The sequence below is a fragment of the Yersinia aldovae ATCC 35236 genome, assembly GCF_000173735.1.
GTDB classification, from domain to species: domain Bacteria; phylum Pseudomonadota; class Gammaproteobacteria; order Enterobacterales; family Enterobacteriaceae; genus Yersinia; species Yersinia aldovae.
The window spans coordinates 1-57,671 of record NZ_ACCB01000018.1; the positions used below are offsets into that span (position 1 = coordinate 1).

Consider the following 57,671-nt stretch of genomic DNA (forward strand, 5'->3'; position numbering starts at 1 on the left):
TGAGTTGAGTACGAGAAAACTTCTTGCGTAATAATGGGTTGCCGTGTTTTTCCTGGCAATGAATATGGAATGAATTCTTACCAAGATCGATGCCGATGAGCGTAACGTTTTGCATGATGATCTCTCCAAAAGAAAACCCTGTCAGCTTACCGCTCACAGGGTGGGGGTGACCATCTCATTAACCCGGTTTGAGGGCCGGGCTTTAGTCACTATAGAGCCGTTATACTTCAAGTTGCATCTGCGTTGGCTGCCTTGGTTCGCCCCAGTCACTTGACTTTAGCCAGCGCGTGGGGATTCTCTTCGTTGCCACCTTTGTGTAACTCGAACTATTTAGGGTATAGATAATGACTCTCAGACAGGATTCGATGCGCGTTTAAAGCGACCGATAATCCATTTCTCAATTTCTACGATAATGAAAATCGCGATAGAAACTAACAGCGTGATGCCCCAGTAATAAGCCGGTAATGGCTCGGTACCGAATGCGGTATTCATAAACGGCAGATAGATGATGGCTAACTGGAGTACGACCAGTACACCAGAAACCAACCACAGTCCCTTGTTAACAAAGACTTCTTTGTTCAGTGGGAAGCGGTCCATCACACGGCAGTTAAACATGTAAATCCACTGCGCAGTAACCAATGTTTGCATCAGCACAGTACGGATAAACTCAGTGCTATATCCGCGTGGCTCCATGTAGGCTTCCAGGGCGAAAGCACTGCACGCAATCAGGGTGCCGACAAACGCGATGCGCCAGATGGCATGGCCGTCTAACACATGTTTTGATGGGTCACGCGGGTTGCGGCGCATAATGCCTCTTTCTGCCGGCTCAAATGCTAAACCGAATGAAAGCGTGGTAGAGGTTGCCATGTTTATCCACAGGATTTGCAGTGGCGTTAACGGAATAACCGCGCCAACCAGAATAGCGAAGATGATTAACAGCCCTTGCGCCAGGTTGGTCGGTAACACAAACAGAATGGTTTTTTCAGGTTATCGTAGACACGACGGCCTTCTTCAACCGCGCTGGCAATGGTCGCGAAGTTATCGTCTGACAGCACCATATCGGCGGCTTCTTTTGTCACCTCAGTGCCTTTGATCCCCATCGCGATACCGACATCGGCCTGTTTCAGCGCCGGAGCATCGTTCACGCCATCGCCGGTCATCCCGACAATTTCGCCTTTATCTTGCAATGCTTTCACCAGACGCAGTTTATGTTCCGGGCTGGTACGGGCGAAAATATCATAACGCACTGCCGCTTGTGCCAGTTCGTTATCGTCCATATGCTCTAGCTGGCCGCCGGTAATGGAGTCTTTACCATTACCAATTCCCAGCATGGCACCAATCGCCATCGCGGTTTCCTGATGGTCGCCGGTGATCATTTTCACGCGAATACCAGCCTGTTGGCAGGTCGCTATGGCGTCGATGGCCTCAGGACGTGGTGGGTCCATCATGCCAGCGATACCAACAAACACCATGCCCTGCTGGATATCACTGTGCTCCAACTCACTGACAGGTTGTTCTGTTGGGCGGAAGGCTGCTGCTACCATGCGCAAGCCCTGCCTGGCGTAGCGGGCCATTTCGGCTTCCCAGTAATCACGACGGAATGGCGCAACGCCGTTAGCTGTCAGTTCCTGTTGGCAGAAGGTGAACAACACATCCGGCGCGCCGGTCAGGAAGATGCTGTTATCCGATTGAACCTGATGGCTGGTGGCCATGTATTTATAGGCAGAATCAAAAGGAATTTTGCCGTGTTGAGTGACCTGACCCAAATCAATACCTGATTTCGCGGCCAGCACTTTCAACGCTCCTTCAGTCGGGCCACCCGTAATGGCCCAATGACCTTGCTCGTTCTTCTGAATTTGGCTGTCATTACACAAATTCACCGCAGTGATAAATGTCTTTAACGTGCCGTTGGTATCAAGTGAGGCTTGCTGGTCACTCCCTTCTGGATAGATGTTACCAACCGGTTCGTAGCTTTCGCCTTCTACGCGATAGCAATGGTCTGCCAGAATCACCGCTTTAACGGTCATTTCGTTCATCGTCAGTGTGCCGGTTTTATCGGAGCAGACAACCGTCATGGCACCTAAGGTTTCTACCGTTGGCAGTTTGCGGATAATCGCGCGGTTGCGCGCCATCGCTTGCACACCCAGGGAGAGGATGATCGAAATAATAGCCGGTAAGCCTTCTGGCACCGAGGCTACCGCCAGGCTTATCAAGGCCAGCAACAGCTCATTAACCGGCAGGTCGCGCAGGATAAACGCAAAGACAAACAAGAAGGCCATCATCACCAGAATCAGGATGAAAATCGCTTTACCCAAGCGGTCCATCTGTTGCAACAGCGGGGTACGCGTCGATTCAACCTCTGACATCATCTGGTTGATATGCCCCAGTTCGGTATCACCGCCACTGGCAATCACCAAGCCTTTTGCGGTACCGGCACTGATGGTCGTTCCTGAGAACAGCAAGTTTTTGCGATCGCCAATCACCGACTCGTTCTCAATCACGCCGATTTGCTTCTCAACCACCGTGGACTCGCCGGTCAGGATAGCCTCTTCAATCTGAAGATTGTGCGCTTCCAATAACCGCAGGTCTGCTGGGATCTTATCGCCGGGCTTTAATGTGACGATATCTCCTGGCACCAAATTCTGTGCTTCTATGGTTTGCGCACTGCCGTCACGGATGACCACTGCTTTACTGGACAGCATATTCTGGATGCTTTTCAGCGACTTTTCGGCTTTATTTTCCTGAACATACCCAATTAATGCATTAATAACCGCAACACACAGGATGATGATGGTATCAACCGCGTGGCCCATCAGCCCTTTAACCAAGGCTGCCGCCAGCAGGATATAAATCAGAACATCATTAAAATGGGCTAAGAATTGCAGCAGTGGATGCTTTACTTTTTTTGGCGGGTAGGGCGTTCGGCCCGTATTGTTTAAGGCGCTCTTTTGCCTCTTGTTGGCTTAATCCTTCTTCGCTGCTATTCAAATGCTGCAAAGATTCTTCCGCTGTAAGTTGATACCAGGCCTTACCCTCTGGGGGCGGGGAGGCAGATTTATGGTCTGATGAGTTTTGCATTGAAAGAGCCTTCTTAAAAATTAATAAATCTAAAATCTATCTATCCGTTTCATTGGTCGGTACGGCGCAGAGAAAATACATTTCTTCATTTTCTAGCGTGAAAAAACTCAGTGAAAAGTGTTTTCCTTAATTATTTGATTTTTATAAAAAAGCAAAGAAATATTTTGAAGGATATATTTACAACAACATAGTTATATTAAGCAAGGATAGTAGGTTTTTATCAAAAGAGTGCCTTGATCTGAGATAATAAAATAGAAACATTTGGCAACATATTATGGGTAACCTTGTGAATAGTAAGTAGTTACAGAGCGAACTATTCTATAGGTAATCTTATGGGAAAGGACGAGTCGGCCGGACCGTTTGCGTGATAACACCGAATGATTAGATCTCCGCTCCTATTACCCAATGTAATTGCTGGCTATCAGGTGAAACTCTTCGTTAGTATGTTCTGCTGCCGGAACTAATGGGGCGTATGCTAATCAGAGGTTGCGGTAAGCAACATACTGACGGTGCAATTAAGTAAAGTGCAGTAGCCAACAACCAGTGAGGAAACAGTAAGTATGGACAAGTGGCGATATCTGGCGATTGGCGTGTGTTTGGTGACGACTTCAGGGGGGGCATTCGCTGACTCCATTGATGCCCAACGGCAACGCTATCAGCAAGTTAAACAGGCGTGGGACAGTAATCAAATGGATACTGTGATGCAACTGATGCCGACGTTGCGTGATTATCCCCTGTACCCTTATCTGGAATATCGTCAGCTGACGCAAGACCTGAGTCAGGTAAGCGCGGCCCAAGTGAATGATTTTATGAGCCGCAACCCCACTTTGCCGCCAGCACGTTCACTGCCATCCCGTTTTGTTAATGAACTGGCCCGCCGTGAAGATTGGCGCGGATTGCTCACATTCAGCCCGCAGGCACCAAAACCGGTGGCCGCGCGGTGTAATTATTACTATGCCAAATGGGCTACTGGCGAACAGCAAGTGGCTTGGGATGGTGCCAGCGAGATCTGGCTGAACGGTCAGGCATTACCGGGCAGTTGCGATAAATTATTCAGTGTCTGGCAGCAAGCCGGGCATCAGACGCCACTGTTAACATTGGCACGCATGAAGCTCGCGCTGAAAGAGGGCAATGCCAGTCTGGTGAGTTATTTACTCAAACAACTGCCAGCGGATTACCAAACGATGGGAACGGCACTGGCGAAATTGCAAAGTGATCCAACCAGCGTTGAGAGCTTTGCCCGTACCGTTGGGCCGACTGACTTCACCCGTTCCGCAACCACCATTGCTTTTACCCGTTTAGCGCGGCAGGACGTAGAAAACGCGCGGGCAATGATCCCCACATTGGCGCGGCTGCAAAAAATGAGTGACAGCGAGAAGCTTGAGCTGGAAGAAACGGTCGCCTGGCGTTTGATGGGCAATGATGCGACTTATGACCAAGCTAAGTGGCGCGATCAAGTGACTTTACGTAGCCATTCTACTTCATTGCTGGAGCGCCGTATCCGCATGTCGCTGGGAACGGGTGACCGCCAAGGGTTAGCGGCGTGGTTGGCGCGTTTGCCCGCAGAGGCACAAAGTAAAGATGAGTGGCGCTACTGGCGTGCTTCTTTATTATTAGATCAAGGTAAGAAAGCCGAGGGCGAAGCCATTCTGCGCAGCCTGATGCAAGAGCGTGGCTTCTATCCGATGGTCGCCGCGCAAAAACTGGGTGTGCCGTACCCGATTAATGTTGAAGTCGCGACTAAACCGGATGCTTCGCTGGCGCAGCGCCCTGAAATTGCCCGAGTACGTGAGTTGATGTACTGGAATATGGATAATCTGGCGCGCAACGAGTGGAGTTATCTGGTGGCAAGCCGTAGCAAGCCTGAGCAGGAAGCACTGGCACGTTACGCCTTTAATCAGAAGTGGGCGGATCTCAGTGTTCAGGCAACCATTGTCGCTAAACTGTGGGATCATCTGGAAGAGCGCTTCCCGCTGGCCTGGCCGAAAGAGTTCCATCAGGCGACCGAAGGTAAGGGGATCACACCAAGCTATGCGATGGCGATTGCCCGTCAGGAAAGCGCCTGGAACCCCAAAGCACAGTCACCGGTTGGGGCGGCAGGGTTAATGCAAGTGATGCCACGCACCGCTGAACATACGGTAAAACTCAATAATATCGGTGGTTATGTCAATAGCAGCCAGTTACTTGATCCGGTAACCAACATACAGATTGGCACCAGTTATCTGGAAGAGGTTTATCAGCAGTTTGGCCGTAACCGCATCTTATCCAGTGCCGCCTACAATGCAGGCCCATCACGGGTTAATACTTGGTTGGGAAATAGCGGCGGGCAGGTGGATGCCGTAGCTTTTATCGAAAGTATCCCGTTCTCTGAAACCCGTGGCTATGTGAAAAACGTACTGGCTTACGATGCTTTTTATCGGCACTTTATGAATCGCCCAGCGAAGGTGCTGAGTGATGCTGAATGGCAAAGGCGCTACTGATTCCCTGCGGCCTTGACGCCGCGGCGTTGTTAGCGGCGCTCTCGCACCCGAATCACTTACTTGTGTAAGTTCATCGGGATTTGCTCGCTTGCTGCCTTGCCGCAACGCCAATGACTTTGGGTAAACCCTGCGGCCTTGACGCCGCGGCGGTGTTAGCGGCGCTCTCGCACCCGAATCACTTACTTGTGTAAGCTCATCGGGATTTGCTCGCTTGCTGCCTTGCCGCAACGCCAATGACTTTGAGGATATGCCTTCGTCCTTGACGTTGCCGGCTGTTGGCTGGTAGCTCGCAAACGCCAACTCTTTTGGGAATATCTGGCATTATGGTATGCTCTCGTACTAGTTAAATAGTACCTTGGGTATATATGATGACAAAACGACGACTGACCGATGATCTGCCGGCTGACGAAAAAAATATATCGGGTATCCCTAACCCGGTTGATCCTTCTCTTGCGCCAGATCCGGCGTTATCCGCTGAAGACAACCAGCATTGGTTGAGCTTCATTGCGCTACTGCAAAATGCCATTGCGCAAGATCTTCATTTACCGTTGCTGCAATTGATGTTGACGCCTGATGAACGCACTGCACTGGGGACACGGGTGCGAATTATTGAGGAGTTAATGCGCGGGGAGTTGAGCCAGCGTGAACTGAAAAACCAGTTAGGCGCAGGGATTGCAACTATCACTCGTGGCTCTAACAGTTTGAAGACGGCCCCACCGCAGCTGAAAAACTGGCTCGAGGCCCAACTATTGGCAGATAAAAAATAACCGGCTACCTTCCTGCACGTTGAAATCTATAGGGTATTGCTTGCGTGGCGGTGTTGGTAGATCTCATTGTGAAATGGCACTAGCGCCAACAGTAACGCTTGGTGGTAAACACGGGTGCGGGTTAATTTACCGTCGGTAAAGATGCCGATGGCACCGCCTTTCTGTTTTACATTTTCAATACCGGTTAAAACTGCCATTTCGTCGCCCAGCTCACGGCCTTGGTGAATCCCTTGCAATATAATGTCAGGCAGCATCAAGCTGGCAGAACGAGACTCACCTCGGTTCTGCAAGTGTTCAATTACTATCCATGCAAAGGTCATATTATCTTCAATGCCGGCTTCAATCCCAACCCAAAAATCTGCCTCAGGGCGAACCTGACGTGCATTGGCAACCCGCTGGCGGGCACCGGTGCGAGTTTCAGTACTGCCGAGGGGTTGCAGAGGAACGCCGCTGTCGACATTGACACCTTCAATGCGATATTGACCCACGCCATAAACGTCGTCAAACGCGAGGCCAATAGCCTGAATCTTTGCAGGGTTGGTAGTTGCGGCAACAACATGGTACATAATGAGTCTCGCTACTCTTAATAATCTATTGAAATAGGCTTTGGGTTTATTTCACGCAGTATAACGGAAAAATGACATGTTACAGGTATATCTCGTGCGCCACGGCGAAACCGTCTGGAACGCAGCACGCCGCATTCAGGGCCAATCAGACAGCCCTCTGACTGATATCGGTATACGTCAGGCTCAGTTGGTCGCGCAACGGGTTCGTAGCCAGGGTATCACCCATATTATTAGCAGCGACCTTGGGCGCACACAGCAGACGGCGAAAATCATTGCTGATGCCTGTGGGCTAACCATGCAGACAGACTCGCGCCTGCGTGAGCTGAATATGGGGGTGCTGGAAACGCGTCCGATTGAAAGCTTAACGTCAGAAGAAGAGCAATGGCGCAAGCAGATGGTCAATGGCACTGAAGGCGGGCGTATCCCGGAAGGTGAGTCGATGACCGAGCTGGGGGGGCGGATGCACGCGGCGCTGAATAGCTGCCTGGCGTTACCCGCCGGAAGTAAGCCATTGCTGGTGAGTCATGGTATGGCGTTGGGATGTCTGCTGAGTACCCTGCTTGGGTTACCCGCTCATGCTGAACGGCGTCTACGTTTGCGCAACTGCTCGCTGTCGCGGGTGGATTATCAGGAAAGCCCGTGGTTGGCCTCTGGCTGGGTGATTGAAAGTGCTGGCGATACCGCCCATTTGGATATGCCAGCACTTGATGAGTTACAGCGCTAACGCCGAACAGGAATAAGATACTCACATTTGAACAGGGTCGGAGGCCGTTCGACAGGCTTCCCCTGTGGGTAGAAACGTTCGATATCATAGCCACGTCGGCGAGTTAGCCCTAACTGCGGCAGGCAGGTGCCATACAGTGTCAGGATGAAGTTCTGTAGCCCTTCCAACGGTCCATCGTAGGTGAACTGCACATACTCGCCACCCTGTAAGATGACCGGTTGACCTTCCTGCACATTGCATGGAACATGCTGAGGCTCAATCGCTGTAGTGTAGAAAATCTCTTGCTCATCATCTTTCTCCTGATTGGGGCGTGAGTGATGTAAGCCGTAGAGTACGGGGGGCAAGTGATCGACATCACCGAGATATTGCTGCCAAAAATGTAGTCGAAATTCAGCACGATAGGTTGAAATTTGCTCAAGAGTACACGAATAGCTTTGAGTTATACCTATCAGATGCTGTTCAGGCAACGTCACAAATTCAGGTTGAGGTAAGGTATAAGCCCCCAACCGGATAGGTGGACAGATCCCCGCCGAATGCCAATCTTCAGCCCGACGATACAGTGCGGGCGTTTGCACAAACTGCTTTTTAAAAGCACGGGTAAAAGTTTGCTGTGAATCAAAACGATATTGCAGGGCAATATCGAGAATAGGGCGGCTGGTTAAACGTAACGCTACGGCGGCTTTTGATAACCTTCTGGCACGGATATAAGCACCGATAGCATTCCCGGTGACTTCCTTGAACATACGTTGCAAATGCCATTTCGAATAGCCTGCTTTCGCAGCAACATTGTCCAGTGCCAAAGGCTGGTCTAAGTGACTTTCTAGCCAGCTAAGCAAATCACGAATGATACTGGCTTGATCCATAGATCTTCCTCGTAAAACGACCTAAATTTAGGGTATTAGTCATATGAAAAGAATAGCTCCGGCGCATAGTAGCAACTTTTTTTGCTCCCGACTGCTTAAGAATTTAGTGGTGCAGTGCGTTAAAAATAAGCCTAAGATTTATAAAAAGGCTTTTTAACAAATATTTTATTATTAGTACAAATAGTTAATGTTGAATCAGATTATTCAATGGAATGGAGTAAGTGTATGAAAAAAAGTTGGATATTCCTTGGTTGCTTGCTTTCTTTTGGGGCAATAACTGCCCATGCAGAGGAAATTGGCTCGGTAGATACCGTTTTTAAACTGCTAGGGCCTGATCATAAAATCGTGGTTGAAGCCTTCGATGACCCTGATGTTAAAAATGTAACTTGTTATATCAGCCGGGCTAAAACCGGGGGTATCAAAGGTGGTCTGGGGTTGGCGGAAGATACATCTGATGCTGCAATCTCTTGCCAGCAGGTCGGGCCGATTGAGTTAAATGACAAAATTAAGAATAAAAAATCTGACGGTACGGTGGTTTTCCAGAAGCGCACATCGTTGGTCTTCAAAAAGCTACAAGTGGTGCGTTTCTACGATCAGAAACGTAATACGTTGATCTACCTTACCTATTCAGACCGTGTGGTTGACGGCTCGCCAAAAAATGCGATCAGTGCTGTACCCATTATGCCGTGGCAATAACATTATTTGGCTGAGAATGGGCAATAAAAAAGCCAGCATTTGCGTGCTGGCCTTTTATTGTCGATGTGTCAGTTCAGCGGCTTACTCTTCCAGGTCACCACAGAAACGATAACCTTCACCGTGGATAGTGGCAATGATTTCTGGTGTGTCAGGAGTAGATTCGAAATGCTTACGAATACGACGGATAGTCACGTCGACGGTGCGGTCATGAGGTTTTAGCTCACGGCCAGTCATTTTCTTCAGCAATTCGCCACGGGATTGAATTTTGCCCGGATTTTCACAGAAATGCAGCATGGCACGGAACTCACTACGTGGCAGTTTGTAATGTTCGCCAGTAGGGCTTATCAGTGAGCGGCTGTTGATATCCAGCTCCCAGCCATTGAATTTATAACTCTCAACCAGACGACGCTCTTCACCTACGCTGCCCAGGTTCATGGTGCGAGATAGCAGGTTGCGTGCGCGGATGGTCAATTCACGCGGATTGAAAGGTTTGGTGATGTAGTCATCGGCACCAATTTCCAAGCCAAGGATCTTATCTACTTCATTATCACGACCGGTCAGGAACATTAGGGCAACACTTGCTTGTTCACGAAGTTCTCGTGCCAGCAGCAGGCCATTTTTACCCGGCAGATTGATGTCCATGATAACTAAGTTGATATCATTCTCAGACAAAATGTGGTGCATTTCTGCGCCATCATTGGCCTCATGAACAACATAGCCTTCCGCCTCGAAAATGCTCTTCAGGGTGTTACGAGTAACTATCTCGTCTTCTACGATCAGAATGTGCGGGGTCTGCATGTTTGCTACCTAAAATTGCCAACAAAATAGAAATAGGAAGTACAGAAGTCTTTGTTATATTAGGATTTTTATTGACTAGTTACTCGTCATCCCGTTCATCACATGACTAAAGTACGTAAACGCGTTCTTGATGTACTTTCCATCAACGTCAACAACATCACTAGCTTGGTCGGGGTGTTACTCCCTACAGCCCCAAAGGTGACAAAAGCGGCGCATATCCTAACCCTATTAACAGCAATATAACAGTGTGAGCCGAATCTACCACCCAACAAAACTACGCTTTGTTGACATATATCAAATTCAATTGTAGCACGTTAACACTTTTGTGAAAAAGACTTACAAGAATACCAGCTTAAGCGATAGTTGGTTAAATTATGTGATCGATTCAGTGTTATTAATATTAAAAATTAAGCATTAGGCGTAACAAAAAAAAGATTTTTCTAATCCATTGATTTTTATTGTTTAAAATCAATATTCTTTCACCGCCGCCGCCGTCACCCTCTTTTCCTTCTCAGCCGTCTATTTCAGCTGAAAGCATAAGAAGAATTATTGTTGATGTTATGGAAATGTAAAGATATTTGCCAGATGTTTACTTATTGTTGTTTTTTTAACCACGAGAACATAAAAAGAGCGAACAGGTGGCAATTATCCGTTAACTCAGATTGCGCTATAGTTTGATATTTTCCGACTCTCAGGGGCATTTCTGTCAAAAAGTTAGAAAAAAAATCCATAAGTGCATTATCCTGAATAAGTGTTGTTTTTTAGGGTTATCCTCTGGTTTTTTGCGTTTATTTTGTAATGTGATTGCTGACAATTCCTCTTTTATTAGAGGATTTCCCGAAATGGGTTAGCTTGTTCTCATCGTTTTACCGGTGAAAAAATTTGACTTGAGGGAGCGATTGCTTTAACCAATAGAGAGACAGCTTTATTTATGAGACAGACAGAAGACATGCGATACATCAGCCTGAATACAACAATTATTACCACCACCGAAACCACAGGTTACGGGGCGGGCTGACGCGTACAGGAAACAACAGAAAAAAGCCCGCACCTAGACAGTGCGGGCTTTTTTTTTAAATCAAATATTTGCAACAAAGTTTGCGATAAAAATAGCGCGAAAGCGGGAGAAAATAAGAAATGCGAGTGCTGAAATTTGGCGGGACCTCAGTTGCAAATGCAGAACGCTTTATGCGTGTTGCCGATATCATTGAAAGTAATGCGCGTCAGGGACAAGTCGCTACGGTGCTATCCGCTCCCGCTAAAATTACCAATCACTTGGTGGCGATGATCGACAAAATGGTTGCCGGACAAGATATCTCGCCGAATATCAGTGATGCCGAGCGGATTTTCGCCGAGTTATTGCGTGGCTTGGCTGATGCGCAACCGGGCTTTGACTATGCGCGTTTGAAAGACTTGGTAGGGCATGAGGTTGCGCAGCTCAAGCAACTGTTGCACGGAATTTCACTGCTGGGGCAGTGTCCTGATAGCATCAATGCCGCTATCATCTGCCGTGGTGAGAAGCTCTCTATCGCCATTATGGAAGCGGTATTTCAGGCGAAAGGCTATCCGGTGACCGTGATTAATCCGGTAGAGAAACTGCTGGCCCAGGGGCACTATCTCGAATCCACCGTAGATATCACTGAATCGACCCGCCGTATCGGTTCCAGCGGCATTCCGGCTGACCATATTATCTTGATGGCGGGCTTCACTGCCGGTAATGATAAAGGTGAGCTGGTGGTGTTGGGGCGTAACGGGTCTGATTACTCCGCCGCGGTGTTGGCTGCCTGTTTGCGTGCTGACTGTTGTGAGATCTGGACTGATGTGGACGGGGTTTATACTTGTGATCCACGCGTGGTACCTGATGCCCGATTATTAAAATCGATGTCATATCAGGAAGCGATGGAGCTTTCCTATTTTGGCGCTTCGGTTCTCCACCCCCGCACTATCGCTCCTATCGCCCAATTCCACATCCCTTGCCTGATAAAAAACACCTCTAATCCACAAGCGCCCGGCACGCTGATTGGCGGCGAAAGCAGCGACGACGGTTTCCCGGTTAAAGGCATTACCAACCTGAATAATATGGCGATGATCAATGTTTCCGGGCCGGGCATGAAAGGCATGGTCGGGATGGCCGCCCGCGTCTTTGCCGTAATGTCGCGCAGCGGTATCTCGGTGGTGCTGATAACCCAGTCCTCTTCTGAATACAGCATTAGCTTCTGTGTGCCACAAGGGGAGTTGTTACATGCCCGCAAAGCCTTGGATGAAGAGTTTTATCTGGAACTCAAAGACGGCGTACTGGAGCCGTTGGATGTGATTGAACATTTGGCGATTATTTCGGTGGTCGGCGATGGTATGCGCACTTTACGCGGCATCTCGGCTCGCTTCTTCTCGGCGCTGGCTCGTGCCAATATCAATATTATTGCCATTGCCCAAGGCTCCTCTGAGCGCTCTATTTCGGTGGTGGTCAGTAACGATGCGGTCACTACCGGCGTGCGGGTCTGCCATCAGATGTTGTTTAACACCGATCAAGTGATTGAAGTGTTTGTTATCGGCGTCGGTGGCGTTGGTGGGGCATTGATCGAACAAATCTATCGTCAGCAGCCGTGGTTGAAACAGCGCCATATCGATTTGCGCGTTTGTGGTATCGCCAACTCTAAAGCGATGCTGACTAATGTCCACGGCATTGCCTTGGATAACTGGCGTCAGGAGCTGGCTGAAGTGCAGGAGCCGTTTAACTTAAGCCGCCTGATCCGTTTGGTAAAAGAGTATCACTTGCTCAATCCGGTGATTGTCGACTGTACTTCCAGTCAGGCGGTGGCGGATCAATATGCCGACTTCCTGGCCGATGGTTTCCACGTCGTGACACCAAACAAGAAAGCCAATACCTCATCAATGAATTACTACCGTCAGATGCGTGCGGCAGCAGCGAAGTCATGTCGCAAATTCTTGTATGACACCAACGTCGGTGCGGGCCTGCCAGTGATTGAAAACTTACAGAATCTGCTTAATGCGGGTGACGAACTGATGCGTTTTTCTGGCATTCTGTCCGGGTCACTGTCCTTTATCTTCGGCAAGCTGGATGAAGGAATGACATTGTCGGAAGCCACTTTGCAAGCCAAGGCGATGGGATATACCGAACCTGACCCACGCGATGACCTCTCTGGCATGGATGTTGCGCGTAAATTGTTGATTCTGGCCCGTGAGGCAGGGTACAAACTTGAGCTGGCTGATATTGAAGTTGAATCAGTATTGCCAGCAGATTTTGATGCTTCAGGCGATGTAGACAGCTTCCTGGCGCGCTTGCCATCACTGGATGCCGAATTTACTCGTTTGGTAACGAATGCGGCGGAGCAGGGCAAAGTGCTGCGTTATGTTGGCGTCATCGAAGAGGGGCGTTGTCTCGTGCGAATGGATGCTGTGGATGGTAATGATCCGTTGTATAAAGTTAAAAATGGTGAGAATGCCTTGGCTTTCTATACCCACTATTATCAGCCGATTCCGTTGGTGTTACGCGGTTATGGTGCCGGTAATGACGTGACGGCTGCTGGGGTATTCGCCGATCTTTTACGCACATTATCATGGAAGTTGGGAGTTTAAATATGGTTAAAATCTATGCTCCGGCATCGATTGGCAATGTCAGCGTCGGATTCGATGTGCTGGGTGCAGCGGTTTCGCCGGTTGATGGTACTTTGCTTGGTGATTGCGTCAGCGTGATCGCCGCAGACCGTTTCAGTCTGCGCAACGAGGGCCGCTTTGTCAGCAAACTGCCTGATGATCCAAAAGAGAATATCGTTTATCAGTGTTGGGCGCGTTTTTGTCAGGAAATGGGCAAAGAAATCCCAGTGGCAATGGTGCTGGAAAAGAATATGCCAATCGGTTCAGGGCTGGGTTCCAGCGCCTGCTCTGTAGTGGCCGGGCTAATGGCGATGAACGAATTCTGTGGCAAGCCACTGGATAAGGTCACGCTACTTGGCTTGATGGGCGAACTGGAAGGGCGTGTCTCCGGCAGTGTCCATTATGATAATGTCGCACCTTGCTATCTGGGTGGGATGCAGTTAATCCTTGAGCAGGATAGCTATATTAGCCAGAACGTCCCCGGTTTTGATGACTGGCTGTGGGTGATGGCGTATCCGGGCATTAAAGTTTCTACCGCTGAGGCGCGCGCTATCTTACCGGCGCAGTATCGGCGGCAGGATTGCATTGCTCATGGGCGAAATCTGGCTGGGTTCATTCACGCCTGCCACACTCAACAACCCGATTTAGCCGCTAAAATGATGAAAGATGTTATTGCGGAGCCTTATCGTACCCAATTGCTGCCAGGCTTTGCGGCGGCACGTCAGGCCGCACAGGATATTGGCGCATTGGCCTGTGGCATTTCCGGCTCCGGCCCGACGCTGTTTGCCGTGTGTGACGATATGGATACCGCGCAGCGCATGGCGGGCTGGTTACAAAATCATTACCTGCAAAACGACGAAGGTTTTGTTCATATTTGCCGTCTGGATACCGCAGGCGCACGACTACTGGGATAACGCATGAAACTGTACAACCTTAAAGATCACAACGAACAGGTCAGCTTCGCGCAAGCGATCAAACAGGGCTTGGGCAAACAGCAAGGGCTATTTTTTCCACTTGAATTGCCAGAGTTTGAACTGACTGAGATTGATAAACTGCTGGATCTGGATTTTGTCACGCGCAGCAGCCGTATTTTGTCTGCGTTTATTGGTAATGAAATCGCGCCAGAAGTGTTAACCAAACGCGTTCAGGCGGCTTTTGAATTCCCAGCCCCAATCGCGCACGTTGAAAATGATATCGCCGCGCTGGAGCTGTTCCACGGCCCGACACTGGCGTTTAAAGATTTTGGCGCACGTTTTATGGCGCAGATGTTGGCAGAAGTGGCGGGCGATCAGCCGGTGACTATCCTGACCGCAACCTCCGGTGACACTGGCGCGGCGGTGGCTCATGCGTTCTACGGCCTGAAAAATGTACGGGTGGTTATCCTCTATCCGCGTGGCAAAATCAGCCCGTTGCAGGAGAAGCTGTTCTGTACGCTGGGCGGAAATATTCACACAGTAGCGATTGAAGGCGATTTTGATGCTTGTCAGGCGTTGGTAAAACAAGCCTTTGACGATGAAGAGCTGAAACAGGAACTGAGCCTTAATTCCGCTAACTCAATCAATATCAGCCGCCTGCTGGCGCAAATCTGTTATTACTTTGAAGCGGTGGCCCAGTTGCCACAAGAAGCGCGTAATCAACTGGTTATCTCGGTACCAAGCGGCAATTTCGGTGATTTGACTGCCGGCCTGCTGGCAAAATCATTAGGTTTACCGGTAAAACGCTTTATCGCCGCCACCAATGCCAATGATACCGTACCGCGCTTTCTGGTGAGCGGCGAGTGGCAGCCGAAACCGACGGTGGCGACATTATCAAATGCGATGGATGTGAGCCAACCGAATAACTGGCCGCGAGTAGAGGAGCTATATCGTCGCAAAATCTGGCAACTGAAGGATTTGTGCCACGGCGCAGTGAGCGATGACGTGACTAAAGAAACGATGCGCGAGCTGGCAAAACTGGGTTATATCTCAGAGCCTCATGCCGCCATTGCTTACCGTGTCTTGCGTGATCAGTTACAGGACGGTGAGTTCGGTTTGTTCATCGGCACTGCGCATCCGGCAAAATTTAAAGAGAGCGTGGAGGCGGTTCTCGGGCAGGAATTACCGCTGCCAAAACCACTGGCTATCCGGGCGAAGTTACCGTTGCTATCCCATGATTTACCGGCTGATTTTGCGCAATTACGCACTTTCTTGATGGCTTTGCCAAAGTAACAGGGCACTCTTTGTAAAGAAGTAGAACGAAGGGAAGCGTGCCGTTGGGGTCGTAGTGGCGTGAGCCACCGGAGTGCCCCTCGGTGCGTTAAACCCTTCGCATACCAAATTTAAAAGGGCTGTAGCCTTTTTAAATTGATCGGTTAGAAGCTGTAGCAACGAAGATCAGCGCAGCTCAGCGCGCTTAAATACCAGTTCATTTTTTGCCGACAACCCGGCATCAAACTCATAGCCTTCCAGATTGAAATCAACCAGTTGCTCTGGTTTGGTCAATTTATTCTGAATAATAAAGCGGCTCATCAGGCCACGGGCTTTCTTGGCATAGAAACTGATGATTTTGTATTTGCTATTTTTCTCATCCAAAAATACCGGTTTAATCAGTGAACCGGCCAGTTTTGCAGGTTTCACGGCTTTAAAATATTCATCAGAAGCCAGATTAATCAGTATGTTATCACCTTGCTGATCAAGGGCTTGATTGAGTTTCTCGGTTATCTGCTCACCCCAGAATGAATAGAGGTCTTTACCGCGTGGATTCGCCAGTTTGATCCCCATTTCCAGACGATATGGTTGCATTAGATCCAGTGGGCGCAATAGGCCGTACAAACCTGAAAGCATTCGCAGATGCTGTTGAGCAAAATCAAAATCGGCAGCACTGAAATCCTGTGCCTGCATACCGGTATAGACATCACCTTTAAAAGCCAAAATCGCCTGACGCGCATTCTCAGGTGTAAAATGGGGTTGCCATTCGCTGAACCGTGCGGCATTTAAGCCTGCCAGTTTATCGCTAATGCCCATCAGGCTGCTGATTTGGGCAGGTGTTAGCTCACGGCAGATCTCGATAAGCTGTTGTGACTTATCCAACATTTCTGGCTGCGTAAACTTCTTGGTTGCCAACGGACTTTGATAATCAAGGGTTTTGGCCGGAGAGATAATAATAAGCATAACGGCATCCTGCTTTTCCAAAAAAGACACTGTAGCAAAAAGTGTGTGCTAGCAAAAAGGAGATTGAGCGATTGCTAAAATAGGTATCCCTATCGTACTTGACGTTGTAGGGTTGTTTGCAGCCTACTTACAAGCGAATAGGCCTTAGGCATAGATTGAATTGTCGGTGATGATAGCGTTTAGCTAAATCGTCTCAGCACGATAAGAATGGACGAAATTGCTATTAACCTGATGCTTTCCGGTTGTTTCAATTGGCGAAAACGGTTGCTAATTGCAGATGACTGTTTTGCGTTTTTTTTAAACAGTTTAACTGCCTTGCACCAAGGCTTACGCATGTTATTATCAGAACAAAGGCAGGGCTTCGAAATCGCCGCTACTTTTCTGTAACATATTAAAAGTTATGCGAAATGCCAAAAGTTCATGCACAAACGATGAGAAACGACAACATGACCGATAAACTTACTTCCCTACGTCAAATCACCACTGTAGTAGCAGATACCGGGGATATCGCGGCGATGAAATTGTATCAGCCGCAAGATGCGACCACCAACCCATCATTGATTCTGAATGCAGCTCAGATCCCTGAATACCGCAAATTGATCGATGAAGCTATTGCCTGGGCGCGCGAACAAAGCAGCAGTCATGCCCAGCAGATCGTTGATGCCACTGACAAACTGGCTGTGAATATCGGTTTAGAAATTCTAAAACTGATCCCCGGCCGCATTTCTACTGAAGTTGATGCCCGTCTCTCTTATGACACTGTTGCCAGCGTGGCGAAAGCCAAGCGTTTGATCAAAATGTATAACGAAGCCGGTATCAGTAATGACCGTATTCTGATCAAGCTGGCCTCAACCTGGCAGGGTATCCGTGCCGCAGAGCAGTTGGAAAAAGAAGGCATTAACTGTAACCTGACGCTGCTATTCTCCTTTGCTCAAGCGCGTGCTTGTGCTGAAGCCGGTGTGTTCCTGATTTCACCGTTTGTTGGCCGTATTCTTGACTGGTACAAAGCCAATGGCGACAAAAAAGAGTTCGCGCCACATGAAGATCCCGGTGTGGTTTCCGTGACCGAGATTTACCAGTATTACAAAAAACACGGCTATAGCACCGTGGTAATGGGCGCAAGCTTCCGTAATCTGGGTGAGATCATCGAGCTGGCCGGTTGTGACCGCCTGACTATCGCACCATCATTGCTAAAAGAGCTGGCAGAAAGCGAAGGCTCGGTTGAGCGTAAACTGGTTTACACCGGCGAAGTTCAGGCTAAACCAGCCCCACTGACTGAAGCTGAATTCTACTGGCAGCACAATCAGGACCCAATGGCGATTGATAAGCTGGCTGACGGTATCCGTAAGTTTGCAATCGATCAGGGTAAACTTGAGAAAATGATCTCTGACCTGCTGTAATTTGAGTGATGCGGGCAGTGTTTGACGAAAAGGTGGCGTAAGCCGCCTTTTTTATTGCCTGCCATCAAGGGAGGTTTGTGGTTTGGCTATGATATTATTCATACACGATATAGGACATTTTGTTGAGGTGGTCGCATGAATACATTACGGATAGGTTTAGTGTCGGTTTCAGACCGCGCATCCAGTGGGGTTTATCAGGATAAAGGGATTCCGGCGTTAGAAGCATGGCTGGCAAGTGCGTTGACCACGCCTTTTTACATCGAAACGCGCCTGATACCCGATGAGCAGACATTAATTGAACAAACGTTGTGTGAATTGGTGGATGAAATGGGCTGCCACCTGGTGTTAACCACCGGCGGAACCGGCCCGGCGCGGCGTGATGTGACGCCTGATGCCACTCTGGCTATCGCTGATCGGCAGATGCCGGGCTTTGGTGAGCAAATGCGGCAAATCAGCCTTCATTTTGTGCCTACCGCTATTTTATCCCGTCAGGTAGGGGTTATCCGCAAGCAGGCATTGATCATCAACTTGCCGGGGCAGCCTAAATCAATCAAAGAGACGCTGGAAGGCGTGAAAGACGCCGAGTCGAAAGTGGTGGTGGCCGGTATCTTTGCCAGCGTGCCTTATTGCATTCAATTGCTGGATGGGCCTTATGTCGAGACCAACAGCGCAGTAGTAGCTGCTTTTCGTCCTAAGAGTGCGCTTATCGATATAAAAAACTAAATTAAATTTTTTTGCAACATAAGTCACTATTCTAACGGTGTGAGGAATTTTGTACGGTATAGTCATATTTACTTTACAAATAGTTGAAACAATTTTTCTTCCCCTACTCTGGTTTATTACGGTGTCATATGCCTCAAGAACATAGCTCATCTCAAGTCGACTCACCGCAACCTCATGTTGCCCAACAACATAATCCTAATCGTCGCTTGAATAGGCAAGATTACAAAACTCTCACTCTTGCCGCATTAGGTGGAGCGCTAGAGTTTTATGATTTCATTATTTTCGTCTTCTTCGCAGCGGTCATCGGTGACCTTTTCTTCCCGGTAGATATGCCCGAGTGGTTACGTCAGGTGCAGACATTCGGTATCTTTGCCGCCGGCTATCTCGCTCGCCCACTGGGCGGCATTATCATGGCGCACTTTGGTGATTTAGTTGGCCGTAAGAAGATGTTTACCCTCAGTATTCTGTTGATGGCATTGCCAACACTGGCCATCGGTATGTTGCCAACCTATGCTTCCATCGGCATTGCAGCACCATTATTACTGCTACTTATGCGCGTGTTGCAAGGTGCGGCAATCGGTGGCGAAGTTCCCGGTGCATGGGTTTTTGTGGCGGAACACGTACCGCGCAGGCGTATTGGCATTGCCTGTGGCACCTTAACCGCCGGTTTAACGGCAGGTATCTTGCTGGGGTCGCTGGTCGCCACAGCGATGAATACCACGCTGAGTCATCAGGCTATTCTGGATGGCGGTTGGCGCGTACCGTTCTTCCTTGGCGGAATATTTGGCTTATTTGCCATGTACTTACGCCGCTGGTTGCAGGAAACGCCTATTTTTAAAGAGATGCAGGCGCGTAAGGCTCTGGCTGAAGAGTTACCTCTGAAATCCGTGGTGGTTAATCATAAGAAAGAAGTGTTTGTTTGCATGTTACTGACCTGGTTGCTGTCGGCCGGGATCGTGGTGGTTATTCTGATGACCCCTACTTATTTGCAAAAACAGTTCGGTGTACTGCCCGCGCTGGCATTGCAGGCAAATAGTCTGGCGATTGTGGCACTGGTGTTTGGCTGTGTGATTGCCGGTTTGGTGATTGACCGCTTCGGTGCCAGCAAGACCTTTATTGTTGGCAGCCTGATGCTGGCAGTATCAACATGGTTGTTCTATCACAGCAATTTGACTGATCCGAGCCAACTCTTTACGCATTATATGATGGCAGGATTCTGTGTGGGTATTGTCGGCGCTGTGCCGTATGTGATGGTGCGCGCTTTCCCAGCAGAGGTTCGTTTTACTGGAATCTCGTTCTCATACAATGTGGCTTATGCGATTTTTGGCGGCCTGACACCGATTATCGTGACCTTGCTCATGAAGGTAACGCCGATGGCACCGGCATATTATATGCTGTTGTTATCGCTGGTGGGATTATTGCTAGGGATTTATCTGCATAATGATCTGAACAGTGAAGCAAAGCCGGTGCCCGCAGCGGCTAATACGGTTCCTGTGCGGAGTTAAGGGCTGACAAGAATATGACGCTACTGGTGATGAATTCATTGTCATGATAAATAAAAAAAGCCCTGCATATTTAAATTGCAGGGCTTTTTTGTCATTTAGTTACAGCAGTGAGTAACAATACACCGCGATTAAGCGGCGGTTTGCACTTTCAATGTCGGGCTTGGTTCGCCAATCGGCAGCACGGTACGGCCATATTGTTCGTTCAATACTTCCGCCATTGCTAAATAGATTGCGCTGACGCCACAGATGATGCCTTCAAAACCAGCAAAAACCAGCAAGGTATGATTACCGGTGAAGTTACCGACAGCCAGCAGCGCAAACAGCACCGTCAAGCTACCGAACACAAATTGCAAGGCGCGGTTAGCAGGCAGGGTGCCAAAGAACATAAACAGCGTGAAGATGCCCCACAGACCCAAGTAAACACCGAGGAATTGTGCATCCGTGGCTTCTGCCAACCCCATTTTAGGCAACATCAGCAGGCCGACCAGACTCAGCCAGAATGCACCATAGGAGGTAAACGCGGTCGCGGCAAAGGTATTGCCTTTTTTATACTCCAGCATCCCTGCCAGAATTTGTGCCAGACCACCGTAAAAAATCCCCATACTCAAAATAACAGAGGTCAGGGGGAAGAAGCCTGCGTTGTGCAGGTTGAGCAAGACGGTTGTCATCCCAAAACCCATCAGGCCTAACGGGCCAGGATTCGCCAACTTGGTGGTGTTCATAAGTCCTCTGCAATAACAGATTGCTAAAAATAATGGATAAATATCCGAATAAGTATAAAGCGCCTGAATGACTAAAAAGTCGTCTATTCCCTCAGTGCGCGCGGCATCATAATGATCCCTGCGCTTGGAAACAATGATCTTGAGGGTGATAAAAAGTAATTTTTTTTCATCTTCCCCCTTGATGCTGAGTTTCGTGGCCCCATCTTATTCCCAACCGCAGGGACTAATCGTGGATCAGCGGACACATGCTTTAGTGAAATATTGAGCATGGAAAAATTGATTATGCAGATACGGGCAGTTGAAAATAAACATTCCGCCCACATATAGATTAGTAACTTGACCGAATATGACTTTTTAGTGGAGGCGTTTTAGATGGGTAAAATTATTGGTATCGACTTGGGTACTACCAACTCTTGTGTAGCAATTATGGATGGTAATAAAGCACGCGTGCTGGAAAACAGCGAAGGCGATCGCACCACGCCTTCTATTATCGCGTATACCCAAGATGGTGAAATTCTGGTTGGTCAACCGGCTAAACGTCAGGCTATCACTAACCCACAAAACACACTGTTTGCTATCAAACGTTTGATTGGCCGTCGTTTCCAGGACGAAGAAGTACAGCGTGATAAAGATATCATGCCGTACAAAATCGTGGCAGCTGACAACGGCGATGCTTGGGTTGAAGTAAAAGGCCAAAAAGTTGCACCACCGCAGATTTCTGCTGAAGTGCTGAAGAAAATGAAGAAAACGGCTGAAGATTTCCTGGGTGAACCAGTAACTGAAGCGGTTATCACTGTACCGGCCTACTTCAACGATGCTCAGCGTCAGGCAACCAAAGATGCTGGTCGTATCGCAGGTCTGGAAGTAAAACGTATCATCAACGAACCAACCGCAGCGGCACTGGCCTACGGTCTGGATAAAGAAGTCGGTAACCGTACTATCGCGGTTTATGACCTCGGTGGTGGTACTTTCGATATCTCTATTATCGAAATCGACGAAGTTGATGGCGAAAAAACCTTTGAAGTTCTGGCAACCAACGGTGATACCCACTTGGGTGGTGAAGACTTCGATAGCCGTCTGATCAACTATCTGGTTGAAGAATTCAAGAAAGACCAGGGTATGGATCTGCGTACTGATCCACTGGCAATGCAGCGTCTGAAAGAAGCCGCTGAAAAAGCGAAAATTGAGCTGTCTTCAGCTCAACAGACCGACGTTAACCTGCCGTACATCACGGCGGATGGCAGCGGTCCAAAACACATGAACATCAAAGTGACCCGCGCTAAGTTGGAGTCACTGGTAGAAGATCTGGTTAACCGTTCGATTGAACCGTTGAAAGTGGCTTTACAAGATGCTGGCTTGTCTGTTTCCGATATCCAGGACGTTATCCTGGTCGGTGGTCAGACTCGTATGCCGATGGTTCAGAAGAAAGTGTCTGATTTCTTCGGTAAAGAACCACGTAAAGACGTGAACCCAGATGAAGCTGTAGCGATTGGTGCGGCAGTGCAGGGGGGTGTTCTGTCTGGTGAAGTGAAAGACGTTCTGTTGTTGGACGTCACTCCACTGTCACTGGGTATTGAAACTATGGGTGGTGTGATGACTCCGCTTATCACCAAAAACACCACTATCCCAACCAAGCACAGTCAGGTGTTCTCTACTGCGGAAGATAACCAGTCTGCGGTAACCATCCATGTGCTACAGGGTGAGCGTAAACGTGCTCAGGATAACAAGTCTCTGGGCCAGTTCAACCTGGATGGTATTCAGGCAGCCCCTCGCGGCATGGCGCAAATCGAAGTGACCTTCGACATCGACGCCGACGGTATTTTACATGTGTCTGCTAAAGACAAAAATACCGGTCGTGAGCAGAAGATAACCATCAAGGCATCTTCTGGTCTGAACGAGGAAGAGATCCAGAAAATGGTACGCGATGCTGAAGCTAACGCTGAAACAGACCGTAAGTTTGAAGAGCTGGTGCAAACACGTAACCAGGCTGACCATCTGATTCACGGTACGCGTAAACAGTTGGAAGAAGCCGGCGACAAACTGCCAGCCGATGACAAAACAGCTATCGAAGATGCGATGAAAGCGCTGGAAGTCACGTTGAAAGGCGAAGACAAAGCAGAAATCGAAGCGAAAACTCAGGCTCTGGTGCAGGTTTCTGGCAAATTGCTGGAAATGGCTCAGCAGCAGCAAGCTGCCGCAGGCGGTGATGCTGGCGATACCAGTGCCAAGAAAGAAGACGACGTGGTAGACGCCGAATTCGAAGAAGTGAAAGACAAAAAATAATCGCCCTTAAGCGGGCACAGCAGTGGTAGGCCTTACTGTTGCTGGAAACCAGCACGGGCGTCGAGGAAACTCTACGCCCGTGCACGCATGTTAAGGGTAGGAAAAAAAGAGAATGGCGAAGAGAGATTATTACGAGGTTTTAGGCGTTAAAAAAGACGCTGATGAACGTGAAATCAAAAAGGCCTATAAACGCCTGGCAGTAAAGTACCATCCGGACCGTAATCAGGATGAGAACGATACCGGTGAAAATTTCAAAGAAGTTAAAGAAGCCTACGAAATTCTGACCGACCCACAAAAGCGTGCGGCATACGATCAATACGGTCACGCAGCCTTTGAACAAGGTGGTATGGGCGGTGGTGGTTTTGGTGGCGGTGGCGGTGCTGATTTCACCGATATCTTCGGTGATGTTTTCGGTGATATTTTTGGTGGTGGCCGTCGGCAACAACGTGCTTCCCGTGGTTCGGATCTGCGCTACAACATGGATTTGACACTGGAAGAAGCGGTACGCGGCGTGACCAAAGAGATCCGCATCCCAACGCTGGATGAGTGTGACGTTTGCCACGGTAGTGGCGCAAAACCGGGCAGTTCTCCGGTGACTTGTCCTACCTGCCACGGCCACGGCCAGGTGCAGATGCGCCAAGGGTTCTTCACCGTACAGCAGGCATGTCCTCATTGTCATGGCCGTGGTCAAATCATTAAAGACCCGTGCAACAAATGTCGAGGAAATGGCCGCGTTGAGAAAGCCAAAACGCTGTCGGTCAAGATCCCGGCAGGTGTAGATACCGGTGACCGCATTCGCTTAAGTGGCGAAGGTGAAGCAGGCGAACACGGTGCTTCATCAGGTGATTTGTACGTTCAGGTGCAAGTTAAAGCGCATCCAATCTTCGAACGAGAAGGCAATAACCTGTATTGTGAAGTGCCAATCAACTTTGCGATGGCAGCCTTGGGCGGCGAGATTGAAGTCCCGACGTTGGATGGTCGTGTTAAGCTGAAAGTACCTGCGGAAACTCAAACCGGCAAACTGTTCCGGATGCGTGGTAAAGGGGTTAAATCTGTGCGTGGTGGTGCTCAGGGCGACTTACTGTGCCGCGTTGTGGTCGAGACGCCAGTCCACTTGAACGAAAAACAGAAACAACTGCTGCGTGAGTTGGAACAAAGCTTTGTCGGCGCTGCGGGTGAGAAGAATAGCCCGCGTTCGAAGAGCTTCCTTGATGGCGTGAAGAAGTTTTTTGACGACCTGACTCGCTAATTAGTCGCTAACTGGCTAATAAAGCAGAGAAAATAAAAAATCCTCGATAAACATCGGGGATTTTTTTCATCTCACCTGCGCAACATAATGTGATGTGAATCACTTATTACTCGGTTTTTTCGAGCATTAAGCGCAATAAAAACGACTTTTTTCGAGTTAAGGAATATCCTAAAATTCATGCATTGATTTGCCGGGCAGCAGCTCACCGTCCGATGTAAGGAGTTACTCATTGTGACAAACATGATTCGTCAATTTTTACGCCAAGAGGCTGCGGGCGGCCTGATTTTAATTTTCGCCGCCGTCGTCGCCTTATTTATGGCTAACAGCTCATTGCATGGGCTTTATCAATCATTTCTGGATGTACCGGTATCGGTAAAAATAGCATCACTGGATATCAGTAAGCCGCTGTTGCTATGGATCAATGATGGCCTAATGGCGATATTCTTCCTGGTTGTCGGCTTGGAAGTTAAGCGCGAACTGATGGAAGGTTCATTAGCAGGGCGTGATAAAGCGGTTTTTCCGGCCATTGCTGCCTTAGGCGGTATGTTGGCTCCGGCGCTGATTTATTTACTGTTTAATGGGGCTGATGAGATTACCCGCCAAGGGTGGGCAATTCCGGCTGCAACTGATATTGCTTTTGCACTGGGTGTCATGGCATTACTGGGGAACCGAGTGCCAACCAGCCTGAAAGTCTTTTTACTGGCATTAGCCATTATTGATGACTTGGGCGTTATCGTTATTATCGCACTGTTTTATACCCATGAGGTTTCGCTATTAGCCTTAGGTTTAGCTGCTGCGGCCATTGCGCTACTGGCATATATGAACTGGCGCGGGGTTGGGAAGACATCAGCCTATCTACTGGTCGGGTTAGTGCTGTGGGTCTGCATCCTTAAATCAGGCGTACATGCGACCTTAGCCGGTGTGATTGTTGGCTTTATGATACCGCTTCACACGAAAGATAAGCGCTCGCCTTCGGAGTCACTGGAGCATGGTTTGCACCCGTGGGTGGCCTATTTGATTCTGCCATTGTTTGCATTTGCCAATGCGGGGGTGTCATTGCAGGGCGTTTCTCTATCCGGGCTAACATCATTGTTGCCGATGGGGATTGCGGCTGGCCTGTTTATCGGTAAGCCATTGGGGATCTTCCTCTTTAGTTGGCTCGCGGTTAAGCTGGGGATTGCTAAACTGCCTGACGCGATAAACTTTAAGCAGATTTTTGCAGTGTCGGTGCTGTGTGGGATTGGTTTCACCATGTCGATATTTATCGCTTCACTGGCATTCGAAGGTGCGGATGTTGCTTTGCTCACCTACTCTAAGTTGGGCATATTATTAGGATCTACCGCCGCGGCGCTTGTCGGTTACAGCTTATTGCGTCTGGCATTGCCCGCGAATCGAAAAGCAGTGAATTAATCAGCCATTATACTGATGGTATTTTAATACCGCCGGTGTGAAGGTAATGACACCGGCGGTTTTGTTTGGAAACGCCTGACTTACAGTTGGTGTAGGTCTTATACCCATAGATTTCACGATGCAGGAAGGTGGTAAAGCAGAGATAAATCGCTGATGAGCCGATTTGAAGCGCATTTATGCTAGCCCGTAGGATGAGTTTGCTTGAGGCTTGTTAATCACGATGAGCAAGTGATTCGGGTTAGCGAAAGCCGCCAACACACCTGCACCTGAACTATGACGGATATAGAACAGGGACGGTTTGTCGTGGACGGAGCCATATATCTGGCCCTGCGGCATGTTAAGGAGATAACAATATGCGAATGTCACATATCAATTTCAATCATCTTTTTTACTTTTGGCAGGTTTGTAAGGCCGGTTCAGTCGTGGGTGCGGCAGAAGCACTATTCCTGACACCGCAAACGATTACCGGTCAGATCAAAGCACTGGAAGAGCGGCTCGGCGGTAAGTTATTTAAGCGGCAGGGGCGAGGGTTGGTTCCCTCTGAACTTGGGCAACTGGTTTTTCGCTATGCCGACAAAATGTTTATGCTCAGCCACGAAATGCTGGATATCGTAAATTATCGCAAAGAGTCGAACCTGTTATTTGATGTCGGTGTTGCAGATGCTTTATCGAAACGTTTAGTCAGCCAGGTGTTAGAAACCGCTGTGGCTGACCATGAAAAGATTCATCTGCGTTGTTTCGAATCAACCCATGAAATGCTGCTGGAGCAGTTGAGTCAGCATAAGCTGGATATGATCCTCTCTGATTGCCCGGTTGATTCCAGCCAGCAAGAAGGGTTGTTCTCGGTCAAATTGGGGGAGTGCAGCGTGAGTTTCTATTGCCGTCAGCCCATTCCAGATTTACCTTTCCCGGCCTGTTTGCAGCAAAAGAAATTATTGATCCCCGGTCGTCGCTCAATGCTAGGGCGTAAATTGCTTAACTGGATTAACAGTAAAGGTATACAGGTAGAGATTCTGGGGGAGTTCGATGACGCTGCGTTGATGAATGCTTTTGCTATTTATCATAATGTTATTTTTGTCGCACCCACCATGTATGCAGCTGATACCTACGCTAAAGATGACAACATTGTTGAAATTGGTCGTCTGGATAGTGTGGTGGAAGAGTATTACGTGATTTTTGCTGAACGTATGATCCAGCATCCAGCAGTACAGCGGGTTTGTAACAAAGATTTTTCCGCACTTTTTAGCGGCTAAATATACCCGCTGTCTTTCAAACTACAGATGAGTTGGCTGTCATCGTGACTCCGCCTATTCTTGGGCCTCGCTTCTGCGAGGCCACTGCAAGCCCTGTTTAAACCTGTTTTCTGATACTTTTAGTCAAAATCAATTGGTTATCCTGAATATTATCATAAGTAAACTCATCAGCCTTAACCGGTGGGAGAGGCTAAATGTGGTTAAAATCGGTTCGCAACCGATTTGTCTCTCTGGCGGTTTTATGCATTTTTAAGTTTATAAGGTATAGGCAGGGTTGAACATGAAGTGGCTAAATGATAAATAATCCAAAAAAAGGATATAAAAAAACCGGCCTAAGCCGGTCTTTTTACTAAGCAATCGACGTAATGCAATTACTGCATTGCGTTGATTTGCGCTACTAAGTTAGACTTATGACGCGCTGCTTTGTTTTTGTGGATCAGACCTTTACAGGACTGACGATCCACGATTGGTTGCATTTCATTAAATGCTTTTTGCGCTGCGTCTTTATCGCCAGCTGCAATTGCCGCATACACCTTCTTAATGAAGGTACGCACCATTGAGCGACGGCTAGCATTATGCTTGCGGCGTTTCTCAGACTGTACGGCGCGTTTCTTAGCTGATTTGATATTAGCCAAGGTCCAACTCCCAAATATATTCTATTGAGGACAATTCAAAGGCCGAGGAATATGCCCTTTTAGCCTTCGTTTGTCAATGGATTTGTGCAAATAAGCGCCGTTTGTACGGGCGGCACTTGCTACGTTGTGATGGAGCGGGATTTTACCAGCTTCGCGCTGCGGAATACAGTCTTTCGAAAGAAAATTCCACAGTTCACTGCCTCGAAGGGATTTGACGGTGGTTCTTGTAAAAATCTCAGCCTGCTTCTGTATTCAACGGCGTGCGTATTCTACAGGATAAACTCAGTAAAAGGGGTTTTACCTGCATATTATTGGCAAAATGGTATGACTTTCGATTAAAGGTGCCAATCGCGGGTTAACCTTAACCGCTGTACAAGGTATAATCCGGCGATTTCCACTGTTTTGAGCCAGCTATGGAGCTAATTCGCGGTATACATAATATCCGGGCACGCCACCATGGTTGCGTGCTAACTATCGGTAACTTTGATGGTGTCCATCGTGGGCATCAAGCCTTACTGGAGCAACTAAAGCGTGAAGGTCTACGTTTGGGGCTGCCTGTTATGGTAATGATATTTGAACCGCAACCACTGGAATTGTTTGCAGCGGATAAAGCACCGGCTCGACTAACGCGTTTACGCGATAAAGCCAGATACCTGGCCGAAGTCGGTGTTGACTATTTATTGTGTGTTAAATTTGATCCGCGTTTTGCAGCTATTACTGCGCAAGCTTTCGTTGCTCAGTTGCTGGTAGAGAAGTTGGGTGTTAAGTTTTTAACCGTGGGCGATGATTTTCGCTTTGGCGCAGGGCGTCAGGGGGATTTTCAGCTACTACAGCAAGCGGGTGCTGAATTTGGTTTTGATGTTATCAGCACTGACAGCTTTTGTGATGGTGGGCTGCGCATTAGCAGTACTGCGATCCGTCAGGCGCTTCATAATGACGATTTGGCATTGGCAGAAACCCTGCTTGGTCACCCATACAGTATTTCCGGCCGTGTCGTTCACGGTGATGAACTGGGGCGGACGATTGGCTTCCCCACGGCGAACCTGCCGTTAAAACGTTTAGTCGCTCCGGTGAAAGGAGTGTATGCAGTTGATGTTTATGGCTTGGGTCCAAAGCCATTACCCGGTGTGGCCAATATTGGTACCCGGCCCACGGTTGCGGGTGTTCGCCAGCAGCTTGAGGTTCATCTGCTTGATGTCACAATGGATCTTTATGGGCGTCATATTGATGTGGTGCTCTGCGCAAAACTGCGCAACGAACAGCGTTTTGCTTCGCTCGATGCCCTAAAGCAGCAAATCGCCAATGATGTGGTGACGGCCCGAACCTTTTTCGGGCTAAAGACACCGGTTTAATATTTCTAGCCGAAACGGAACCGAGAATCTAATGAGTGACTATAAGAATACCCTGAACTTGCCTGAAACAGGGTTCCCGATGCGCGGCGATCTGGCTAAGCGTGAACCTGACATGCTGAAACGTTGGTATGAGCAGGATCTGTACGGGATTATTCGTGCGGCCAAGAAAGGTAAAAAGACCTTTATTTTGCACGATGGCCCTCCTTATGCGAACGGCAACATTCACATTGGTCACTCTGTTAACAAAATTCTCAAAGATATTATTATTAAATCGAAAGGAATGGCTGGCTATGACTCACCTTATATTCCAGGTTGGGACTGCCACGGCCTGCCGATCGAGTTAAAAGTTGAACAGTTAATTGGCAAGCCGGGCGACAAAGTCAGCGCCGCAGAATTCCGTACCGCCTGCCGTAAATATGCCGCTGAACAGGTTGAAGGCCAGAAGAAAGATTTCATCCGCTTGGGTGTGTTGGGCGATTGGGACCATCCTTACCTGACGATGGATTTCAAAACTGAAGCCAACATCATTCGTGCATTAAGCAAAATCATTGATAACGGTCATCTGCACAAAGGTGCGAAGCCGGTGCATTGGTGTACCGATTGCGGTTCGTCACTGGCTGAAGCTGAAGTCGAATATTACGACAAAACCTCGCCTTCCATTGATGTGCGCTTTAATGCCGTCGATTCAGCCGCAGTGAGTGCCAAATTTGGCGTAGCTAATGCTAATGGCCCGATTTCACTGGTTATCTGGACCACCACGCCGTGGACCTTGCCTGCAAACCGCGCAATCTCACTGAACGCCGAATACATTTATCAGTTGGTACAGATTGAAGGTGAATGCCTGATTCTGGCAGAAGATCTGGTTGAGAGTGTCATGAAGCGCGCTGGCATTGCTGAGTGGACGGTATTGGGTAGCTGCAAAGGTTCTGATCTGGAACTGCTGCGCTTCAATCACCCGTTTATGGGCTTCGATGTTCCAGCAATCTTGGGCGATCATGTCACACTGGATGCTGGTACTGGCGCAGTTCATACCGCACCAGGCCACGGCCCAGATGACTTTGTTATCGGCCAGAAATACGGTCTGGAAGTGGCCAACCCGGTTGGCCCGAACGGTTGCTATCTGGCAGGGACTTACCCAACGCTGGACGGCCTGTTTGTCTTTAAAGCTAATGACATCATTGTTGAGTTGCTGCGCGAAAAAGGCGCATTGCTGAAAGTTGAAAAACTGGTTCACAGCTACCCGTGCTGCTGGCGTCACAAAACACCGATCATCTTCCGTGCCACACCGCAGTGGTTTATCAGCATGGATCAAAAAGGTTTGCGTAAGCAGTCGTTGGAAGAGATCAAAGGCGTGCAGTGGATCCCCGATTGGGGCCAGGCGCGTATCGAAACCATGGTGGCAAACCGCCCAGACTGGTGTATTTCGCGCCAGCGTACCTGGGGTGTGCCAATGTCTCTGTTTGTGCATAAAGAGACGGAAGCGCTTCATCCACGCAGCACTGAGCTAATGGAAGAAGTTGCCAAGCGTGTAGAGCAAGACGGTATTCAGGCCTGGTGGGATCTGGACACTGCGGAAATTTTGGGTGCGGATGCCGCCGATTACGTCAAAGTACCAGACACCTTGGATGTATGGTTCGATTCCGGCTCAACTCATTCCTCCGTGGTTGACGATCGCCCAGAGTTTGGTGGTCATAGCCCAGATATGTATCTGGAAGGTTCTGACCAGCACCGTGGTTGGTTTATGTCGTCACTGATGATTGCGACTGCGATGAAGGGTAAAGCGCCTTATCGTCAGGTGTTGACTCATGGTTTCACCGTGGATGGTCAGGGGCGTAAAATGTCCAAATCCATCGGTAACACCATCAGCCCGCAAGATGTGATGAATAAATTGGGTGGCGACATCCTGCGCCTGTGGGTGGCATCAACTGATTATACTGGCGAGATTGCTGTTTCGGATGAGATTCTGAAACGCTCTGCTGACTCGTACCGTCGTATCCGTAACACTGCGCGCTTCTTGCTGGCTAACCTGAATGGATTTGATCCGGCGTTGGATCAGGTGAAACCAGAAGAGATGGTGGTGGTAGACCGCTGGGCTGTAGGCCGTGCGCAAGCGGCGCAAGCCGAGATTATGGCAGCGTACGAAAACTACGACTTCCACTTGGTAGTGCAGCGCCTGATGCAGTTCTGTTCAGTTGAGATGGGTTCTTTCTACCTCGATATCATTAAAGACCGTCAGTACACCGCGAAAGGCGACAGCGTTGCACGTCGTAGCTGTCAGACCGCGCTGTTCCATATTGCTGAAGCTTTGGTTCGCTGGATGGCTCCAATCATGTCCTTCACCGCAGATGAAATCTGGAATCAACTGCCAGGTGAACGTCCGCAATACGTCTTCACAGAAGAGTGGTATGACGGTCTGTTTGGCTTGGCTGGTGATGAGGGGATGAACGATACTTTTTGGGCCGAGCTACTGAAAGTACGTGGCGAAGTAAACAAAGTATTGGAACAGGCCCGCAGTGATAAGCGCATTGGTGGTTCATTGGAAGCGGCAGTCACCCTGTTCGCGGAGCCTGAGCTGGCGGCACGTTTGAACAGTTTGCAAGATGAGCTGCGTTTTGTCTTGCTGACCTCGGCTGCGAAAGTGGCCGCCTATGCTGAGGCGGGTGATGATGCCCAGCAAAGCGAACTGATTGCCGGGTTGAAATTACCTTTAATAAGGCTGACGGTGAGAAGTGCCCGCGTTGCTGGCATTATACTCAAGACGTCGGTTTGGTAGCGGAACATGCAGAACTGTGCGGCCGCTGTGTCACTAACGTAGCCGGTAACGGTGAAGAGCGTAAGTTCGCCTGATGAGTAAATCGATGTGTTCGACCGGATTACGCTGGTTGTGGCTGGCGGTAGCGGTGATAATTCTCGATCTTGGCAGCAAACAGTGGGTCATGACCCACTTTGCCTTGTATGAATCAATCCCGCTAATCCCTTTTTTCAACCTGACCTACGCACAGAATTTTGGCGCGGCATTTAGCTTTCTGGCAGATAAAAGTGGTTGGCAACGTTGGTTCTTTGCAGGAGTCGCTATCGGCATCTCTATAGTATTGATGGTGCTGATGTATCGCTCTACTGCAAAACAGCGTCTGCTGAACTGCGCTTATGCCCTGATTATCGGTGGCGCATTAGGTAATCTGTTCGATCGCATGGTGCATGGCGCAGTGATCGACTTTATTGATTTCCACGTCAACGGCTGGCATTTCCCAACATTTAACATCGCTGATATAGCAATTTGTATCGGTGCTGCGTTGGTGATATTCGAAGGCTTTTTAAGCCCGGCTGAGAAAACGGCGATAGACAAAGGTGAGTGAGATGTTAGAGCAAGAACAAGGCTATCAAGTAAAAGAAAATAGTGCCGTATTGGTGCATTTCACTTTGAAGCTGGAAGATGGCTCTACGGCAGAATCGACCCATATTCATGGGAAACCCGCGTTATTTCGGTTAGGTGATAACAGCCTTTCCGATGCGCTGGAGCAACAGTTGATAGGCTTAAAGGTAGGTGACAAGCACACTTTTAGCTTGCAGCCTGAGGATGCCTTTGGTGTGGAAAGCCCTGATTTGATTCAGTACTTTACACAGCGCGATTTTGCGCAAACCGGTGTTCCTGATGCCGGGACTATCATGTTGTTTACCACTCGTGACGGCAGTGAAATGCCAGGTGTGGTGCGGGAAGTTGCAGAAGAGTCGATTACTGTTGATTTTAATCACCCGTTGGCTGGGCACATCGTCAGCTTTGACATTGAAGTGCTGGAGATTGACCCCCGACAGGAGGTAATACATGCAGATATTGCTGGCTAATCCACGCGGCTTTTGTGCCGGGGTTGATCGGGCTATCAGTATTGTTGAACGCGCCATTGAAATGTATGGCGCGCCAATCTATGTGCGTCACGAAGTGGTGCATAACCGCTACGTGGTCGACAGCTTACGTGGCCGCGGAGCTATCTTTATTGAGGAAATCTCAGAGGTGCCCGATGGCTCCATTTTGATTTTCTCGGCTCACGGCGTGTCGCAGGCGGTCCGTGCCGAAGCCCGTGCGCGTAAATTGACTATGCTGTTTGACGCCACCTGCCCATTAGTGACCAAAGTCCATATGGAGGTTGCGCGTGCCAGCCGTAAGGGTAAAGAAGCCATTCTGATTGGCCACGCGGGGCACCCAGAAGTGGAAGGGACGATGGGGCAATACAGTAACCCACAAGGGGGAATGTATCTGGTCGAGTCACCTAATGATGTCTGGCAGTTGAAGGTTAAAGATGAGAGTAATCTGTGCTTTATGACGCAGACCACTTTGTCTGTTGACGATACTTCAGCGATTATCGATGCTTTGCATCAGCGTTTTCCAAAGATAGTCGGCCCGCGTAAAGATGATATCTGTTATGCCACCACTAACCGGCAAGAAGCGGTACGTGATCTCGCCAATGATGCCGATGTTGTCCTGGTGGTTGGTTCGAAAAACTCGTCTAACTCCAACCGTTTGGCTGAACTGGCCCAGCGGATGGGTAAACCTGCTTATCTGATTGATTCTGCTGCTGATATTCAGGACGCCTGGCTGCACGGCGCGGCACGCATAGGCGTCACTGCTGGAGCATCTGCACCGGATATTCTGGTGCAACAAGTGATTGCACGCTTGCAAGCGCTCGGTGCTGGCGAGTCAATTGAGCTGACGGGGCGCGAAGAGAGTATTGTCTTTGAAGTCCCTAAAGAGTTGCGTGTTGATGTGAAGCAGATCGACTAACTCATGTGTGAATTCAGTGTTAAAAAGCAGCCGCAGTGGCTGCTTTTTTTATGGCTGTATATCGTTACAACTGCATGAGTATGCGAAATAACTATACGGTGAGAAATTAAGCGTTATGATCCGTATCGAATTGAATATGGCATTTTTATCTCACTGAAATTCATCAGATAACGGATTGAATAAGGTTGTGTAAGGTAATGAGAGGTTTCACTGATAAAAACGAGCGTATATCATTTTTTTCTAATACAGATTAAATAGGCTGGCAGAGTCCTTAACGGGCAGCTAATCTGAACCCTGCTCAGGATAGATGACACAATATTAAGAGGGTTTATGACTGATTCAACAATTCGAATTGCTGTGGTTGGTGCGGGTGGGCGCATGGGACGGCAACTTATTCAGGCCGTGGCACAGAGCGAAGGTGTGGTGCTGGGAGCCGCCATTGAGCGAGTAGGTTCTACTTTGGTCGGCAGTGATGCGGGCGAGTTGGCCGGTATTGGTATGTTGAATGTCACGGTAAGCGATGATGTATCCAAGGTAACGGATCATTTCGATGTTTTGATCGACTTTACCCGCCCTGAAGGCACGCTGGAACATTTAGCCATTTGCCGTAAGTGGCGCAAAGCGATGGTGATTGGTACCACTGGCTTTGATGAGGCAGGTAAGGCTGCTATCCAAGAGGCTACGGCTGATATCGGCATCGTATTCGCGGCTAACTTTAGTGTTGGGGTCAATGTGGTGCTTAAGCTGCTTGAGAAGGCGGCCAAAGTGATGGGTGATTACACCGATATTGAAATTATTGAAGCGCATCATCGCCATAAAGTGGATGCGCCGTCAGGTACTGCTTTGGCGATGGGCGAAGCAATTGCCGATTCGTTAGGCTGGTCATTGAAGGATTGCGCGGTTTATAGCCGTGAAGGCCATACCGGTGAGCGCAAACCAGGGACTATCGGTTTCGCGACCGTACGTGCTGGCGATATCGTCGGGGAGCATACCGCCATGTTTGCTGATATTGGCGAGCGGGTTGAGATCACTCATAAAGCCACCAGTCGTATGACTTTTGCCAATGGCGCGGTTAAATCAGCCCTTTGGGTCTCTGAGCGTGATAATGGCTTGTTTGACATGCGTGATGTACTGAATCTGAACGAACTTTAACGGTATAAAGTAAAATCAGCGATGTGGTGATTTTGTATCATAATGGTTTGATAATAGGGCAATATTTTATTGTCCTTTTTTGTTTTATTACTTAAATGGGTATTTTGTGTGTTTTTTATTTATGACATCTATTTTATCATGTTTTATGGTATTTTAACCCTCTAAAGCTCTCCATTAATCGCTATATCTTGTTTTCACTGCCGCAAAACGATATTTCTTGATGACTCACCCTCGCAACCGTTTACTATGTTAAGTTAGCTTGTGTTTTTACCTCGATAAACCACTCAATTTAATGAAAACGGTAAAAAACAGAGAAAAAATGGCACTTTGGCTAGACAAAAGCGTCACCCATCATTAAAATGCGCCCAATTTGCCAAAAATTAGCTTTGAGAGCGGTTTTTGCATTGATTTAGATCGCTAGATGTGAATTAATATGCAAGTAATGTGACTGTTTATTCCCCTGGAGGATGTTTTGATTAAGTCAGCGCTATTGGTTCTCGAAGACGGAACCCAATTTCACGGTCGGGCCATCGGGGCAGAGGGTACGGCAGTGGGGGAAGTGGTCTTCAATACGTCGATGACCGGTTATCAAGAAATCCTCACTGATCCTTCCTACTCCCGCCAGATCGTTACTCTTACTTATCCTCATATCGGCAATGTCGGCACCAATGCCTCCGATGAAGAATCCTCCGCAGTACACGCCCAAGGTCTGGTTATTCGCGACCTGCCATTGATTGCCAGCAACTACCGTAATGAAGAAGGCTTGGCTGAGTATCTCAAACGTCACAACATTGTGGCGATTGCGGATATTGATACCCGCAAGCTGACGCGTTTGCTGCGTGAGAAAGGGGCACAAAACGGCTGCATTATTGTGGGTGACTTGTCTGATGCCGCATTGGCGCTAGAAAAAGCGAAAGCATTCCCCGGCTTGAAGGGAATGGATTTGGCAAAAGAAGTCACCACCCAAGAGCGTTATGACTGGCTGCAAGGCAGTTGGACACTGGAAGGCGACCTACCGGCGGCGAAGCAACCAGAAGATTTGCCGTTCCATGTAGTGGCTTACGATTATGGCGTGAAACGCAATATCCTGCGCATGTTGGTGGACCGAGGTTGCCGTCTGACAGTCGTTCCGGCACAGACTCCGGCGGAAGAAGTTTTGAAACTCAATCCGGATGGTATCTTCTTATCCAACGGTCCGGGCGACCCTGAGCCATGTGATTATGCTATCGCTGCCATTAAACGTTTTCTGGAAACCGACATTCCGGTATTCGGCATTTGCTTAGGCCACCAATTACTGGCACTCGCCAGTGGTGCCAAAACGGTAAAAATGAAGTTTGGTCACCACGGTGGTAACCATCCGGTGAAAGATTTGGATGCCAATTGCGTGATGATCACCGCGCAGAACCACGGTTTTGCGGTAGATGAAACCTCATTGCCATCCAACCTGCGCACTACGCATGTGTCCTTATTTGATGGTTCCCTGCAAGGGATTCACCGTACCGATAAAGCCGCTTTCAGCTTCCAGGGACATCCGGAAGCCAGCCCAGGCCCGCACGATGCAGCCCCACTGTTCGATCATTTTATTGAGCTGATTGAAGCTTATCGCGCCACCGCTAGCCATACCAATAAATAATCAGGAGCGTCAAACCATGCCAAAACGTACAGATATAAAAAGCATCCTGATTCTGGGCGCTGGCCCGATTGTTATCGGCCAGGCCTGTGAGTTTGACTACTCCGGTGCTCAGGCTTGTAAAGCGCTGCGTGAAGAGGGTTACCGCGTTATCTTGGTAAACTCTAATCCTGCCACAATCATGACTGACCCGGAAATGGCTGATGCAACTTATATCGAGCCGATTCACTGGGAAGTGGTGCGCAAAATCATTGAAAAAGAGCGCCCAGACGCAGTATTGCCAACTATGGGCGGCCAAACCGCACTGAACTGCGCACTAGAATTGGAGCGTCAAGGAGTGCTGGCTGAATTCGGTGTCACCATGATTGGTGCCACCGCCGATGCTATTGATAAAGCCGAAGACCGCCGTCGTTTTGATATTGCGATGAAGAAAATTGGTTTGGATACTGCGCGTTCAGGTATTGCACATAACATGGAAGAAGCGCTGGCTGTTGCGGCTGATGTCGGCTTCCCCTGTATTATCCGCCCATCCTTTACTATGGGTGGCTCCGGTGGCGGCATCGCGTATAACCGCGAAGAGTTTGAAGAGATCTGCGAACGCGGGCTGGATTTATCACCCACTAAAGAGTTGTTGATCGATGAGTCACTGATTGGCTGGAAAGAGTATGAGATGGAAGTTGTGCGTGATAAAAACGACAACTGCATCATCGTCTGCTCAATTGAAAACTTCGATGCGATGGGCATCCATACCGGTGATTCCATCACTGTGGCACCGGCTCAGACGCTGACCGACAAAGAATACCAAATTATGCGTAATGCCTCGATGGCCGTGCTGCGTGAAATCGGCGTAGAAACCGGTGGCTCCAACGTGCAGTTCTCGGTTAACCCGAAAAATGGCCGTTTGATTATTATTGAAATGAACCCACGCGTGTCTCGCTCCTCCGCTCTGGCCTCTAAAGCCACCGGCTTCCCGATTGCCAAGATTGCCGCCAAGCTGGCCGTGGGTTATACGCTGGATGAATTGATGAATGACATCACTGGTGGCCGCACGCCGGCCTCTTTTGAGCCATCCATCGACTACGTTGTGACTAAAATTCCGCGGTTTAACTTCGAAAAGTTTGCTGGTGCCAATGACCGCCTGACCACCCAGATGAAGTCCGTCGGCGAAGTAATGGCGATTGGCCGCACTTTGCAGGAATCACTGCAAAAAGCACTGCGCGGATTGGAAGTGGGTGCGACCGGTTTTGACCCGAAAGTGAGTTTAGATGATCCGGAAGCGCTGACCAAAATTCGCCGCGAACTGAAAGAAGCGGGTTCTGACCGTATCTGGTATATCGCCGATGCTTTCCGTGCTGGTATGTCAGTTGATGGTGTTTTCAATCTGACCAATGTAGACCGCTGGTTCCTGGTGCAGATTGAAGAGCTGGTCCGGCTGGAAGAGAGTGTAGCGGAGTGCGGTATTAATGGCTTGAATACTGAATTCATGCGCCAGTTGAAGCGCAAAGGTTTCGCTGACTCCCGACTGGCAAAACTGGTGGGCGCAACGGAAGGTGAAGTGCGCAAATTGCGTTACAAGCACGGCTTGCATCCGGTTTACAAACGCGTTGATACCTGTGCGGCTGAATTTTCGACTGATACCGCCTATATGTATTCAACCTACGAGGAAGAGTGTGAATCCAACCCAACCCGTGACCGCCCGAAAATTATGGTGCTGGGTGGTGGGCCGAACCGTATTGGTCAGGGGATTGAATTCGACTATTGCTGCGTACACGCGTCACTGGCGCTGCGTGAAGACGGTTATGAGACCATCATGGTGAACTGTAACCCTGAGACGGTTTCGACTGACTACGATACCTCTGATCGCCTCTACTTTGAGTCAGTCACACTGGAAGATGTGCTGGAAATCGTGCGTATCGAGAAGCCACAAGGCGTTATCGTGCAATACGGTGGCCAGACGCCATTGAAATTGGCCCGTGAATTGGAAGCTGCCGGTGTGCCGATTATCGGTACCAGCCCGGATGCGATTGATCGCGCCGAAGACCGCGAGCGTTTCCAACAGGCGGTAAACCGTTTGGGTCTGAAACAACCGGCTAACGCCACGGTAGCGACTATCGAGCAAGCAGTTGAAAAAGCGGCAGGTCTGGGTTATCCGCTAGTGGTTCGCCCCTCTTATGTGTTGGGTGGCCGCGCAATGGAAATCGTCTATGACGAAGTTGACCTGCGCCGTTACTTCCAAAATGCTGTCAGTGTGTCAAATGATGCGCCAGTGCTGCTGGATCGCTTCCTTGATGATGCGGTAGAAGTCGATGTGGATGCCATTTGTGACGGTGAGCGTGTGTTGATTGGCGGCATTATGGAGCACATCGAGCAAGCAGGGGTTCACTCCGGTGACTCAGCCTGTTCATTGCCCGCTTACACTCTGAGTAAAGAAATTCAGGATGTGATGCGCCAGCAAGTGGAAAAACTGGCCTTTGAGTTGTGTGTTCGCGGCTTGATGAACGTGCAATTTGCGGTGAAGAACAATGAGGTTTACCTGATTGAGGTTAACCCGCGAGCCGCCCGTACTGTGCCATTCGTGTCTAAAGCCACTGGGATGCCACTGGCAAAAATTGCCGCCCGCGTGATGGTGGGGCAGACATTGGCACAGCAAGGTGTTCTGGAAGAGATTATTCCGCCTTACTATTCGGTCAAAGAAGTGGTGCTGCCATTCAATAAATTCCCCGGTGTCGATCCGATTTTAGGGCCAGAAATGCGCTCTACCGGTGAAGTTATGGGGGTTGGTCGTACCTTTGCCGAAGCTTTCTCTAAAGCGATGCTGGGCAGTCAATCTGGTATGAAAAAGAGTGGTCGTGCGCTGTTATCCGTGCGCGAGGGCGATAAGCATCGGGTCGTTGACTTAGCAGCGAAGTTGCTAAAACAGGGCTTTGAACTGGATGCCACGCACGGCACTGCGGTGGTGTTGGGCGAGGCTGGGATAAATCCACGTCTGGTCAACAAGGTGCATGAAGGCCGTCCACACATTCAGGACCGTATCAAGAATGGTGAATACACTTATATTGTGAATACCACGGCCGGGCGTCAGGCGATTGAAGACTCCAAACTGATCCGCCGCAGTGCGCTGCAATATAAAGTGCATTACGACACCACTTTGAATGGTGGCTTTGCCACGGCAATGGCGCTGAATGCGGACCCTACCGAGCAAGTGACTTCAGTGCAAGAAATGCATGCCAAGATTAAGAAGATGAAAGGTTAATCTTCGGCATAAATAGCAGGGCGATGGTGACATCGCCCTGAGTTTATTGACAAAGTGCTCGCAGCGGTGAGGACAGGCAGATCGTAAAGACGCCGTAAAATCGTCCCTGATGGCTCGAGCCGCGCCATCCCTGACGCGGACGCTTTACTCTTCTGCCTGTCCTCACCACCTGAGATCGAGTCGTCGAGGTTTGTCAGCAGTCTGCGGGCGATGGAAACATCGCCCTTTTTTATGCTTATTATTTATAAAATCGCGCTTTTTACTCGCCGATACAGTGTTTCTTATGCGCAGAAGTATTATTCATAAACGATAGTATTGTTTATAAACAACATTGGTGAAGATCAATGTTCATGCGGGTTGTGAGGAGTAGCTTATAGTCCGGCGGCTCACCGCCGGTTTAACTAGCTTAAAGCGACTTTGATACCCAACCCAATTAATAGTCCACCCAGTAATTTATCGACAACTTTTTGTGCTTTTGCCAAACCACGGCGCACTGGCGCACTTTGGATTAAAATCACCAGCAGCGGCCACCAGATAACGGCAAGTACCCAAATGATTGAGGCGTACCACAGTTTTCACCCACGCCAGAGTTAATCTGTAATATTTGTGTGAAAACGGCGAGGAAGAAGAGAGTCGCTTTGGGATTCAATAGATTGCAAAGGTATCCCTGCCAAAATGCGGCTTTCAGTGTGATGGGGGATAGCGTGGTGTTGTCGATGCTGAGTTTACTTTCGCCACGCGACAGCAGCGCCTGAATACCAATCCAGATCAAATAGCAGGCTCCGGCATATTTCAGAAAATTGAACAGCCACGGCGTGGTGGTAATAACCACTGCCAGGCCAGCCACGCAATAAGACATATGGGTGGCAACACCCAAAATGACGCCGAGCGCTGTCATCATTGCAGCAGGGCGGCGATAGCGGGCCGCATTTTTGATCACCAGAAAGAAATCCGGGCCGGGGGAGAGCATTCCCAATGTAGCCAGGGTCGCGACGAACAAAGAAGTTTCAAGCATCAGAATTACCGATTGAGAATGGTGCGTTCTGGCGATGATAACGCCACTGAGCTTTTCTCGCATTATTCTTATTGGTTATTTACGGCAGTTTGGTTGTTTGTAGTGATGGGGTTAAAGCGATTTTTTCCTTTTTGACGGATAGTGATGCACAAATATGAACCTGGACAATGTAATAAGCAGTAATGTTTCGCATCAACAGCAGCGAGAAATTACGCGGTTGTGCATCAAATGCGCACTCTTGTTGTTGCAGCATGGGGCAGAAAGTATGCTGGTTGAGCAGTTGTCCGCGCGGCTTGGGATGGCGCTGGGCATGGACAGCGTGGAGAGTTCTATTTCGGCTAACGCAGTGGTGCTGACCACCATTAGTCAGGGGAATTGCCTGACATCCACCCGCAAAAATACTGACCGTGGTATCAATATGCATGTTGTGACGGAGGTACAGCATATTGTGATCATGGCGGAACATCGTTTGTTGGATGCAAAAGATGTGGAAAAACGCTTTGAGCATATCAAGCCTTTGCGTTACCCACGTTGGTTGGTAGTGGTGATGGTTGCCTTATCATGTGGCTGTTTTAGCAAGTTAAATGGTGGCGGTTGGGATGCGTTTTCCATCACTTTTTTGGCTAGTGGGCTGGCGATGTTTGTGCGCCAGAGCCTGACGGCTCGTCATATGAATCCGCTGATTAATTTTTGTATCACCGCTTTTGTCGCGACCTCTGTTTCTGGGCTGTTAATGCGCTTACCGTTTTTCCATGAGGCATCCAGTGTGGCGATGGCCGCTAGCGTGTTGTTATTAGTGCCAGGTTTTCCGTTGATCAATGCGGTCGCCGATATGTTTAAAGGGCATGTTAATACCGGCCTGGCCCGCTGGGCTATGGCAAGCTTATTAACGTTATCAACCTGCATTGGGGTGATATTCGCAATGGCACTGTGGGGATTGCGGGGGTGGTCGTGAGTTTACTCTGGGCATTACTACAAGACATGGTGCTGGCCGCTATTCCGGCGCTGGGTTTTGCGATGGTTTTTAATGTGCCGGTGCGAGCATTACGTTATTGCGCACTCTTGGGGGCGGTTGGTCATGGCTCGCGTATGCTGATGATTCATTTCGGCATGAATATCGAAATGGCTTCATTACTCGCTTCAATATTGATCGGAGTGATAGGAATCAACTGGTCACGTTGGTTGCTGGCACACCCAAAAGTTTTCACTGTTGCCGCCGTCATTCCGATGTTTCCTGGGATTTCAGCCTATACCGCGATGATATCCGTGGTGGAAATTTCTCACCTAGGCTACAGCGAGGAATTGATGTCTACTATGGTGACCAATTTCTTGAAAGCGTCATTTATCGTTGGTGCGTTGTCGATCGGTTTATCTTTGCCAGGATTATGGTTATATCGCAAACGTCCTGGTGTATAAGGTTTTTTTTCTTCTCTGTTATTGTCTCGGGCTAAGAGCAATCTTATATGTGTGATTAGCCTGCTTATCGCTATCGACGCTTGATTAGGCTTTACGTATAGTGTGAGCAATTTTTCGGTACTGGCTCTTGCAGCCTACAGGGTTTAAACATGATTATCAGCCTGATCGCTGCGTTGGCAGCGGATCGCATTATTGGTATGGAAAACGCCATGCCGTGGCACTTACCGGCTGATTTAGCCTGGTTCAAACGTAATACGCTAAATAAACCGGTAATTATGGGGCGTAAGACCTTCGAATCAATTGGTCGCCCGCTACCGGGGCGGTTGAATATTGTTATTAGCAGCCAACCTGGAACTGATGACCGAGTGACGTGGGCAAGCTCAATTGAGCAAGCGCTCACTTTAGCTGGCGATACAGAAGAAGTCATGGTGATGGGGGGCGGGCGTGTCTATAAGCAATTTTTAGGCCGCGCTAATCGTATGTATCTTACACATATTGATGCTGAGGTGGGGGGCGATACCCATTTCCCTGATTATGAGCCTGATGAATGGGAAAGTACCTTCAGTGAGTTCCACGATGCAGATAACGCGAATTCGCACAGTTATTGCTTCGAGATCCTTGAGAGACGCTAATTGTTGCTGCCATCTAAAATTTAAAAGCCTGTTTATTAACAGGCTTTTTTTAATCCTTAGTGCCTGGTTATTTATATATTACAAGTAACTAGTGGGATCTTTTGCTGCTGCGGCTATTTCATCAGCGTTGGTTATTTCAGCCTCGACTTTAAAAGCATGTTGCGTGAAATAACGTTTATCTTCCCAGCGTAACAGCGTTAAATCGCCTCCCCAGCAGCAACCGGTATCCAGCCCATAAATGCCCTCAGGGACACCTTTACCTTCCAGTGATGCCCAGTGACCAAAAATAATTGAATACTCAGGGGAGACGCGTCTTGGTAGATCAAACCACGGCTTGAGTGGGGCTGGGGCATTTTCTGGCGTATCTTTACAGATCATATCCAGTTGCCCGTTAGGGAAACAATAGCGCATCCGGGTCAGTGCATTGGTGCTAAACCGTAAACGCGCCAGCCCGGATAGCTCTGGAGACCAGTTATTTGGCATATCGCCATACATGGCGTCGAGAAACAACGGATAGCTGTCACTGCTTAATACCGCCTCTACTTCACGCGCGCACATTTGGGCCGTTTCGATATCCCATTGTGGTGAGATACCCGCATGAGCCATGATTATTTTTAAATTATCATCGACTTGTAATACTGGCTGGCGACGCAGCCAATTAATCAGCTCATCAGCGTCAGGTGCTTCAAGTAAGGGCGTAATATGATCTTTGGGTTTATTGCGGCTAATACCCGCGTACACCGCCAGTAAATGTATGTCGTGGTTACCCAGCACCATGCGAACCGATGGCCCTAATGAGCGTACATAGCGCAAGACATCCAGTGAAGCGGGGCCACGGGCGACTAAATCGCCGGTTAGCCATAATGTATCTTGCTGCGGATCGAAGTTGACTTGCGCGAGTAGCGCCAGCAATTCATCAAGGCAGCCATGAACATCGCCAATAAGATAAGTAGACATAATTGATAGGTCAGGTTAATGGATCAGTGCTGGGATCGCTAAACGGAACACCGGAATCGCAGTACGGAAAGCCTGACCGAGGTGGTCAACCATCTCATAATGCCCTTCCATGGTACCCAGAGGCGTTTCCAGAACCGCGCCGCTGGTGTATTGGAACTCATTACCTGGCAGGATCAACGGCTGCTCGCCGATAACCCCTTCACCCTGAACTTCAGTTTGGCGGCCATTGCTATTGGTAATTAACCAATAGCGGCCAATCAGTTGCACCTTTGAACGGCCCAGATTACGAATCGTCACAGTATAGGCGAAGACGAAACGCTCCTCTTCAGGTATCGATTGGGTTTCCACATAGATACTTTGCACCTGTACACAAACGCGGGGCTGTTCAATCATAGCGTGCTCCTGCTTATTCTTGCGATGTCGATTGAGCTGAAAGCCAGTTTGCCAGCTTACAGTACTGCGCTACCGAAATATTCTCTGCCCGCAGTATTGGGTCAATACCTAATTCGATTAGCTGCTCTGAGGTGAATAAATCACCCAAGCTGTTACGCACGGTTTTTCTGCGCTGGTTGAAAGCTTGTGTAGTAATACGGGTAAGCATCCGCACATCACCCACCGGATTTGGCATGTTCACATGCGGGATAAGGCGTACCACTGCGGAGTCAACTTTAGGGGCTGGGGTAAATGCCGTTGGCGGTACTTCCAGCACAGGAATGACGTTGCAATAGTATTGCGCCATGACTGTAAGACGACCATAAGCTTTACTGTTAGGGCCGGCAACCAAGCGGTTAACAACCTCTTTTTGCAACATGAAATGCATGTCGTGAATAGCATTAGTATAGCTGAAAAGATGGAACATTAGCGGCGTTGAGATGTTGTATGGCAAGTTACCAAACACCCGTAACGACTGCCCTGCCTGCTCCGCCAACTCGGAAAAGTTGATTTTCATCGCATCTTCTTGATGGATAGTCAGCTTATCTTTCAGTTGTGGGTGGCTGGCCAACCGCGCCGCCAGATCGCGATCCAACTCGATCACCGTCATATGATCCATTCGTGCCGCGACGGGTTCTGTTAACGCACCTAAGCCGGGGCCAATTTCAACCACTGCTTCACCGGGAACCGGGTGAATAGCGGAGACAATGCTGTCGATGACAAACTGATCGTTTAAAAAGTTTTGTCCAAAGCGTTTGCGGGCAAAGTGCCCTTGGTGGACTCTATTATTCATTGCTGTTATTTATCATTTTAATGGCTAAATTTAATGCCGTAATGAAACTACCAACATCGGCAGTACCGGTTGCGGCGAGTTCTAAAGCGGTACCGTGATCCACAGAAGTGCGGATAAAAGGTAAACCGAGAGTGATATTGACTGCCCGACCAAATCCTTGATATTTCAGCACTGGCAGCCCTTGATCATGATACATCGCGAGGACGGCATCTGCATGTTGCAGATATTTAGGCTGAAATAGTGTATCTGCCGGTAGGGGACCGATAAGGTTAATCCCTTGTTGGCGCAGGGCATCCAACGCGGGAATAATGGTATCGATCTCTTCGTGGCCCATGTGACCACCTTCGCCCGCATGTGGATTAAGCCCACAGACATAGATTTGCGGCCGCTTAATGCCAAATTTGGTTTTCAGGTCACGGTCAAGAATAGTGATCACTTCATGCAAGCTGGCCTGAGTAATTGCACCCGGTACTTCAAACAACGGCAGGTGAGTTGTAGCCAGAGCAACGCGTAGCTCTTCTGTCGCCAACATCATCACTACCCGCGAGCAGAGGCTGCGATCAGCAAAAAATTCGGTATGCCCGATAAATGGGATGCCTGCATCATTAATAATACTTTTTTGTACCGGGCCGGTAACCAATGCGGCAAATTCGCCACTGATTGCCCCATCACAGGCTCTAGCCAGCGTCTCTACTACATAGTGGCTGTTTTTGACATCAAGCTGACCTTCTGTCACCTCAGTGGCTGTGTTCACTGGCAAGATAGTCAGTGACCCCGCGCGTTGTGGCAACGCGGGTTTATGTTGCTGATATTCATGTAGCTGTAATGGCAGGTTAAGTTTTTTAGCACGTTCAGCTAGCAAGATTGGATCAGCACACACCACTAGCTCGACAGGCCAATCCTGCTGTGCCAGCTCGATGACTAAATCCGGGCCAACCCCGGCAGGTTCGCCGGGGGTAATAACGATACGATTATTGTGGTTTTGCATCACTACCATCAAGAATTTTCACATAAGCAGCGGCACGCTGCTCTTGCATCCAGGTTTGAGCTTCTTCAGCAAACTTGCGGCTAAAGAGCATACGGTACGCCTTGTCTTTCTGCGCCGCATCTGTTTTATCTACCTGACGGGTATCGACGAGCTGAATTAAGTGCCAGCCGAATGAGGAGTGAACCGGCGCACTGATTTCGCCTTTACTCAGCTTCATTACAGCATCACGGAATGCGGGATCATAAATATCGGGTGAGGCCCAACCCAGATCACCGCCTTGCATCGCTGAACCTGGATCCTGAGAAATCTCTTTGGCAATTGTCGCAAAACTGCTTTTACCGCTCTTAATGTCCGCTGCCGCCGCTGTCAACTTGGCACGAGCCTGATCATCGGTCATCACCGGTGACGGTTTTAGCAAGATGTGGCGGGCGTGAACTTCAGTCACTGAAACCGTTTTATCTGCACCACGGATATCATTGACTTTCAGAATGTGGAAACCCACGCCAGAACGGATAGGGCCGACCACATCACCTTTATTAGCTGATTGCAGTCTTTCAGCGAACAGTGATGGCAACTCTTGTAATTTGCCCCAGCCCATCTGACCACCTTTCAGTGCCTGAGAGTCTGCGGAGTTGGCAATCGCTAATTTACCAAAATCAGCGCCGCCTTTAATCTCGGTCACCAGTCTTTTAGCCAGATCTTCAGCCTGATCAACTTGCTGCTGGGATGGATTCTCTGGCAGGGGGATCAGGATGTGGCTAAGGTTCAGTTCCGCGTCACCACTGGTTTGGTTACCCACTTGTTTGGCCAGAGATTCTACTTCCTGCGGCAGAATAGTTATCCGACGACGCACTTCGTTGTTGCGCACTTCCGATGTCAGCATTTCTTTGCGGATCTGCTCGCGGTAAGTGTCGTAGTTCAAACCATCAGCAGCCAAACGGCTACGCATTTGCGCCGCAGTCATCCGGTTTTGCGCAGCGATATCAGCAATAGCTTTATCCAGTGCTTCATCACTGATAGTTATACCCATCTTTTTCGCCATCTGTAATTGGATATTATCCATGATCAGACGCTCAAGAATTTGATGGCGCAATGTCGCATCATCTGGAACCTGTTGCCCGGACTGTTGTGCGTTCAGTTTTACTGATTGTAACAAGCCATCGACATCACTTTGTAGAACGACGCCGTTATCGACCACGGCGGCAACTTTATCAACTTCTTGCGGTGCTGCGAACGCGGTATTGGCACAGACGACCAATCCGAGAATAAGCGTTCTCCAGTTCTTCATACCTTTTCCATTTATGTAATCCGCTATCGCGGGTTAAAATTCACTGTATTCAGTGTGTTACACAGTATCAGAAAGCACTTTGATAAGGCAGAATACCTGAGCGCAGCATTTGTGCGGTACCCAGGTTGTGGTCGCTACTCAAACCACGTAATTCAATATTGAAACTGACTCTATTGTCATACTTACTGGTTTCACCTGTTGAATTCCAGCCAGTGATTTTACGTTCATAACCCAAGTTTATCGCCCAACAGCAGGTGTTGTATTGTACGCCTACTAACTGGCTGGCGGGTTGATTGGCTTTGGTATCGTAATAATAAGCACCGACCACTGCCCAGCGGTCAGCCACCGGCCAACTGGCAGTTGCACCTACCTGAGAAATACCCTGCTGATAACCAGGGTTTTTCACATTTGGCACTGCTGCCTGAATATATTCCGGGCTGGCATAACGGTAATTCAATTGAATCAACCGTTCGGCATCTTTTCTGTACTCGAAGATGGCATTGCCCTGCGTCAGGCTGCCCAGTCGGGTATCATACTGTGCACCACCTTTCAGGCCCAGTTGATCACTGATGCGCCAGAATGAATCACCTGCCCAAACCAAACTACCAGTATCATCACTGTTATCAATAGCTTCACTACTACCGGTCCGTGAACGACTAAAGTAGTAGATTTGACCTACCGAAACGTTAAAACGTTCAATCAGTGCATCATCATAAATGCGTGAGGTTAAACCGGTGGTCACCTGATTTGCAGAAGCAATGCGATCCAGGCCGCTGTAGGTACGATCACGGAACAAGCCCGAGTAGTCAGACTGCATCAGCGTGGTATCGTAAATATAGATATCATCCTGATTGCGGTAAGGCACGTAGAGGTATTGTACGCGTGGTTCGAGCGTTTGGGTAAAGCCTTTGCTCCAGTCCATTGGCCGATCGAATACCACTTTGCCATCCACTTTGAATTGTGGCATTACGCGGTTAACCGAATCTTTTAAATCAGGTACGGTTTCGTTTGGATTTTGCGTTTTATAGTAGCTGGCAAAACCGTTTGGAATATCCTGCTGATAGTGGGTTGCCAGCAGTTTGGCTTCGGTATTCAGGCTGCCCCAACCGTTGGATAATGGCAGGCTAATGGTGGGTTCGACATGGAAACGGCTGGCTTGTGGGTTATCCGGATTCACACTGGTGAATTTGACCGCCTGACCATAAACATGCATATCAAACGGGCCGACATCATTTTTATAGTAGTTCATGTCCAACTGTGGCTGGGCACGATAGGCGTTACTGTTGCCAGCGTTGGTAAAGACCTGGAACTGCTTGGAGGCCAAAGTCGCATCCCAGTTTTGGTCAGCATAACCCACACTGAAGATTTGTGTGGCATAGCCGTCAGTGGTCGAGCCGTATTGCGAGGTTAAATCAGTAAAGTAATCTGGATCACTGACTTTGGTATAGTCGATGTTGAAACGCCAAACTTTATCCATTACGCCGGAATGACCCCAGTAGTATAACCAGCGGGTAGGGTCGTCTTCTTTGCCATCTTGCCCGTGATATAAGCGGTCACTCGGTAGCCAGTCCAATGCCATCGTGCCGGAACCCGGTGCCAGCAGGTAGCGGAACTCATTCTGCCACTGCATACCACGCCGCTCCATATAATGCGGAGTAATGGTGGCATCGAAGTTTGGTGCGATGTTCCAGTAGTACGGCAGCATAAATTCGAAGCCGTTATTACTGGTGTATTTTGCATTGGGGATCAAGAAACCCGAGCGACGTTTATCGCCGACCGGCAGTTGCATATAGGGGCTGTAGAATACTGGCACTTTGCCAATTTTAAAGCGGGCATTCCAGATTTCTGCCACTTCTTCTTCGCGGTCATGAATAACTTCGGAGCCGACAACGCTCCAGCTATTATCACCCGGTAGACAAGAGGTGAATGTCCCGTTTTCCAAAATGGTGTAGCGGTTTTTGCCGCGCAATTTCATTAAATCTGCATCACCGCGACCTTGACGACCGACCATCTGATATTTGCCTTTATCCATATCAGTGTCTTTGGTATTCAAGTTGGACCAGCCTTTCGGGCCTTTCAGCTTGATTTGTGGATCGTCGTAATTAACGTCGCCGGTGGCGGTGACCGTACGCAACGGGATTGCCTCACCGGGTTTCTGCACCTGTGTCAGTTTAACCTGGTTAGCGGTCAGGGTGCTGTTACCTTGTTGGACAATAACATTGCCAGTAAACAGGGCGTTATCCGGATAATTAGCTTCGGTTTTATCCGCATTAATGCGCACCGGTAGCTGATTAGGATCGCCTGTGACCAATGGCTCATCATAGGTAGGTACGCCGAGCATACATTGCTCAGCGAGTCCGGCCAGCGATTGCTGGCTATATAGTGCCGTCCATATCAATGTGGCCAGCAGTGTTGGGAATCTTTTTTTCATACGCGGTTTCGGTGTTCCGTCATCGGGGGGCATCATGCCGGCAAACGGTCTGAGACTATATTACTCATCACAGTTGCGCTAGTGTTAAATCCGGCCGTTTACACGTCTCGTTGTTAGGCGCTGAGCTGAATGCCGAGTATGATAATGCAAATTTTGACTGACGGCATGATGAATTGAGGAGTATATGCGGTATTGGGGAAAACTGCTCGGTCTGGTATTGGGCTTAATGTCCGGTGCTGGTTTCTGGGGTGTGGTACTGGGGTTGCTTGTCGGCCATATGGTAGACAGGGTGCGAAGCACGAAGCGCCGCGGCTATTTTGCCGATCAACAAACACGACAATTAATTTTTTTCCGCACCACTTTTCAGGTCATGGGGCATTTAACCAAGGCCAAAGGGCGTGTTACGGAAGTTGATATTCAACTCGCCAGCCAATTGATGGATCGAATGCAATTGCATGGTGAGGCTCGCACAGCCGCACAACAAGCGTTCCGCGAAGGGAAAGAGAGTGGTTTTCCGTTACGTGAAAGGTTGCAGGAATTGCGCGCTGTCTGCTTTGGCCGTTTTGATTTAATTCGGATGTTTCTGGAAATTCAGTTACAGGCCGCATTTGCTGACGGTTCTTTGCATCCCAATGAACGGCAGGTGTTGTATGTCATTGCTGAAGAGCTGGGGATCTCCCGTGGTCAATTTGATCAGTTCCTGAGCATGATTGAAGGGGGGCGTCAATTTGGCGGTGGAGGCGCTTGGCAGGGGCAGCAGGGAGGATACTCTCAGGGCGGCTACCAACAAGCGTCAAATGGCCCAACGTTGGCAGATGCCTGTAAGGTGCTGGGGGTGAACAGCACTGATGACAGTGTGACCATCAAGCGTGCTTACCGTAAGTTAATGGGTGAGCATCATCCTGATAAGTTGGTAGCAAAAGGTTTGCCACCAGAAATGATGGAAATGGCGAAGCAAAAAGCCCAAGAGATTCAAGCTGCGTATGATTTGATCAAGCGTGAGCAGGGTTTTAAATAAGGGTTATTGTTTCAGAAAAGCCAAAACCAGATCGAAGCTTATGTTCCGATCTGGTTTGATTCTGAGTTGATCTGTTACTGAAAAAATCAAAACTCGGGTTCGCATTTAAAATGCATTACCGTGCCAAACTCTGGATGAGTAATACATAACTCTTGAGCATGTAACTGCAATCGGGATGCCATTGCTTTAGCCTCGGGATGAGCATAGAAGCCATCGCCAAGGATCGGGTGACCCATTGCCAGCATATGGACGCGTAATTGGTGTGAGCGGCCGGTGATAGGCGATAGCTTCACCCGTGTGCTGCCATCTTCATCTCGTGACAGCACCAGATATTCGGTTTGTGCCGACTTACCTGTTTCATAACAGACTTTCTGTTTCGGTCGATTTGGCCAGTCGCAGATTAAAGGCAAGTCAATCACCCCCTCATCTTGCGCCAAATGCCCCCATACACGGGCGATATAACACTTTTTCGGTTCACGTTCGCGGAACTGGCGTTTAATTTCACGTTCGGCCGCTTTGGTTAGCGCCACCACAATCACACCACTGGTTGCCATATCCAGCCGGTGAACAGATTCTGCTGTAGGGTAATCAGCCTGAATGCGGGTCATCACGCTGTCTTTATTCTCTGGCGCGCGACCGGGGACAGAAAGCAAACCACTGGGTTTATTGATAACGATGATGTGCTTATCCTGATACAAAACAATCATATATACCTATTTCTACCTGTTATTTATGAGGTTTATGGGTTTAATTATTTAATTTTATATGTTTTTAATTTTAACGTGCCGTCTCTTGTCGTCTCATTAAATCCCACTAAAAACCATTAAAACCTACACTTTACTGTAGGTCGAAATGTAGCTTTATCATTGCCTGTGGCATAATAAGTCAACATATTGTGTACCATGCTCGAATACATCCATTACTGAAAAAACCACTGTCCATCAAAGCCATCAAAGCCATCAAAGCCATTGAAGCGATGAAACCCGGTGACAAAGACAAAGCTGACACGGGTGAAAACCGAGGATTACGGCTACCTGTGGCGCTACGGGTGTTAAAACCTTTTTCTATCGTTATACCAGCCCCTTAACTCACAAGCTCACTCAAACTAAGATCGGTCACTTTCCCAACGTCACCCTTGCACAAGCGAGATCTAAACTCCAAGACCTCAAGCAAATTAAGAATGAGGGACACTGCCCTGCAACTGAAATCAAAGCGGAAAAACAACAAAAACATCAAGTCGAGTTGGCTGCTCAACAAGCAGCCTTTACTGTCAGAGATCTGGTTGAACTTTACCTGACCCAGTGCATTGAAGACCGGCATGGGAAAGATGGCAAAATTTTTCCCGGCGCAGGAAAGAAAGCTGGGCAAGAAGCTGTCCGTCGTATTCTGATTAAAGATGTTGTCGATAAAATTGGTGGAACGATAGCTAAGGATATCACAAGAAAAGATGTCATCGATATTGTGATGGCAGTCATTCAACGTGGTGCTAACGTATTGGAGGGATACTTCTTCGTGAGTTGTGTTCAGCCTATGAATTCGCTTTAGGATTAGGGCGGTTTGATGAAAATTTCGCTAACCCCGCATTGTTGGCGAAGTCTGGTATGCAGCAAACTAAGATAAAACTGACTTCACAATCAGGTAAGCGGGTGTTATCTGAAGATGAGTTAACCCAATTTTTGCATTGGTTACCTCAATCAAAATATCCTAAGAATGTCCTACTGTTAACTTTGTTAACTTTGTTGACTGGTTGTCGTACCGGTGAAGTCTGCGAGATGGCTTGGGAAAACGTTGATCTCGTTAAAGGTACTATTCATCTAAAAGACACCAAAACAGGCAGTGAGCGGCATGTACAACTTCCCAGCCAAGCCATAGTGTTTATTGACGCCATGTGTTCAACGCCGAAAAACTATCTATTTGAAGCCAAAAGAACAAATCGACCTATTTCGCAACACTTTCTAAACGAAAGCTCAAACCGATTACGTAAGCTAGACCAGATGATTGATATCCCCCACTGGACACCGCATGACCTACGCCGAACTGTTCGTACTGGCTTGGGGCGTCTTGGGTGCCCCAGTGAGGTTGCTGAGGCCATTCCAGGCCACTCCCGTAAGGGTATTGAAGGCACCTATGACCTCTACCGCTACGAGGTAGAGTGTAAGGTCTGGCTGCAAAAATGGGCTGATTATCTTGATACGTTGATAAAATGACGCCATATGGACTTAGGGTAAACGGAGTGCTTCAACCTTATTATTGACTCCAACAGGAAGTATTGGCAACAAGGTGTTAGCTGCGTAACTTAATGGCGATATTTGTTTATTTTCTCTGCATTCTGAGTGTGTTAGTGTTAATCCATATCTAATGGATGGTTAACACTGAGGGAACGATGAGTATCCACGATAATATCACCACTGACACCAGTCCCGCTACATATCTGCCCATTCAAGCCTTGTACCATGACTCATTTCGGAAGGTATTGAAATGAGCCTCAGTCTGCCGGGTATCTATCTGTACAACCTATCAAGAGATAATCTTCCACCCGAAGATTATGAACGTATAGTCAGTGCATATGCGGGCTGGTCACGGATTTGCCGTGAGTATGAGTTTGATGATGGTTACCATACCAGTCGTTATATTATTAACATGCGTGAAAGCCGATCTCACCATACCCAGGCTTCCTCTCGCGGGTCGCGTGAAAAAGAGAAACTGGAAAAAATGGTGTTTTCCGGTGACGTAGTCATGTTGAGTGATATGCATGGCCCTGCAAAGCTCTTTCACATCAATGAAGAAGGTGTGCTGATTTGCACCGATCCGCTTGCTTTTCGTTTTGATGGTGCGAAAAGCATTACTACTGAATACAGTAAGTCGGTGAGTCGAAGGGATTATCGGCGCTCGGGAGGCAAACCACGGGCAACACAAGTTCAGCGTTTGGTACGTGCTTCTGCGCCGGATTTGCCAGAACCACAAGCCTTCCGTACGATTAACAGCAAGTCTGCGGGTCGTTTGCTGGCGGCTGGCGGAATTTACAACGGAAATGTTGAAGGCTTTGCGAAAACAGCTAAAGATTTAGGCGGTGATGCGGATAAAGGATTTGAGCAGGTGCTGAATAAGCAAACTGCCGGTGCTGCAATTGCTGTTGGCGCCTTACTTGGTGCCAAAAAAAGCGGAGCAGTTTCGTTAAAACAGCTTGATAAGCTGAAAGCTGTGTCAACGAAAGAATTGAAAGTGGTAGAAATAAAAGCTGGTGAAAAAGGCAGTTGGAGCAAATCGCTGAACAAGCCTGGTCCCAATACAATTTATAAAGTTGATGGAAATAAAATCTATCATACCGATGATCAAGGCCGGGTAAAGATGGTCGAAGCCGACCTTACAGCGATGACCAAAGATCGTAATACCTATCAGCAACGTAAGGCTGGGAAAAGTGGTGATTCTGGTGATGAAGGCGGACATTTGCTCGCTAGCATCTTTGATGGGCCGGGAGAAAAGCTTAATCTTGTTCCGATGGATGCAAACCTGAACAAGGGAGTATGGAAAAAGATGGAGAATAGCTGGGCTAAGGCATTGGAAGATGGCAAGCCTGTTAAAGTGAAAATAAATCCAACGTACTCTGCAGATAGTACAAGACCTGATAAATTTACTGTAGAATATCAGATTGGTAATGACAGGCCTGTCAGAGAAACGTATAAGAATACTCACGGCGGTAAATAATCATGTCAATAGAAAATGATTTGTATGTACGTATTGGTGGTGTTCTTTACAATGAGGCACCAGAAAAGGCAAAAGTAATTTTACTGAATGCTGAGCTATCACCTGAAAATGATCACGCCAAGTTATTGTTTGATTATGTTGACAATGAAGGCAATAAGGACTGGTTTTCCCCCGAAAATCCGCAGACAGACAGTGAATTAATGGATTGTTTGATTCAACTGCGCAACTACTATGTTGAAAATGATCTGACCAATGGGCGTCCTGCATGGCGTAGTTGTGAAGTGAAGCTGAATGTTGAGAATATGAAATTAAGCATTGATTTTCAGTATGATGAGCTGGCAAGTTAACTCTTAAAACAATAAATCAGCCCTTGGGTAACTATAAAATAAAGCATAGGATAATCTTGTGCTTTATTTAAATTGCGGGATTTATATTTTTCAGAGCAATCATTTAGGATGGATGCCCCCTCATCTACCTTATCGTAGGATACAAATCCATCGTGCTCTAACGCACATATCCCCGGATGTTCACGAACGAAGTCATAGACCGCTTGATTTTCCAACCCTTGCAGCATACGAGCTAACCTGCTTCACAGGCTGGCAAAGATCTGGCTGCGTGAACAACGGGTTCAAAAACTCCCCAAGAAAGCCGGGGCGGTTCATAACCCATATCTAATAGCAGGTGAGTACTGAGGGACCAGCGAGTATTCAAACTAATATATTTACTGGCCCCATCCCCTGCAAAAAAGCCAGCGGGGTTACCCACTGGCTTTGGAACTGACGAATCTGATAGCCGCTTAATCTTTTAACGGCAGACTAACGCTAAAAGGGCGTTAGTCTAATAGACCGATTATCTTACGCACATATAAGGTAACGTTGAGTTACCGCCAGCATGTGATACCCCGGTGTTCGGATGGAAATCTTCACCACTGGTTGACGTCCACATAATTGATGCAGAAGGGAAATCAGGATAATTATTCAGATTCCCCCATTCACCAAAGAAAGTCCCGATACTGCGGGTTGTCCCACCGGTCGACAGCTCACTACTTGCAGGTAATCTCATCCCGTCAGCAATACATGCACTATTGGCAGCAGCCCAAGTTACGGAGGTGGCGTTAAATTGGCCTACCCAGGAGTTTAACGCAAACTGATAAGTGAATACTTTACTCTTATCTTGTTTCCAGGTGGCTGTAATGGTTACTGTTCCAGTAGGGTAATTGTCAAGATTAACCAAACCTGAGGCGCTGACACTGATGTTAGTATCACTGCTGGCCCACTCATAATCGCTATTATTGGCAACACTGCCATGTGGTGCTAATTGGAAGTTGGCGTTTTTAAACCCAGTAGTTGGGAAACCACTGCTAGCATTGAAGCCGCTATAAGCATTCACCGGCGTATTCAGTGTTGCTTTAGCGAAATCAGGATAGAACGTCACCTCTTTATCATGAGAACTGCTTACCCCGGCAGGGTTAGTCATCGCCGCGGTTACCGTACTGATAGTACCACCCACATTGGTCATGGTGAGGTCGGTTACTGCTTTACCATCAGTATCTGTTTGGACTGACGCGTTTTTTACCGTTACACCATTGGTCGCATTGAAAGTCACGGTCATGTTAGGGACGGGATTCCCCAGTTTGTCCAGCACGATGGCTTGTACTTTGTTAGTACCGCTACCTGCGGTTTGACCATTCACTTCCACGGTAAAGTTATCAGCGGTAATGGCTGCTGTGGTGGTATCAACGATAAAGTTTACCTCTACCGTTTGTTCCATCCCATTAAGGCTTGCTGTTACCGTATAGTTACCCGCCTTGGTGCTGATGATTTTCGCTGTTGCGACACCCTGAGCATCGGTAGTGGTAAATTCACTGATAGTTGCATTGCTAACTGTGCTGAAAGCCACATTGACATTAGGCACGGTGTTACCGAACTTATCTACCACCGTCAGTTTTACCTCATTGGCGCTGGCACCATCGGCAGGTTGACCATCAGTAACCAACTGTAGTTTATGCTCAGCGCTGCCATCCAGAGTGGCACTGCCAACATCGGCGATAAAGTTCACATCAACCTGCTGTGTTTCACCGTTCAGTTCGGCTTTAACGGTGTAGCTATCAGTCTTAGAACTGGTGATAGTCGCAGTTGCTATCCCTTGCTTATCACTCGCTGTCGTCGCAACAATATTAGCATTGGTATCAACGGTGAAATTGACGTCAACACCGGATAATTTATTGCCATAAGCGTCAACAACGACCGCTTTCACCTGGTTGGTTGTCACATTATCCGCAACGCTACCATTGGTCACAATTTCCAGACTGTTCTCTTGTATAGTCGCGGTGCCCTCATCGGCAGTCATGGTCACTTTAGTTTTCACATCACTTAATGGCACACCATTAATCAGAGCGCTGATATTAACCAGTTGTGGTTTACTGCCTGCGGTGAGCGTGGCCTGATAAACCCCCGGTGCTGGCTCGCTGATTGGCGTTATCGAATGTTCGACACTTTCCAATGGCGCGGAACGTGCCACTCTGGCGCGTTTCGACTCAGGCAATTGTGCCAATTCAAGAGAGAATGCCAGTTGATCGGCAATACCCGTAATCGGTTGGTTATTATTGTCCTTAATATTAAGTTCAATAACACTGCTCGCGACGGCATTTGCCGGCAGAGAAGCGGGTGACGCTGTCAGGCCAGAAGCATCAGTATTCACACCATAGCTATCTACCACGATATCGCTGTAAGCAACGGGAGAAGCATTACCCAAGGTATCGTAAGCGATAGCACTAATACGATAAGTGTTATTACCCTCACCACCAGACAGATAGTTTGGTAATGTTATCTGCCAATTATTGCCGCTACCGGTTATTTTCCCACCCGCGAGCGTCAAGGCACTGGCTTCCCATTCAATACGGTCAATACCTTGCTG

The 57,671-nt window shown here is 48.5% G+C and carries 50 protein-coding genes, 4 pseudogenes and 1 other annotated feature (1 of these 55 running past the window's edge); of the genes and pseudogenes, 34 read left to right on the forward strand and 20 right to left on the reverse strand.

All coding sequences use genetic code 11. From position 1 onward, the window contains the following. The 4 genes and pseudogenes from YALDO0001_RS21250 to YALDO0001_RS22205 form a co-directional block, all read right to left on the reverse strand. Positions 1–115 (reverse strand): annotated as a pseudogene (locus YALDO0001_RS21250) (IS110 family transposase); the annotation flags it as partial. A 236-nt stretch (positions 116–351) separates the two neighbouring features. Beyond that, positions 352–966 carry a cation transporting ATPase C-terminal domain-containing protein gene (locus YALDO0001_RS22200; RefSeq protein WP_289844113.1) on the reverse strand — a complete coding sequence of 205 codons (615 nt, stop codon included), beginning with the start codon at positions 964–966 and terminating at the stop codon, positions 352–354. Next, positions 933–2,828 carry an HAD-IC family P-type ATPase gene (locus YALDO0001_RS10130; RefSeq protein ID WP_004702701.1) on the reverse strand — a complete coding sequence of 632 codons (1,896 nt, stop codon included), beginning with the start codon at positions 2,826–2,828 and terminating at the stop codon, positions 933–935. Before YALDO0001_RS10130 ends, YALDO0001_RS22200 begins: the two co-directional genes overlap by 34 nt. 34 nt (positions 2,829–2,862) lie before the next feature. After that, positions 2,863–3,078: a cation-transporting P-type ATPase gene (locus YALDO0001_RS22205; RefSeq protein WP_289844114.1), complete on the reverse strand. Its 216-nt coding sequence runs from the start codon at positions 3,076–3,078 to the stop codon at positions 2,863–2,865. Positions 3,079–3,638: 560 nt separating this feature from the next. On the opposite strand from YALDO0001_RS22205, the gene sltY reads away from it, so the two are divergent. Together sltY and trpR are read left to right on the forward strand one after the other, a co-directional pair. Further along, positions 3,639–5,558 carry a murein transglycosylase gene (gene sltY, locus YALDO0001_RS10135; protein WP_004702705.1) on the forward strand — a complete coding sequence of 640 codons (1,920 nt, stop codon included), beginning with the start codon at positions 3,639–3,641 and terminating at the stop codon, positions 5,556–5,558. Positions 5,559–5,926: 368 nt separating this feature from the next. Continuing rightward, positions 5,927–6,325, forward strand: coding sequence for a trp operon repressor (gene trpR / locus YALDO0001_RS10140; RefSeq protein WP_042547750.1), 399 nt, complete (start codon positions 5,927–5,929; stop codon positions 6,323–6,325). A gap of 26 nt (positions 6,326–6,351) precedes the next feature. Here trpR and yjjX read toward each other — a convergent pair whose 3' ends face one another. After that, positions 6,352–6,891, reverse strand: a complete 540-nt coding sequence (yjjX, locus tag YALDO0001_RS10145; protein WP_004702708.1) for an inosine/xanthosine triphosphatase — start codon at positions 6,889–6,891, stop codon at positions 6,352–6,354. A 76-nt stretch (positions 6,892–6,967) separates the two neighbouring features. On the opposite strand from yjjX, the gene gpmB reads away from it, so the two are divergent. Then, positions 6,968–7,615, forward strand: coding sequence for a 2,3-diphosphoglycerate-dependent phosphoglycerate mutase GpmB (gene gpmB, locus YALDO0001_RS10150; RefSeq protein WP_042839730.1), 648 nt, complete (start codon positions 6,968–6,970; stop codon positions 7,613–7,615). Here gpmB and robA read toward each other — a convergent pair. Then, complete coding sequence (robA, locus tag YALDO0001_RS10155; protein ID WP_042839732.1) at positions 7,612–8,478, reverse strand: MDR efflux pump AcrAB transcriptional activator RobA; 867 nt, start codon at positions 8,476–8,478, stop codon at positions 7,612–7,614. The genes gpmB and robA overlap by 4 nt on opposite strands. A gap of 225 nt (positions 8,479–8,703) precedes the next feature. Between robA and creA the strand changes: the two genes are divergently transcribed. Further along, entirely contained in the window at positions 8,704–9,174 is a 471-nt protein-coding gene (gene creA / locus YALDO0001_RS10160; protein ID WP_004702712.1) for a protein CreA, read from the forward strand. 81 nt (positions 9,175–9,255) lie between these two features. Here creA and arcA read toward each other — a convergent pair whose 3' ends face one another. Beyond that, entirely contained in the window at positions 9,256–9,972 is a 717-nt protein-coding gene (arcA, locus tag YALDO0001_RS10165) for a two-component system response regulator ArcA (protein ID WP_004702713.1), read from the reverse strand. 102 nt (positions 9,973–10,074) lie between these two features. On the opposite strand from arcA, the gene yjjY reads away from it, so the two are divergent. From yjjY to thrC, 5 genes are all read left to right on the forward strand, one after another. Further along, positions 10,075–10,215 (forward strand): YjjY family protein, encoded by a 141-nt coding sequence (gene yjjY / locus YALDO0001_RS22645; protein ID WP_004702715.1) that lies wholly within the window; start codon positions 10,075–10,077, stop codon positions 10,213–10,215. A gap of 706 nt (positions 10,216–10,921) precedes the next feature. Then, positions 10,922–10,990 carry a thr operon leader peptide gene (gene thrL / locus YALDO0001_RS20130; protein WP_002231504.1) on the forward strand — a complete coding sequence of 23 codons (69 nt, stop codon included), beginning with the start codon at positions 10,922–10,924 and terminating at the stop codon, positions 10,988–10,990. Next, positions 10,929–11,047, forward strand: a sequence feature (Thr leader region). It overlaps the preceding gene by 62 nt. A 62-nt stretch (positions 11,048–11,109) precedes the next feature. Next, positions 11,110–13,569, forward strand: coding sequence for a bifunctional aspartate kinase/homoserine dehydrogenase I (thrA, locus tag YALDO0001_RS10175; RefSeq protein WP_042839734.1), 2,460 nt, complete (start codon positions 11,110–11,112; stop codon positions 13,567–13,569). A 2-nt stretch (positions 13,570–13,571) separates the two neighbouring features. After that, entirely contained in the window at positions 13,572–14,501 is a 930-nt protein-coding gene (gene thrB, locus YALDO0001_RS10180) for a homoserine kinase (RefSeq protein WP_004702720.1), read from the forward strand. A gap of 3 nt (positions 14,502–14,504) precedes the next feature. Beyond that, complete coding sequence (gene thrC / locus YALDO0001_RS10185) at positions 14,505–15,794, forward strand: threonine synthase (protein WP_004702722.1); 1,290 nt, start codon at positions 14,505–14,507, stop codon at positions 15,792–15,794. A 165-nt stretch (positions 15,795–15,959) separates the two neighbouring features. On the opposite strand, the gene yaaA is transcribed toward thrC, so the two are convergent. Beyond that, entirely contained in the window at positions 15,960–16,736 is a 777-nt protein-coding gene (yaaA, locus tag YALDO0001_RS10190; protein ID WP_042839735.1) for a peroxide stress protein YaaA, read from the reverse strand. A gap of 446 nt (positions 16,737–17,182) precedes the next feature. Here yaaA and tal point away from each other — a divergent pair, with 446 nt between their 5' ends. The 3 genes from tal (at position 17,183) to YALDO0001_RS10210 (ending at position 20,364) form a co-directional block, all read left to right on the forward strand. Continuing rightward, the gene (gene tal, locus YALDO0001_RS10200) at positions 17,183–18,136 is read left to right on the forward strand and encodes a transaldolase (RefSeq protein ID WP_042839736.1); all 954 of its coding nucleotides are present in this window, start codon (positions 17,183–17,185) and stop codon (positions 18,134–18,136) included. A 135-nt stretch (positions 18,137–18,271) separates the two neighbouring features. Next, entirely contained in the window at positions 18,272–18,859 is a 588-nt protein-coding gene (gene mog / locus YALDO0001_RS10205) for a molybdopterin adenylyltransferase (protein WP_004702729.1), read from the forward strand. Between the two features lie 128 nt (positions 18,860–18,987). Continuing rightward, entirely contained in the window at positions 18,988–20,364 is a 1,377-nt protein-coding gene (locus YALDO0001_RS10210) for an MFS transporter (protein ID WP_004702732.1), read from the forward strand. Positions 20,365–20,492: 128 nt separating this feature from the next. Here YALDO0001_RS10210 and satP read toward each other — a convergent pair whose 3' ends face one another. Beyond that, complete coding sequence (gene satP, locus YALDO0001_RS10215; protein ID WP_004702733.1) at positions 20,493–21,086, reverse strand: acetate uptake transporter; 594 nt, start codon at positions 21,084–21,086, stop codon at positions 20,493–20,495. Between the two features lie 372 nt (positions 21,087–21,458). On the opposite strand from satP, the gene dnaK reads away from it, so the two are divergent. The 4 genes from dnaK to nhaR all read left to right on the forward strand — a co-directional run bounded on the left by dnaK (position 21,459) and on the right by nhaR (position 27,281). Continuing rightward, entirely contained in the window at positions 21,459–23,369 is a 1,911-nt protein-coding gene (gene dnaK, locus YALDO0001_RS10220) for a molecular chaperone DnaK (RefSeq protein ID WP_004702736.1), read from the forward strand. Between the two features lie 112 nt (positions 23,370–23,481). After that, entirely contained in the window at positions 23,482–24,618 is a 1,137-nt protein-coding gene (gene dnaJ / locus YALDO0001_RS10225; RefSeq protein WP_004702737.1) for a molecular chaperone DnaJ, read from the forward strand. Positions 24,619–24,849: 231 nt separating this feature from the next. After that, entirely contained in the window at positions 24,850–26,028 is a 1,179-nt protein-coding gene (gene nhaA, locus YALDO0001_RS10230; RefSeq protein WP_042839738.1) for a Na+/H+ antiporter NhaA, read from the forward strand. 353 nt (positions 26,029–26,381) lie between these two features. After that, positions 26,382–27,281 (forward strand): transcriptional activator NhaR, encoded by a 900-nt coding sequence (nhaR, locus tag YALDO0001_RS10235; RefSeq protein WP_042547763.1) that lies wholly within the window; start codon positions 26,382–26,384, stop codon positions 27,279–27,281. A 371-nt stretch (positions 27,282–27,652) separates the two neighbouring features. Here the strand turns inward: nhaR and rpsT are convergent, their stop codons facing one another. After that, positions 27,653–27,916, reverse strand: coding sequence for a 30S ribosomal protein S20 (gene rpsT / locus YALDO0001_RS10240; protein ID WP_002220715.1), 264 nt, complete (start codon positions 27,914–27,916; stop codon positions 27,653–27,655). A 413-nt stretch (positions 27,917–28,329) separates the two neighbouring features. Between rpsT and ribF the strand changes: the two genes are divergently transcribed. The 8 genes and pseudogenes from ribF (at position 28,330) to carB (ending at position 40,080) form a co-directional block, all read left to right on the forward strand. Continuing rightward, positions 28,330–29,268 carry a bifunctional riboflavin kinase/FAD synthetase gene (ribF, locus tag YALDO0001_RS10245; protein ID WP_042839740.1) on the forward strand — a complete coding sequence of 313 codons (939 nt, stop codon included), beginning with the start codon at positions 28,330–28,332 and terminating at the stop codon, positions 29,266–29,268. Positions 29,269–29,299: 31 nt separating this feature from the next. Beyond that, positions 29,300–32,115: pseudogene (ileS, locus tag YALDO0001_RS10250) on the forward strand (isoleucine--tRNA ligase). After that, positions 32,115–32,624, forward strand: coding sequence for a signal peptidase II (gene lspA, locus YALDO0001_RS10255; protein WP_004702764.1), 510 nt, complete (start codon positions 32,115–32,117; stop codon positions 32,622–32,624). The pseudogene ileS and the gene lspA overlap by 1 nt, the downstream one beginning before the upstream one ends. A gap of 1 nt (position 32,625) precedes the next feature. Beyond that, positions 32,626–33,111 (forward strand): FKBP-type peptidyl-prolyl cis-trans isomerase, encoded by a 486-nt coding sequence (fkpB, locus tag YALDO0001_RS10260; protein ID WP_004702766.1) that lies wholly within the window; start codon positions 32,626–32,628, stop codon positions 33,109–33,111. Then, a complete protein-coding gene (gene ispH / locus YALDO0001_RS10265) occupies positions 33,092–34,045 on the forward strand; it encodes a 4-hydroxy-3-methylbut-2-enyl diphosphate reductase (RefSeq protein ID WP_042839742.1) in 954 nt (317 codons plus the stop codon). Before fkpB ends, ispH begins: the two co-directional genes overlap by 20 nt. Positions 34,046–34,375: 330 nt before the next feature. Continuing rightward, positions 34,376–35,197, forward strand: coding sequence for a 4-hydroxy-tetrahydrodipicolinate reductase (gene dapB, locus YALDO0001_RS10270; RefSeq protein WP_004702770.1), 822 nt, complete (start codon positions 34,376–34,378; stop codon positions 35,195–35,197). Between the two features lie 472 nt (positions 35,198–35,669). Continuing rightward, a complete protein-coding gene (gene carA, locus YALDO0001_RS10275; protein ID WP_042547768.1) occupies positions 35,670–36,830 on the forward strand; it encodes a glutamine-hydrolyzing carbamoyl-phosphate synthase small subunit in 1,161 nt (386 codons plus the stop codon). 16 nt (positions 36,831–36,846) lie between these two features. Next, positions 36,847–40,080, forward strand: coding sequence for a carbamoyl-phosphate synthase large subunit (carB, locus tag YALDO0001_RS10280; RefSeq protein WP_004702774.1), 3,234 nt, complete (start codon positions 36,847–36,849; stop codon positions 40,078–40,080). A gap of 401 nt (positions 40,081–40,481) precedes the next feature. Here carB and YALDO0001_RS10285 read toward each other — a convergent pair. Then, a pseudogene (locus YALDO0001_RS10285) lies at positions 40,482–41,095 on the reverse strand (LysE family transporter). Positions 41,096–41,249: 154 nt separating this feature from the next. Here YALDO0001_RS10285 and YALDO0001_RS10290 point away from each other — a divergent pair. From YALDO0001_RS10290 to folA, 3 genes are all read left to right on the forward strand, one after another. Continuing rightward, on the forward strand, positions 41,250–42,050 hold the full coding sequence (locus YALDO0001_RS10290; RefSeq protein WP_042839744.1) for a threonine/serine exporter family protein: 801 nt from the start codon (positions 41,250–41,252) through the stop codon (positions 42,048–42,050). Then, positions 42,047–42,511 (forward strand): threonine/serine exporter, encoded by a 465-nt coding sequence (locus YALDO0001_RS10295; protein WP_042839745.1) that lies wholly within the window; start codon positions 42,047–42,049, stop codon positions 42,509–42,511. Before YALDO0001_RS10290 ends, YALDO0001_RS10295 begins: the two co-directional genes overlap by 4 nt. Before the next feature lie 149 nt (positions 42,512–42,660). Then, a complete protein-coding gene (gene folA, locus YALDO0001_RS10300; protein WP_004702785.1) occupies positions 42,661–43,143 on the forward strand; it encodes a type 3 dihydrofolate reductase in 483 nt (160 codons plus the stop codon). 78 nt (positions 43,144–43,221) lie between these two features. Here folA and apaH read toward each other — a convergent pair whose 3' ends face one another. The 6 genes from apaH to lptD form a co-directional block, all read right to left on the reverse strand. Then, the gene (apaH, locus tag YALDO0001_RS10305; RefSeq protein WP_004702787.1) at positions 43,222–44,100 is read right to left on the reverse strand and encodes a bis(5'-nucleosyl)-tetraphosphatase (symmetrical) ApaH; all 879 of its coding nucleotides are present in this window, start codon (positions 44,098–44,100) and stop codon (positions 43,222–43,224) included. Positions 44,101–44,115: 15 nt separating this feature from the next. Next, the gene (gene apaG, locus YALDO0001_RS10310) at positions 44,116–44,493 is read right to left on the reverse strand and encodes a Co2+/Mg2+ efflux facilitator ApaG/CorD (protein WP_004702789.1); all 378 of its coding nucleotides are present in this window, start codon (positions 44,491–44,493) and stop codon (positions 44,116–44,118) included. 13 nt (positions 44,494–44,506) lie between these two features. Next, entirely contained in the window at positions 44,507–45,325 is an 819-nt protein-coding gene (rsmA, locus tag YALDO0001_RS10315; protein WP_042839746.1) for a 16S rRNA (adenine(1518)-N(6)/adenine(1519)-N(6))-dimethyltransferase RsmA, read from the reverse strand. Further along, complete coding sequence (gene pdxA, locus YALDO0001_RS10320) at positions 45,318–46,313, reverse strand: 4-hydroxythreonine-4-phosphate dehydrogenase PdxA (RefSeq protein WP_042547776.1); 996 nt, start codon at positions 46,311–46,313, stop codon at positions 45,318–45,320. Before pdxA ends, rsmA begins: the two co-directional genes overlap by 8 nt. Next, a complete protein-coding gene (surA, locus tag YALDO0001_RS10325) occupies positions 46,297–47,601 on the reverse strand; it encodes a peptidylprolyl isomerase SurA (RefSeq protein ID WP_004702794.1) in 1,305 nt (434 codons plus the stop codon). The genes pdxA and surA overlap by 17 nt, the downstream gene beginning before the upstream one ends. 67 nt (positions 47,602–47,668) lie before the next feature. Beyond that, a complete protein-coding gene (gene lptD, locus YALDO0001_RS10330; RefSeq protein ID WP_042839747.1) occupies positions 47,669–50,032 on the reverse strand; it encodes an LPS assembly protein LptD in 2,364 nt (787 codons plus the stop codon). A 184-nt stretch (positions 50,033–50,216) separates the two neighbouring features. Here lptD and djlA point away from each other — a divergent pair, with 184 nt between their 5' ends. Then, a complete protein-coding gene (djlA, locus tag YALDO0001_RS10335; protein WP_004702798.1) occupies positions 50,217–51,050 on the forward strand; it encodes a co-chaperone DjlA in 834 nt (277 codons plus the stop codon). 86 nt (positions 51,051–51,136) lie between these two features. Here the strand turns inward: djlA and rluA are convergent, their stop codons facing one another. Beyond that, positions 51,137–51,757 carry a bifunctional tRNA pseudouridine(32) synthase/23S rRNA pseudouridine(746) synthase RluA gene (gene rluA, locus YALDO0001_RS10340; protein ID WP_004702800.1) on the reverse strand — a complete coding sequence of 207 codons (621 nt, stop codon included), beginning with the start codon at positions 51,755–51,757 and terminating at the stop codon, positions 51,137–51,139. A 188-nt stretch (positions 51,758–51,945) separates the two neighbouring features. Between rluA and YALDO0001_RS21890 the strand changes: the two genes are divergently transcribed. The 6 genes and pseudogenes from YALDO0001_RS21890 (at position 51,946) to YALDO0001_RS10355 (ending at position 55,102) form a co-directional block, all read left to right on the forward strand. After that, positions 51,946–52,137, forward strand: a complete 192-nt coding sequence (locus tag YALDO0001_RS21890; RefSeq protein ID WP_004702802.1) for a hypothetical protein — start codon at positions 51,946–51,948, stop codon at positions 52,135–52,137. After that, positions 52,074–52,205: pseudogene (locus YALDO0001_RS21895) on the forward strand (Arm DNA-binding domain-containing protein); the annotation flags it as partial. The gene YALDO0001_RS21890 and the pseudogene YALDO0001_RS21895, both read left to right, overlap by 64 nt. An 87-nt stretch (positions 52,206–52,292) precedes the next feature. After that, positions 52,293–52,595, forward strand: coding sequence for a hypothetical protein (locus tag YALDO0001_RS21900; protein WP_004702804.1), 303 nt, complete (start codon positions 52,293–52,295; stop codon positions 52,593–52,595). A 56-nt stretch (positions 52,596–52,651) separates the two neighbouring features. Further along, positions 52,652–53,257, forward strand: coding sequence for a tyrosine-type recombinase/integrase (locus tag YALDO0001_RS21905; RefSeq protein ID WP_004702806.1), 606 nt, complete (start codon positions 52,652–52,654; stop codon positions 53,255–53,257). Positions 53,258–53,528: 271 nt separating this feature from the next. Then, positions 53,529–54,755, forward strand: a complete 1,227-nt coding sequence (locus YALDO0001_RS10350; RefSeq protein ID WP_004702808.1) for a DNA/RNA non-specific endonuclease — start codon at positions 53,529–53,531, stop codon at positions 54,753–54,755. A 2-nt stretch (positions 54,756–54,757) separates the two neighbouring features. Then, positions 54,758–55,102, forward strand: a complete 345-nt coding sequence (locus tag YALDO0001_RS10355; protein WP_004702810.1) for a hypothetical protein — start codon at positions 54,758–54,760, stop codon at positions 55,100–55,102. Here YALDO0001_RS10355 and YALDO0001_RS10360 read toward each other — a convergent pair. Further along, the gene (locus YALDO0001_RS10360; RefSeq protein ID WP_042839749.1) at positions 55,099–55,329 is read right to left on the reverse strand and encodes a hypothetical protein; all 231 of its coding nucleotides are present in this window, start codon (positions 55,327–55,329) and stop codon (positions 55,099–55,101) included. The two genes, YALDO0001_RS10355 and YALDO0001_RS10360, sit on opposite strands and share 4 nt — an antisense overlap. Before the next feature lie 275 nt (positions 55,330–55,604). Beyond that, a protein-coding gene (locus YALDO0001_RS10365) for an inverse autotransporter beta domain-containing protein (RefSeq protein WP_004702812.1) crosses the window boundary here: on the reverse strand, positions 55,605–57,671 show its 3' portion. It continues 1,143 nt past the right edge of the window; 2,067 of the gene's 3,210 nt are visible here — the last part of the coding sequence; the start codon falls outside the window, past its right edge — the gene reads right to left on this strand; it ends in the stop codon at positions 55,605–55,607.

Bases quoted from the DNA above. Each gene is read 5' to 3' on its own strand.
- YALDO0001_RS22205 (WP_289844114.1), bottom strand. From the start codon at position 3,078: ATGCAAAACTCATCAGACCATAAATCTGCCTCCCCGCCCCCAGAGGGT.
- sltY (WP_004702705.1), top strand. From the start codon at position 3,639: ATGGACAAGTGGCGATATCTGGCGATTGGCGTGTGTTTGGTGACGACT.
- trpR (WP_042547750.1), top strand. From the start codon at position 5,927: ATGACAAAACGACGACTGACCGATGATCTGCCGGCTGACGAAAAAAAT.
- yjjX (WP_004702708.1), bottom strand. From the start codon at position 6,891: ATGTACCATGTTGTTGCCGCAACTACCAACCCTGCAAAGATTCAGGCT.
- gpmB (WP_042839730.1), top strand. From the start codon at position 6,968: ATGTTACAGGTATATCTCGTGCGCCACGGCGAAACCGTCTGGAACGCA.
- robA (WP_042839732.1), bottom strand. From the start codon at position 8,478: ATGGATCAAGCCAGTATCATTCGTGATTTGCTTAGCTGGCTAGAAAGT.
- creA (WP_004702712.1), top strand. From the start codon at position 8,704: ATGAAAAAAAGTTGGATATTCCTTGGTTGCTTGCTTTCTTTTGGGGCA.
- arcA (WP_004702713.1), bottom strand. From the start codon at position 9,972: ATGCAGACCCCGCACATTCTGATCGTAGAAGACGAGATAGTTACTCGT.
- yjjY (WP_004702715.1), top strand. From the start codon at position 10,075: ATGACTAAAGTACGTAAACGCGTTCTTGATGTACTTTCCATCAACGTC.
- thrA (WP_042839734.1), top strand. From the start codon at position 11,110: ATGCGAGTGCTGAAATTTGGCGGGACCTCAGTTGCAAATGCAGAACGC.
- thrB (WP_004702720.1), top strand. From the start codon at position 13,572: ATGGTTAAAATCTATGCTCCGGCATCGATTGGCAATGTCAGCGTCGGA.
- thrC (WP_004702722.1), top strand. From the start codon at position 14,505: ATGAAACTGTACAACCTTAAAGATCACAACGAACAGGTCAGCTTCGCG.
- yaaA (WP_042839735.1), bottom strand. From the start codon at position 16,736: ATGCTTATTATTATCTCTCCGGCCAAAACCCTTGATTATCAAAGTCCG.
- tal (WP_042839736.1), top strand. From the start codon at position 17,183: ATGACCGATAAACTTACTTCCCTACGTCAAATCACCACTGTAGTAGCA.
- mog (WP_004702729.1), top strand. From the start codon at position 18,272: ATGAATACATTACGGATAGGTTTAGTGTCGGTTTCAGACCGCGCATCC.
- YALDO0001_RS10210 (WP_004702732.1), top strand. From the start codon at position 18,988: ATGCCTCAAGAACATAGCTCATCTCAAGTCGACTCACCGCAACCTCAT.
- satP (WP_004702733.1), bottom strand. From the start codon at position 21,086: ATGAACACCACCAAGTTGGCGAATCCTGGCCCGTTAGGCCTGATGGGT.
- dnaK (WP_004702736.1), top strand. From the start codon at position 21,459: ATGGGTAAAATTATTGGTATCGACTTGGGTACTACCAACTCTTGTGTA.
- dnaJ (WP_004702737.1), top strand. From the start codon at position 23,482: ATGGCGAAGAGAGATTATTACGAGGTTTTAGGCGTTAAAAAAGACGCT.
- nhaR (WP_042547763.1), top strand. From the start codon at position 26,382: ATGCGAATGTCACATATCAATTTCAATCATCTTTTTTACTTTTGGCAG.
- ribF (WP_042839740.1), top strand. From the start codon at position 28,330: ATGGAGCTAATTCGCGGTATACATAATATCCGGGCACGCCACCATGGT.
- lspA (WP_004702764.1), top strand. From the start codon at position 32,115: ATGAGTAAATCGATGTGTTCGACCGGATTACGCTGGTTGTGGCTGGCG.
- fkpB (WP_004702766.1), top strand. From the start codon at position 32,626: ATGTTAGAGCAAGAACAAGGCTATCAAGTAAAAGAAAATAGTGCCGTA.
- ispH (WP_042839742.1), top strand. From the start codon at position 33,092: ATGCAGATATTGCTGGCTAATCCACGCGGCTTTTGTGCCGGGGTTGAT.
- dapB (WP_004702770.1), top strand. From the start codon at position 34,376: ATGACTGATTCAACAATTCGAATTGCTGTGGTTGGTGCGGGTGGGCGC.
- carB (WP_004702774.1), top strand. From the start codon at position 36,847: ATGCCAAAACGTACAGATATAAAAAGCATCCTGATTCTGGGCGCTGGC.
- YALDO0001_RS10290 (WP_042839744.1), top strand. From the start codon at position 41,250: ATGAACCTGGACAATGTAATAAGCAGTAATGTTTCGCATCAACAGCAG.
- folA (WP_004702785.1), top strand. From the start codon at position 42,661: ATGATTATCAGCCTGATCGCTGCGTTGGCAGCGGATCGCATTATTGGT.
- apaH (WP_004702787.1), bottom strand. From the start codon at position 44,100: ATGTCTACTTATCTTATTGGCGATGTTCATGGCTGCCTTGATGAATTG.
- apaG (WP_004702789.1), bottom strand. From the start codon at position 44,493: ATGATTGAACAGCCCCGCGTTTGTGTACAGGTGCAAAGTATCTATGTG.
- rsmA (WP_042839746.1), bottom strand. From the start codon at position 45,325: ATGAATAATAGAGTCCACCAAGGGCACTTTGCCCGCAAACGCTTTGGA.
- pdxA (WP_042547776.1), bottom strand. From the start codon at position 46,313: ATGCAAAACCACAATAATCGTATCGTTATTACCCCCGGCGAACCTGCC.
- surA (WP_004702794.1), bottom strand. From the start codon at position 47,601: ATGAAGAACTGGAGAACGCTTATTCTCGGATTGGTCGTCTGTGCCAAT.
- lptD (WP_042839747.1), bottom strand. From the start codon at position 50,032: ATGAAAAAAAGATTCCCAACACTGCTGGCCACATTGATATGGACGGCA.
- djlA (WP_004702798.1), top strand. From the start codon at position 50,217: ATGCGGTATTGGGGAAAACTGCTCGGTCTGGTATTGGGCTTAATGTCC.
- rluA (WP_004702800.1), bottom strand. From the start codon at position 51,757: ATGATTGTTTTGTATCAGGATAAGCACATCATCGTTATCAATAAACCC.
- YALDO0001_RS21905 (WP_004702806.1), top strand. From the start codon at position 52,652: ATGCAGCAAACTAAGATAAAACTGACTTCACAATCAGGTAAGCGGGTG.
- YALDO0001_RS10350 (WP_004702808.1), top strand. From the start codon at position 53,529: ATGAGCCTCAGTCTGCCGGGTATCTATCTGTACAACCTATCAAGAGAT.
- YALDO0001_RS10355 (WP_004702810.1), top strand. From the start codon at position 54,758: ATGTCAATAGAAAATGATTTGTATGTACGTATTGGTGGTGTTCTTTAC.
- YALDO0001_RS10360 (WP_042839749.1), bottom strand. From the start codon at position 55,329: ATGCTGCAAGGGTTGGAAAATCAAGCGGTCTATGACTTCGTTCGTGAA.